The sequence below is a fragment of the Micromonospora sp. NPDC049891 genome (genome assembly GCF_040660295.1).
GTDB lineage: Bacteria > Actinomycetota > Actinomycetes > Mycobacteriales > Micromonosporaceae > Micromonospora.
In genome coordinates this window covers 157,816-201,844 of sequence record NZ_JBFAML010000010.1, presented here as the reverse complement: position 1 = coordinate 201,844, position 44,029 = coordinate 157,816, and the positions used below count along the sequence as shown (strand labels likewise).

Annotated in this window: 54 protein-coding genes and 1 pseudogene (1 of these 55 cut by a window edge); 17 read left to right on the top strand and 38 right to left on the bottom strand. The window is 70.1% G+C overall.

Annotation, left to right across the window (positions count from 1 at the left end; all coding sequences use genetic code 11):
* Positions 1-274 precede the first annotated feature (274 nt).
* From AB0I71_RS16175 to AB0I71_RS16155, 5 genes are all read right to left on the bottom strand, one after another.
* The gene (locus AB0I71_RS16175) at positions 275-706 is read right to left on the bottom strand and encodes a DUF3140 domain-containing protein (RefSeq protein WP_357585237.1); all 432 of its coding nucleotides are present in this window, start codon (positions 704-706) and stop codon (positions 275-277) included.
* Positions 693-911: a DUF2945 domain-containing protein gene (locus tag AB0I71_RS16170; RefSeq protein WP_357585235.1), complete on the bottom strand. Its 219-nt coding sequence runs from the start codon at positions 909-911 to the stop codon at positions 693-695. The genes AB0I71_RS16175 and AB0I71_RS16170 overlap by 14 nt, the downstream gene beginning before the upstream one ends.
* Positions 912-990: 79 nt before the next feature.
* Positions 991-2,202 (bottom strand): esterase-like activity of phytase family protein, encoded by a 1,212-nt coding sequence (locus AB0I71_RS16165; RefSeq protein ID WP_357585233.1) that lies wholly within the window; start codon positions 2,200-2,202, stop codon positions 991-993.
* 92 nt (positions 2,203-2,294) lie between these two features.
* Positions 2,295-2,753 carry a Uma2 family endonuclease gene (locus tag AB0I71_RS16160; RefSeq protein WP_357585231.1) on the bottom strand — a complete coding sequence of 153 codons (459 nt, stop codon included), beginning with the start codon at positions 2,751-2,753 and terminating at the stop codon, positions 2,295-2,297.
* A gap of 303 nt (positions 2,754-3,056) precedes the next feature.
* Positions 3,057-3,863 (bottom strand): class I SAM-dependent methyltransferase, encoded by an 807-nt coding sequence (locus AB0I71_RS16155; protein ID WP_357585229.1) that lies wholly within the window; start codon positions 3,861-3,863, stop codon positions 3,057-3,059.
* Positions 3,864-4,189: 326 nt separating this feature from the next.
* Between AB0I71_RS16155 and rpsA the strand changes: the two genes are divergently transcribed.
* Both rpsA and coaE read left to right on the top strand, forming a co-directional pair.
* On the top strand, positions 4,190-5,683 hold the full coding sequence (gene rpsA, locus AB0I71_RS16150; RefSeq protein WP_357585227.1) for a 30S ribosomal protein S1: 1,494 nt from the start codon (positions 4,190-4,192) through the stop codon (positions 5,681-5,683).
* A 319-nt stretch (positions 5,684-6,002) separates the two neighbouring features.
* A complete protein-coding gene (gene coaE, locus AB0I71_RS16145; protein WP_357585225.1) occupies positions 6,003-7,184 on the top strand; it encodes a dephospho-CoA kinase in 1,182 nt (393 codons plus the stop codon).
* A gap of 36 nt (positions 7,185-7,220) precedes the next feature.
* On the opposite strand, the gene AB0I71_RS16140 is transcribed toward coaE, so the two are convergent.
* The gene (locus tag AB0I71_RS16140; protein WP_357585223.1) at positions 7,221-8,822 is read right to left on the bottom strand and encodes a hypothetical protein; all 1,602 of its coding nucleotides are present in this window, start codon (positions 8,820-8,822) and stop codon (positions 7,221-7,223) included.
* A gap of 377 nt (positions 8,823-9,199) precedes the next feature.
* Here AB0I71_RS16140 and uvrB point away from each other — a divergent pair, with 377 nt between their 5' ends.
* Both uvrB and AB0I71_RS16130 read left to right on the top strand, forming a co-directional pair.
* Positions 9,200-11,308, top strand: coding sequence for an excinuclease ABC subunit UvrB (uvrB, locus tag AB0I71_RS16135; RefSeq protein WP_357585221.1), 2,109 nt, complete (start codon positions 9,200-9,202; stop codon positions 11,306-11,308).
* Positions 11,309-11,418: 110 nt separating this feature from the next.
* Positions 11,419-12,273, top strand: a complete 855-nt coding sequence (locus tag AB0I71_RS16130) for a helix-turn-helix transcriptional regulator (protein WP_357585219.1) — start codon at positions 11,419-11,421, stop codon at positions 12,271-12,273.
* Positions 12,274-12,437: 164 nt separating this feature from the next.
* Here the strand turns inward: AB0I71_RS16130 and AB0I71_RS16125 are convergent, their stop codons facing one another.
* Positions 12,438-12,731, bottom strand: a complete 294-nt coding sequence (locus tag AB0I71_RS16125; protein WP_357585217.1) for an antibiotic biosynthesis monooxygenase family protein — start codon at positions 12,729-12,731, stop codon at positions 12,438-12,440.
* A 196-nt stretch (positions 12,732-12,927) separates the two neighbouring features.
* Between AB0I71_RS16125 and AB0I71_RS16120 the strand changes: the two genes are divergently transcribed.
* Complete coding sequence (locus tag AB0I71_RS16120; protein ID WP_357585215.1) at positions 12,928-13,926, top strand: TerC family protein; 999 nt, start codon at positions 12,928-12,930, stop codon at positions 13,924-13,926.
* Positions 13,927-14,036: 110 nt separating this feature from the next.
* Here the strand turns inward: AB0I71_RS16120 and AB0I71_RS16115 are convergent, their stop codons facing one another.
* Positions 14,037-14,966 carry an NlpC/P60 family protein gene (locus AB0I71_RS16115; protein ID WP_357585212.1) on the bottom strand — a complete coding sequence of 310 codons (930 nt, stop codon included), beginning with the start codon at positions 14,964-14,966 and terminating at the stop codon, positions 14,037-14,039.
* 230 nt (positions 14,967-15,196) lie between these two features.
* On the opposite strand from AB0I71_RS16115, the gene AB0I71_RS16110 reads away from it, so the two are divergent.
* Positions 15,197-15,994 carry a tyrosine-protein phosphatase gene (locus tag AB0I71_RS16110; RefSeq protein ID WP_357585253.1) on the top strand — a complete coding sequence of 266 codons (798 nt, stop codon included), beginning with the start codon at positions 15,197-15,199 and terminating at the stop codon, positions 15,992-15,994.
* On the opposite strand, the gene AB0I71_RS16105 is transcribed toward AB0I71_RS16110, so the two are convergent.
* Together AB0I71_RS16105 and typA are read right to left on the bottom strand one after the other, a co-directional pair.
* Entirely contained in the window at positions 15,948-16,850 is a 903-nt protein-coding gene (locus AB0I71_RS16105) for a serine hydrolase (RefSeq protein WP_357585210.1), read from the bottom strand. The two genes, AB0I71_RS16110 and AB0I71_RS16105, sit on opposite strands and share 47 nt — an antisense overlap.
* 7 nt (positions 16,851-16,857) lie before the next feature.
* Positions 16,858-18,726, bottom strand: coding sequence for a translational GTPase TypA (typA, locus tag AB0I71_RS16100; protein ID WP_357585208.1), 1,869 nt, complete (start codon positions 18,724-18,726; stop codon positions 16,858-16,860).
* 124 nt (positions 18,727-18,850) lie between these two features.
* Between typA and AB0I71_RS16095 the strand changes: the two genes are divergently transcribed.
* Positions 18,851-20,203, top strand: a complete 1,353-nt coding sequence (locus AB0I71_RS16095; RefSeq protein WP_357585206.1) for a DedA family protein — start codon at positions 18,851-18,853, stop codon at positions 20,201-20,203.
* Positions 20,204-20,364: 161 nt separating this feature from the next.
* A complete protein-coding gene (locus AB0I71_RS16090; RefSeq protein WP_357585204.1) occupies positions 20,365-21,267 on the top strand; it encodes a transglycosylase SLT domain-containing protein in 903 nt (300 codons plus the stop codon).
* Here the strand turns inward: AB0I71_RS16090 and AB0I71_RS16085 are convergent.
* Complete coding sequence (locus AB0I71_RS16085) at positions 21,213-23,342, bottom strand: MMPL family transporter (RefSeq protein ID WP_357585201.1); 2,130 nt, start codon at positions 23,340-23,342, stop codon at positions 21,213-21,215. The genes AB0I71_RS16090 and AB0I71_RS16085 overlap by 55 nt on opposite strands.
* Before the next feature lie 169 nt (positions 23,343-23,511).
* Here AB0I71_RS16085 and AB0I71_RS16080 point away from each other — a divergent pair, with 169 nt between their 5' ends.
* The 3 genes from AB0I71_RS16080 (at position 23,512) to AB0I71_RS16070 (ending at position 26,794) form a co-directional block, all read left to right on the top strand.
* Positions 23,512-24,027: a MarR family transcriptional regulator gene (locus AB0I71_RS16080; RefSeq protein WP_357585251.1), complete on the top strand. Its 516-nt coding sequence runs from the start codon at positions 23,512-23,514 to the stop codon at positions 24,025-24,027.
* A gap of 3 nt (positions 24,028-24,030) precedes the next feature.
* Positions 24,031-25,734 (top strand): CocE/NonD family hydrolase, encoded by a 1,704-nt coding sequence (locus AB0I71_RS16075; RefSeq protein WP_357585199.1) that lies wholly within the window; start codon positions 24,031-24,033, stop codon positions 25,732-25,734.
* A gap of 163 nt (positions 25,735-25,897) precedes the next feature.
* A complete protein-coding gene (locus AB0I71_RS16070; RefSeq protein ID WP_357585197.1) occupies positions 25,898-26,794 on the top strand; it encodes a hypothetical protein in 897 nt (298 codons plus the stop codon).
* Between the two features lie 78 nt (positions 26,795-26,872).
* Here AB0I71_RS16070 and AB0I71_RS16065 read toward each other — a convergent pair whose 3' ends face one another.
* Entirely contained in the window at positions 26,873-27,076 is a 204-nt protein-coding gene (locus AB0I71_RS16065) for a cold-shock protein (RefSeq protein WP_093401468.1), read from the bottom strand.
* 235 nt (positions 27,077-27,311) lie between these two features.
* Between AB0I71_RS16065 and AB0I71_RS16060 the strand changes: the two genes are divergently transcribed.
* Both AB0I71_RS16060 and AB0I71_RS16055 read left to right on the top strand, forming a co-directional pair.
* Positions 27,312-27,920, top strand: a complete 609-nt coding sequence (locus AB0I71_RS16060; RefSeq protein ID WP_357585195.1) for a VTT domain-containing protein — start codon at positions 27,312-27,314, stop codon at positions 27,918-27,920.
* A 71-nt stretch (positions 27,921-27,991) separates the two neighbouring features.
* Entirely contained in the window at positions 27,992-28,315 is a 324-nt protein-coding gene (locus tag AB0I71_RS16055; RefSeq protein WP_199172030.1) for a nuclear transport factor 2 family protein, read from the top strand.
* A 12-nt stretch (positions 28,316-28,327) separates the two neighbouring features.
* Here AB0I71_RS16055 and AB0I71_RS16050 read toward each other — a convergent pair.
* Positions 28,328-28,516: pseudogene (locus AB0I71_RS16050) on the bottom strand (MBL fold metallo-hydrolase); the annotation flags it as partial.
* A gap of 34 nt (positions 28,517-28,550) precedes the next feature.
* Here AB0I71_RS16050 and AB0I71_RS16045 point away from each other — a divergent pair.
* Positions 28,551-30,047, top strand: coding sequence for a recombinase family protein (locus AB0I71_RS16045; RefSeq protein WP_357585192.1), 1,497 nt, complete (start codon positions 28,551-28,553; stop codon positions 30,045-30,047).
* Here AB0I71_RS16045 and AB0I71_RS16040 read toward each other — a convergent pair.
* The 14 genes from AB0I71_RS16040 to AB0I71_RS15975 all read right to left on the bottom strand — a co-directional run bounded on the left by AB0I71_RS16040 (position 30,044) and on the right by AB0I71_RS15975 (position 37,751).
* The gene (locus tag AB0I71_RS16040) at positions 30,044-30,631 is read right to left on the bottom strand and encodes a hypothetical protein (protein WP_357585190.1); all 588 of its coding nucleotides are present in this window, start codon (positions 30,629-30,631) and stop codon (positions 30,044-30,046) included. The genes AB0I71_RS16045 and AB0I71_RS16040 overlap by 4 nt on opposite strands.
* A gap of 48 nt (positions 30,632-30,679) precedes the next feature.
* Complete coding sequence (locus AB0I71_RS16035) at positions 30,680-31,426, bottom strand: hypothetical protein (protein ID WP_357585188.1); 747 nt, start codon at positions 31,424-31,426, stop codon at positions 30,680-30,682.
* 528 nt (positions 31,427-31,954) lie between these two features.
* Entirely contained in the window at positions 31,955-32,191 is a 237-nt protein-coding gene (locus AB0I71_RS16030; protein WP_357585186.1) for a hypothetical protein, read from the bottom strand.
* Positions 32,192-32,223: 32 nt separating this feature from the next.
* Positions 32,224-32,574 carry a hypothetical protein gene (locus tag AB0I71_RS16025; RefSeq protein WP_357585184.1) on the bottom strand — a complete coding sequence of 117 codons (351 nt, stop codon included), beginning with the start codon at positions 32,572-32,574 and terminating at the stop codon, positions 32,224-32,226.
* Between the two features lie 24 nt (positions 32,575-32,598).
* Positions 32,599-32,988 (bottom strand): dATP/dGTP pyrophosphohydrolase domain-containing protein, encoded by a 390-nt coding sequence (locus tag AB0I71_RS16020; RefSeq protein WP_357585182.1) that lies wholly within the window; start codon positions 32,986-32,988, stop codon positions 32,599-32,601.
* 72 nt (positions 32,989-33,060) lie between these two features.
* On the bottom strand, positions 33,061-33,297 hold the full coding sequence (locus AB0I71_RS16015; protein ID WP_357585180.1) for a hypothetical protein: 237 nt from the start codon (positions 33,295-33,297) through the stop codon (positions 33,061-33,063).
* Positions 33,298-33,663: 366 nt separating this feature from the next.
* Positions 33,664-33,855 carry a hypothetical protein gene (locus AB0I71_RS16010; RefSeq protein ID WP_357585178.1) on the bottom strand — a complete coding sequence of 64 codons (192 nt, stop codon included), beginning with the start codon at positions 33,853-33,855 and terminating at the stop codon, positions 33,664-33,666.
* A gap of 94 nt (positions 33,856-33,949) precedes the next feature.
* Positions 33,950-34,321: a hypothetical protein gene (locus AB0I71_RS16005; RefSeq protein WP_357585176.1), complete on the bottom strand. Its 372-nt coding sequence runs from the start codon at positions 34,319-34,321 to the stop codon at positions 33,950-33,952.
* Positions 34,322-34,337: 16 nt separating this feature from the next.
* Positions 34,338-34,520, bottom strand: coding sequence for a hypothetical protein (locus AB0I71_RS16000; protein ID WP_357585174.1), 183 nt, complete (start codon positions 34,518-34,520; stop codon positions 34,338-34,340).
* Positions 34,521-34,550: 30 nt separating this feature from the next.
* On the bottom strand, positions 34,551-34,943 hold the full coding sequence (locus tag AB0I71_RS15995; RefSeq protein ID WP_357585172.1) for a hypothetical protein: 393 nt from the start codon (positions 34,941-34,943) through the stop codon (positions 34,551-34,553).
* A 2-nt stretch (positions 34,944-34,945) separates the two neighbouring features.
* Positions 34,946-35,452: a hypothetical protein gene (locus AB0I71_RS15990; RefSeq protein WP_357585170.1), complete on the bottom strand. Its 507-nt coding sequence runs from the start codon at positions 35,450-35,452 to the stop codon at positions 34,946-34,948.
* 12 nt (positions 35,453-35,464) lie between these two features.
* Positions 35,465-35,689, bottom strand: coding sequence for a hypothetical protein (locus AB0I71_RS15985; RefSeq protein ID WP_357585168.1), 225 nt, complete (start codon positions 35,687-35,689; stop codon positions 35,465-35,467).
* A gap of 65 nt (positions 35,690-35,754) precedes the next feature.
* Positions 35,755-36,669, bottom strand: coding sequence for an AAA family ATPase (locus AB0I71_RS15980; RefSeq protein WP_357585166.1), 915 nt, complete (start codon positions 36,667-36,669; stop codon positions 35,755-35,757).
* Entirely contained in the window at positions 36,669-37,751 is a 1,083-nt protein-coding gene (locus tag AB0I71_RS15975; protein WP_357585164.1) for an RNA ligase, read from the bottom strand. Before AB0I71_RS15975 ends, AB0I71_RS15980 begins: the two co-directional genes overlap by 1 nt.
* Before the next feature lie 120 nt (positions 37,752-37,871).
* Here AB0I71_RS15975 and AB0I71_RS15970 point away from each other — a divergent pair, with 120 nt between their 5' ends.
* Together AB0I71_RS15970 and AB0I71_RS15965 are read left to right on the top strand one after the other, a co-directional pair.
* A complete protein-coding gene (locus AB0I71_RS15970; protein WP_357585162.1) occupies positions 37,872-38,114 on the top strand; it encodes a hypothetical protein in 243 nt (80 codons plus the stop codon).
* On the top strand, positions 38,051-38,620 hold the full coding sequence (locus tag AB0I71_RS15965; protein ID WP_357585160.1) for a GIY-YIG nuclease family protein: 570 nt from the start codon (positions 38,051-38,053) through the stop codon (positions 38,618-38,620). The genes AB0I71_RS15970 and AB0I71_RS15965 overlap by 64 nt, the downstream gene beginning before the upstream one ends.
* A gap of 136 nt (positions 38,621-38,756) precedes the next feature.
* On the opposite strand, the gene AB0I71_RS15960 is transcribed toward AB0I71_RS15965, so the two are convergent.
* The 3 genes from AB0I71_RS15960 to AB0I71_RS15950 form a co-directional block, all read right to left on the bottom strand.
* Positions 38,757-39,092 carry a DUF433 domain-containing protein gene (locus AB0I71_RS15960; RefSeq protein WP_357585158.1) on the bottom strand — a complete coding sequence of 112 codons (336 nt, stop codon included), beginning with the start codon at positions 39,090-39,092 and terminating at the stop codon, positions 38,757-38,759.
* On the bottom strand, positions 39,080-40,636 hold the full coding sequence (locus AB0I71_RS15955; RefSeq protein ID WP_357585156.1) for a TROVE domain-containing protein: 1,557 nt from the start codon (positions 40,634-40,636) through the stop codon (positions 39,080-39,082). Before AB0I71_RS15955 ends, AB0I71_RS15960 begins: the two co-directional genes overlap by 13 nt.
* Before the next feature lie 334 nt (positions 40,637-40,970).
* Complete coding sequence (locus AB0I71_RS15950) at positions 40,971-41,156, bottom strand: hypothetical protein (protein WP_357585154.1); 186 nt, start codon at positions 41,154-41,156, stop codon at positions 40,971-40,973.
* A gap of 115 nt (positions 41,157-41,271) precedes the next feature.
* Here AB0I71_RS15950 and AB0I71_RS15945 point away from each other — a divergent pair, with 115 nt between their 5' ends.
* On the top strand, positions 41,272-41,724 hold the full coding sequence (locus AB0I71_RS15945) for a hypothetical protein (RefSeq protein ID WP_357585152.1): 453 nt from the start codon (positions 41,272-41,274) through the stop codon (positions 41,722-41,724).
* Positions 41,725-41,731: 7 nt separating this feature from the next.
* Here the strand turns inward: AB0I71_RS15945 and AB0I71_RS15940 are convergent, their stop codons facing one another.
* The 8 genes in view from AB0I71_RS15940 to AB0I71_RS15905 are tightly spaced (at most 15 nt apart) and all read right to left on the bottom strand, a layout consistent with a single transcriptional unit that may run on beyond the window.
* A complete protein-coding gene (locus AB0I71_RS15940; RefSeq protein ID WP_357585150.1) occupies positions 41,732-41,893 on the bottom strand; it encodes a hypothetical protein in 162 nt (53 codons plus the stop codon).
* Positions 41,893-42,519, bottom strand: coding sequence for a DUF6221 family protein (locus tag AB0I71_RS15935; protein WP_357585146.1), 627 nt, complete (start codon positions 42,517-42,519; stop codon positions 41,893-41,895). The genes AB0I71_RS15940 and AB0I71_RS15935 overlap by 1 nt, the downstream gene beginning before the upstream one ends.
* Positions 42,516-42,719 carry a hypothetical protein gene (locus tag AB0I71_RS15930; RefSeq protein ID WP_357585145.1) on the bottom strand — a complete coding sequence of 68 codons (204 nt, stop codon included), beginning with the start codon at positions 42,717-42,719 and terminating at the stop codon, positions 42,516-42,518. The genes AB0I71_RS15935 and AB0I71_RS15930 overlap by 4 nt, the downstream gene beginning before the upstream one ends.
* Positions 42,716-43,018: a hypothetical protein gene (locus tag AB0I71_RS15925; protein ID WP_357585143.1), complete on the bottom strand. Its 303-nt coding sequence runs from the start codon at positions 43,016-43,018 to the stop codon at positions 42,716-42,718. Before AB0I71_RS15925 ends, AB0I71_RS15930 begins: the two co-directional genes overlap by 4 nt.
* Entirely contained in the window at positions 43,015-43,308 is a 294-nt protein-coding gene (locus tag AB0I71_RS15920) for a hypothetical protein (RefSeq protein ID WP_357585141.1), read from the bottom strand. Before AB0I71_RS15920 ends, AB0I71_RS15925 begins: the two co-directional genes overlap by 4 nt.
* Positions 43,305-43,556: a hypothetical protein gene (locus tag AB0I71_RS15915; protein WP_357585139.1), complete on the bottom strand. Its 252-nt coding sequence runs from the start codon at positions 43,554-43,556 to the stop codon at positions 43,305-43,307. Before AB0I71_RS15915 ends, AB0I71_RS15920 begins: the two co-directional genes overlap by 4 nt.
* A gap of 15 nt (positions 43,557-43,571) precedes the next feature.
* The gene (locus AB0I71_RS15910) at positions 43,572-43,793 is read right to left on the bottom strand and encodes a hypothetical protein (protein WP_357585137.1); all 222 of its coding nucleotides are present in this window, start codon (positions 43,791-43,793) and stop codon (positions 43,572-43,574) included.
* A protein-coding gene (locus AB0I71_RS15905; RefSeq protein ID WP_357585135.1) for a hypothetical protein crosses the window boundary here: on the bottom strand, positions 43,790-44,029 show its 3' portion. The gene runs 105 nt beyond the window's last position; the window shows 240 of its 345 coding nt (coding positions 106-345); the start codon falls outside the window, past its right edge — the gene reads right to left on this strand; the stop codon is at positions 43,790-43,792. Before AB0I71_RS15905 ends, AB0I71_RS15910 begins: the two co-directional genes overlap by 4 nt.

The following is a 44,029-nucleotide window of genomic DNA, read 5'->3' as shown; positions in this document are numbered from 1 at the left end:
GCAGGTCGGCCTTGCCGCGCGACCGTACGTCGGTCACCGGCACCACCGGACGCCGGACGTCCAACCGCAGCCCGGCCCCCCGAAACCCTGATGTGGTCACGGAACGCGGGTCAGTCAGGGTCCTGCGGACGAACCATGCGCTGATGCCACGCAGTTTCGGGGAAGTTGTTGCCTCGTGGGGTGGCTGATACAGCAACTTCGCCGAAGCTGTCGCCTGCTGCTGTGCTGCTGTGCTGCTGTGCTGCTGGGGTGGGTCCGCAGTCCAAGGCGGAGGTCAGCGGCCGGGGCCGCGGCGGGACTTCGGTGGGGCGCCGTGCCGTTCGAGGGCCTTGCGGGAGGGGCCGCCGGGCGGCGGCAACGGTGCCTTCACCGGGTCGTGGCCCCAGTTCATCAGCGAGTACCGCCACCGGGTGTCGCGCACGTCGCCGCTGGGACGCTGCGCCATGTGCCGGCGGACGTAGCCGACCACCTTGCGCATGTGCTTGTAGTCGGCCTCGGTGAGCTGGCCGCGCTTGCGGCGGAGCAGGTCGATGATCCTGCGACCGGACTCGTGGCCGACCGTCTCGCCACCACCGCTGCCCTTGCGGCGCCAGCCCACATGCTTGGACTCGTCGCTGTCCAGCCACTTGGACAGCTCGCCGGGCTTCATGTTCACCGCCTCGGTGAACTCCCGGTAGGTCTGGTCCGGGTCGTCACGACGGCTCACGGCGCAGCACCTCCGGGCGGTGGGCGACGTCCCGACCCGAGTCGTCGTTGCGGATGCGGTACTGCGGCTGCTCCGGTGAGGCGTTCACGGCGTGCCCGCGTACATGGGTGCGTTCGGTCAGCTTCTCCTTGACCACACCGTGGGCCCGGCCGCTGTGGCTGGCCCAGGAGACGTGGTCGCCCCTGCGGAACTCCTCGTCGGCCATGACGCTCGGGTACCCGGGCGCCTTCGTCGGAAACGCTGCTGCCCCGTCCACCGGGACGGGGCAGCACGTCACCGTCGGCTTACCTGAGGACGCGCTTGTCGGGGTCGAGCGAGCGGGGCAGCGTGATGACGATCCACTCGTTGTCCTCGGCGACGCCGGGGGCGCGGCCGGTGGAGAACGGGAAGTTGTTGTCGTTGAGTACCGCTACCCGCCTCTTGTCCAGAATCACCACGTTCTCGATGGTCTGGAAGGGGAACGTGAAGGTGGTGTCGAAGCCGCCCAGCCGCTTCGGGTTGGCGACGTTCATCAGGTCGACAAGCAGTGTCTTGTCCATCAGGCCGTCCCGGTCGGCGTCGCGGGTGTCGGCGACGTAGAGCCGCTTGACGATCGCGGTGGGGCCCTGGCCGCCGTCCCGCTCGATGATCAGGAAGCGGTGCCTGTCGATCGCGATCGCGTCACCGATGGCCAGGTTCGGCGCTTCGAGGCGGTAGGTGTGGCGCTTGCCGGTGTACCGCCCGGTCCGCCTGTCGAACTCGTTGAGCCGCAGGTGGCCGGGGACGTCGCCGGCAACGGTGCCCTCCAGCAGCGGGTAGAGGTAGCGGCCGTCGGGGGAGGCGGCCAGGCCCTCGAAGCCTCGGCTGCTGGCGAGGGTGGCGGGGAGGCCGGTGCGTGCGGCGGTTTCCGGGGCGACCACACCGTCGAGCGGGATCGGTGCCCGCAGCAGCCGGCCGGCCCGGTCGACGTGCAGCAGGTACGGCCCGAACTCGTCACCGATCCAGTAGGTGCCGTCGGCCGCCTTGACGATCGACTCGACGTCGAAGTCGGCGCCGGTGAGCACCCGGTCGGTGCGGGTCAGCTGCCACGGGACGTGCCCGTCGGGGTCGGTGAGGTTGATCCCGCCGACCACGTCGACGGCGCCGGTGGCGAACACCGGGGCGAGCCGGTGGATGCGCAGCAGGAAGTCCGCCGAGTTGGCCTGGTTGCCGTAGCCGTTGTCCGACAGCACGTCGAAGGTGCCGTCGCCGTTGTCGGCGATGCCGGAGAAGCCCTGGATCGGTTGGTCGGCAAAGGGTGTGGGGTAGCCGTTCGTGGTACCGGTGATGAGGCTGCCGGAGGGTTCGCTGCCCAATACGAAGGTGGCGGCCGGCAGCGACGCGAAACCCGTGAGCGTCGGCCTGGCTGTCGTCGGCGCACCCGCGAAGGACGCGGTACCGCCCAGGGTGAGGGCGAGGGTGAGGGCGCCGGCACCGGCGAGTGCCCGCCCCAGGCGGGTGGCGGTGATCTGTCTCATGTGCCCGGACGTTAGGGAGCGCGGGTTAACTGAGGGAGACGTCAGGATGGCGTCCGTCGGGCGTCCGGCGTCCGGTCTGCCGGGCCGGGCGGCTACGGAACGATGTCGCTCACCGGAAGCTTGACCTCGAAGGGCTCGGTCAGCTCGATCAGCTCCGCGCTGTCGGCGACGAGTTCGTACTGTCGCTCGCCGCCCGGCCCGATCCGGTCGCCGAGGCGGTACGCGTACACGTGCACCGGATCCTGTTCGATGCGCCAGTAGAAGGGGATGCCGGCGGCGGCGTACTCGCCCGGCTTGGCGAACCTGTCGACCCGGCGGGTGCCCGGCGTGACGAATGCGACGGCCAGCACCACGTCAGCCGGCCGCAGCCGGGACCTGTCGGACGGCAGCCCGGCGCGGCAGAGCAGCACGTCCGGTTGCCGGCTGGTGTTGTGGCTGAGCCCGACGCCGACCGCCTGGGCGGCGCGCAGATGTGCCGGCGCGTGGGCTCGCAACCACAGCCATACCAGGCTGGAGATGTCCTGGTGGCCCAGGGTGGGGGAGGGTGTCACGTGGATGACTCCGTCGACCAGTTCGACGCGGGGGGCGTCGCACGGCAGGGGCGAGCAGGTCCTCCAGCGTGTAGTCGGCACGCTGCTGCCGCATCGGATCCGGACACCAGGGGCCAGGTGATGTCGGGATGGGTTCGGCGCTCATGCCGGCTCTCCACTGCGCTGCGAGCCGGAGTGAGGCATCACGGCACCGAGTCGATGATTCGCTCGCTGCGCCCGCTCATGACGTGAGCGTAACGCCACCCGCGACGACTGCGTCGCACTCGCTGTCCGGGACGGCGCCGGACCGCACAGCCGGCAGGCTCAGTCGGCCGGCTTCTCGGTGACGAAGATGGCGGTGCCGGGGAAGAGCCGGCCGCGCAGCGGGCTCCACTGCCCCCAGATCCCCTCGTGTCCCTCCGGCCACTGCGGTTCCACCAGGTCCAGCAGCCGAAAGCCGGCGCCGACCAGTTCGCGTACCCGGTCGCCGAGGGTGCGGTGCTGTTCGACGTAGCTGGCCCGGCCGTGTTCGTCCTGCTCCACGTACGGCCGGGTGTCGAAGTACGAGTGCACGGCGGTCAGCCCGCCCTCCCCGGGATCGTCCAGGAAGATCCAGCGCATCGGGTGGGTGACCGAGAAGACCCATCGGCCGCCGGGGCGCAGCACCCGGTGCACCTGGCGCATCAGCGCTGCCGAGTCCTCGACGAACGGGACGGCTCCGAACGCCGTGCAGGCGAGGTCGAAACTCTCGTCGGCGAAGGGCAACGCGAGCGCGTCGGCCTGGGCCAGCGGCACGCGTACCCCGCTGCGGGCGTTGGCCTGCGCCGCGTGCCGCAACATGCCGGCGGACAGATCCAGCGCGACCGGCCGGGCATGCTGGGTGGCCAGCCAGCGGGAACAGGACGCCGCCCCGCAGCCGACCTCCAGCACCCGCCGCCCGGCGACGTCACCGAGCAGTCGGGCGTCGGCCTCGCGCAGCCCCTCCGGGCACCAGACGAAGTCCACGTCGCCCAGAAAGCTGCCGTGTTCCGCCTGGTACGCGTCGGCGTCGGCGTCCCACCAACGCCGGTTGGCGGTGCGTGCCTCGGCGGCACCGACCTGGCGCCGGGTCACCCGGTCGTCGTCGTCCACCAGGCCACGCTAGGCCCCCACGACGGCGTGGCCGGCGGCGGCCCGGTCCATTCCACGGCGTGTCTGGTCGAAATCTCCGCTTTCGCGGCTGGTGCGCCGATGAGTAGACGGGAGGGCTTGCACGCTGTGGTAATGCAGCAGGTAGGGTAGACGATGCGCTCGCGGATCGTGTGCCTCGGCAGGGAGCAGGTGCGCGGTCGACGGAGTCACATCAAGATCTCGTTCAGCGATTTCCAGGTGGGCCCGCCGACGGATCCGTTGGCGCGCACAGGTCACCGCGACACCAGCCTGCTGTGACACACCATCCGACCGGAGCAACCGCCCACATGACGAGCAGCATCGAGGCCCCCTCGAGCGCCACCAAGGTCACCGTCGACGATCTCGGCTCTGAGGAGGCTTTCCTCGCCGCGATCGACGAGACCATCAAGTACTTCAACGACGGCGACATTGTCGAAGGCACCGTCGTCAAGGTCGATCGGGACGAGGTCCTGCTCGACATCGGCTACAAGACCGAGGGTGTCATTCCCTCTCGGGAGTTGTCGATCAAGCACGACGTGGACCCGGCAGAGGTCGTCTCGGTGGGCGACCACATCGAGGCCCTTGTCCTTCAGAAGGAGGACAAGGAGGGTCGGCTGATCCTCTCGAAGAAGCGGGCGCAGTACGAGCGGGCCTGGGGCACGATCGAGAAGATCAAGGACGAGGACGGTGTCGTCCGCGGTTCCGTCATCGAGGTGGTCAAGGGTGGCCTCATCCTCGACATCGGGCTGCGCGGCTTCCTGCCGGCCTCGCTGGTCGAGATGCGGCGGGTGCGTGACCTGCAGCCGTACGTCGGCCGCGAGCTCGAAGCCAAGATCATCGAGCTGGACAAGAACCGCAACAACGTGGTGCTGTCCCGCCGTGCCTGGCTGGAGCAGACGCAGTCCGAGGTGCGCACCGAGTTCCTCAACAAGCTCCAGAAGGGGCAGGTCCGCAAGGGCGTCGTCTCCTCGATCGTCAACTTCGGCGCCTTCGTCGACCTGGGCGGCGTGGACGGCCTCGTGCACGTCTCCGAGCTGTCCTGGAAGCACATCGACCACCCGTCCGAGGTCGTCGAGGTGGGCCAGGAGGTCGAGGTCGAGGTCCTGGACGTCGACCTGGACCGCGAGCGGGTCTCGCTGTCGCTGAAGGCGACCCAGGAGGACCCGTGGCGTCAGTTCGCCCGCACCCACGCCATCCAGCAGATCGTGCCGGGTAAGGTCACCAAGCTGGTGCCGTTCGGTGCCTTCGTCCGGGTGGACGACGGCATCGAGGGCCTGGTCCACATCTCCGAGCTGGCCGAGCGTCACGTGGAGATCCCCGAGCAGGTCGTGCAGGTCGGCTCCGAGGTCATGGTCAAGGTCATCGACATCGACCTGGAGCGTCGCCGGATCTCGCTGTCGCTCAAGCAGGCCAACGAGGGCTTCGTCGAGGGCGAGGAGCACTTCGACCCGACCCTCTACGGCATGGCCGCGACCTACGACAACGAGGGCAACTACATCTACCCGGAGGGCTTCGACCCGGAGACGGGCGAGTGGCTCGAGGGGTACGACAAGCAGCGCGAGACCTGGGAGAACCAGTACGCCGAGGCGCGGCAGCGCTGGGAGGCGCACCAGAAGCAGGTGCAGACTTCCCGGGCCGCCGAGGCCGAGGCCGCTGCCAACCCGCAGCCGGCCCCCACTGGCGGCGGCACCACCACCTCGACCAGCGCGGCCCCCAGCCGCCAGGCCGAGGAGCCCGCGGGCACGCTGGCCACCGACGAGGCGCTCGCCGCACTGCGGGAGAAGCTCGCCGGCGGCAAGTGACCCGGTGACATCTTCGGTTCGGCGTGTCTGACGCCCCGCCGCGATCTGAAGCTGTCGGCTGACAACAGAGGGCCCCGCCCCGACCCGGAGTACCGGGTCGAGGCGGGGCCCTCCCTCATCGCCCCCTCCCTCCCCCCTCCGTCCCTCCCTCCCCACCCCACTCATCCCGTTGATCATGAGGTTCACGGCACTTTGAAGATCAACAACTGCCGTCAACCTCATGATCAACGCTGGGTGGGAGGGCGGGGGAGGGGTGGGTGAGGGAGTGGTGGGTGGGGGTGGGTTGGCGGGACGGGCATGATCGGGTTGACTGGGTGCCGTGTTGAGGGTGGGGTTGACCGGCGGGATCGGTTCGGGCAAGAGCGCGGTGGCACGCCGGCTGGTCGAGCGGGGCGCGATGTTGATCGACGCCGATCAGCTCGCCCGGGAGGTGGTCGCGCCCGGCACCGACGGTCTCGCCGAGGTCGTCGCCACCTTCTCCGACCGGGTGCTGGACGCCGAGGGAGCCCTGGACCGCGCTGCCCTGGGTGAGCTGGTCTTCGCCGACGAGTCGGCCCGGCGCAGGCTGGAGGCGATCATCCACGGCCGGGTCCGGACCCGTACCGCCGAACTGACAGCTGCCGCGCCGCCGGACGCCGTGCTGGTCAACGACGTGCCGTTGCTGGCCGAGGTGGGACTGGCACCCGCGTACCACCTGGTGGTCGTGGTGCAGACGGGGGTGGAGACCCGCTTGGCGCGACTGGCCCGCGACCGGGGGATGAGCCGGGCGGAGGCCCAACGCCGGATCGCCGCGCAGGCCGACGACGCCCGTCGGGCGGCCGTGGCGGACGTGCTGCTGACCAACGAGGGCACCCTCGACCAGCTGCACGCGGCGGTGGACGCGCTCTGGCGCGACCGGCTGGTGCCCTTCGAGAACAACGTGCGACACCGGCGCGCGGTGCGGATGACCCAGGTCAGGCTGGCCGAGCCCGACCCGACCTGGCCCCAGCAGTACGCGCGGCTGGCCGCCCGGATCCGGCACGCCATCGGCCCGAGCGACCTGCGGATCGACCACATCGGCTCGACCGCCGTCGCCGGCCTGGCCGCCAAGGACGTCATCGACATCCAGCTCAGCGTGCCGTCGCTCGCCGAGGCCGACGGTGAGTTGGCCGAGCGGCTGGCCGACGCCGGTTTTCCGGCAGTGCCGGGCCAGTGGTGGGACAGCCCCCGCCCGGCCGGCAGCGGCCGGTGGGAGAAGCGGCTGCACGGCAGCGCGGACCCGGCCCGCCCGGTGAACCTGCACGTGCGGGTGACCGGTTCGCCGGGCTGGCGGTACGCCCTGCTGATGCGTGATCACCTGCGGGCCGATCCGGACCAGCGGGCCGCGTACCTGGTGCTCAAGCGGGAGCTGGCGGCGTCCGCGCCGGACAGCGGCTCGTACGCCACGGCGAAGGACCCGTGGTTCGACGAGGAGCACCTGCGGGCGGAGGAGTGGGCCGCGCGTACCGGTTGGCGTCCCTGAGCTCGCGGCACCGTTGACCGGTGACGTGGCCGGGCGTCAGCGTTTGGCGCGTGGCGGGGTCAGTCGTGGTACCCGGCCAGGGGTCAGGTCGAGCTGCGCCCAGGCACCCGCCCGCGTCGGCGACTCCAGCCGGCGCAGCATCCCGTCCCGGTCGACCCAGTAGCGCAGCGGCCCTCGGGCGGTGTCGACCTGCACCACGTCGACGGTGGTGCCGCCGAGGGTGTCGCCGCGTACCCGTTGGGCGCTGCCCGACACGCCGGAGCGCTGCGCGGCCCGGAGCGCGGCGGCCACCAGCGGGTCGAGGGCTTCCGTGCGATGCGGTCCCGACCGCCAACCGGAGGTCGGTGGGGGCAGTGGCGGACCTGCCGCCCTGCCGGTCGCCGTAGCGTCGTCGATCCGGGTGATCTTGCGTCCCTGGTGGCGGAGCAGGGTGCGTCGGCCGTCCGCGTCGAGGTCGGCGACACCGAGGTACGCGGTGCCCGACGTCCAGCTCAGCCAGCCGGTGCCACGGAGGTTCGTGGCGGCGGAGGCGGGCACGGTAAGGGTGACCGTCGCCCCACCGGCGGTCCGCAGGCGGGCCGGCAACCGGCGCCACCGGTCCCGTTCGGCGGCGGTCAGGGCGCGGGGCAGGCCGGGTCGGCCACCGAGCGCCTCGACCGGTCGCAGCGTCGGTCGGTCGGCCCGGTTCAGGGCCACCGTCACCGGTCCGATCCCGGCGAGTTCGGCCTGTACGCGGTGCAGCCGGCCGGCCGAATCCAGCCAGTAGCGGACCGGGGTGCCGGCATCGGAGGCGGTGGGGGTGCGGGTCGGCGACGCACCGGGGCCCGGCGTCGAGACCTCCAGGACGTCAACCGGCTCACCGTTTAGGTGTTCCCGGTCCAGCCAGCGGCCGACCCAGCGGTCCACCTCGTCGGGCCGGTCCGCGGCGAGCGCGAAGATCAGCCCGAGCAGCGGATCGAGGCTCCGGTCGGCGGGCAGCCGCCAACCGTCGGCCGGTGGCACCAGCGGTGGCATGGCAGGCGTCGGTACGGCCGCCGGGTCGGGCCTGGTCACCAGCACGGTGGGGGTGGCCTGGGCCAGCCCGCGCAGGGCGCCGGCGCCGGGTCCTCCCACGTCGAGATAGGCCAGCCCCCGGGCCCAGTCGACCCAGCCGAGCAGGTCGGTGCGGGTGGCGCCGTTGCCGGCGGTGACGTGCAACCCGGCGCGCAGCTCGCGATAGTTGGTCACCCGCATGGCGGCCAGGCGTTCCCGTTCGCCTGTCGTCAGGTCCCGGGGCGGTGGACCGTCCGGGGCCCAGTTGACAAGCGTGGCGACGAGCATCACCGCGGAGAGCACCGCGGTGAGGGCCAGCCCGGCGAGGGTGAGGCGACGCCGGCGGTTGGCCGCGTGCCGCGTGTCGTCGGCCTCGGTGGCCGCCCCGGCCAGATCCTCCTCCTCGGCCCGGTTGCCGGCGGCCAGGTCGAGCAGCCCGCCGGAGACCACGGCCCGGCGGATGCCCGGCCGTGACTCCGGTAGCCGGGTGGCCGGCTCGGTGACGGCCAGGTTGAGCACCGCGGGTGGCACGATGCCGGCGCGGTGGCGGCGGTTGGCCGCGCGGTGCCGGCGGCTGTCGGTCGGCGGTTGTGAGCTGCTCTCCACGGGAGGATGAACGGCCCGGACCATGCCGGGGTGACGAGCAGGGGCGCTCGCGGCGGCCGGTCAGCGCTCTCAGCGCGACCACGTCCGGTGCGCACGCCAGGCATGCCGGGTGCTGCGACCCTCGGTGCCGGGGGCGGCGTGGCCTGTGCGGCCCGCCACCGGCCCGGTCGGCCGCCGCGAGCGGCCTACGGGAAAAGCGTAGCCGGGTGAGAAGAACCACACAATGCGAATATCGAAGCCGATCACGTGCCGCACGTAGTCGTCCGGGACCGGTGTGGCGGCGCCGACGCGCCCGCCGCCGGCGACCTCGCGGTCCGGCCGGCCGCAGCAGGTCGGAACGGGAATTGCTGTCGGAGCCCCGGCGTACCGTTGAGGTCATGGCGCTCGACATACCCCGGCTCGACGGCCGCTTCCAGGTCATCAGTGACTTTCAGCCGGCCGGCGACCAGCCGGCGGCGATCGACGATCTGGAGCGGCGGGTGCGTCGCGGCGACCGGCACACGGTGCTGCTCGGCGCGACCGGCACCGGCAAGAGCGCCACGACCGCCTGGCTGATCGAGCGGTTGCAACGCCCCACGCTGGTGCTGGCGCCCAACAAGACGCTCTGCGCCCAGCTGGCCAAGGAGTTCAGCGAGCTGCTGCCGGACAACGCGGTGGAGTACTTCGTCTCGTACTACGACTACTACCAGCCCGAGGCGTACATCCCGCAGACCGACACGTACATCGAGAAGGACTCCTCGATCAACGAGGAGGTCGAGCGGCTGCGGCACTCGGCGACGATGTCCCTGCTCACCCGTCGTGACGTGGTGGTGGTCGCGACCGTCTCGGCGATCTACGGGCTGGGCACCCCGGAGGAGTACCTCGACCGCGCGGTACGGGTGGCCGTGGGCCAGGAACTGGACCGGGACCAACTGCTGCGCCGCCTGGTCGACATCCAGTACACCCGCAACGACATGGCCTTCCAGCGGGGCACCTTCCGGGTCCGCGGCGACACGCTGGAGATCATCCCGGCGTACGAGGAACTCGCCGTACGCATCGAGCTCTTCGGTGACGAGGTGGAGAAGCTCTACTACCTCAACCCGTTGACCGGTGACGTGGTGCGCGAGGTGGACCATCTGCTGATCTTCCCGGCGACGCACTACGCGGCCGGGCCGGAGCGGATGGAGCGGGCGGTCCGCGACATCGAGACGGAGCTGGAAGAGCGGCTGGCCGAGCTGGAGACGCAGGGCAAGCTGCTGGAGGCGCAGCGGCTGCGGATGCGCACCACGTACGACATCGAGATGATGCGGCAGGTGGGCTTCTGCTCGGGCATCGAGAACTACTCGATGCACATCGACGGCCGGCTGCCCGGTAGCCCGCCGCACTGCCTGCTGGACTACTTCCCCGACGACTTCCTCACCGTCGTCGACGAGTCGCACGTGACGATTCCGCAGATCGGCGGCATGTACGAGGGGGACGCCTCGCGCAAGCGGATGCTCATCGACCACGGGTTCCGGTTGCCCAGCGCCGCCGACAACCGGCCGTTGCGGTTCGACGAGTTCCTGGAGCGGGTCGGCCAGATGGTCTTCCTGTCGGCGACCCCCGGCCCGTGGGAGCTCGAACACGCCCAGGGCGAGTTCGTGGAGCAGGTGATCCGTCCGACCGGCCTGGTCGACCCGGAGGTGGTGGTCAAGCCCACCAAGGGGCAGATCGACGACCTGATGCACGAGATCAAGCTGCGCACCGAGCGCGACGAACGGGTGCTGGTCACCACGCTTACCAAGAAGATGGCCGAGGATCTGTCCGACTACCTCCTGGAGAACGGCATCCGGGTGCGCTACCTGCACTCCGAGGTGGACACGCTGCGCCGGGTGGAGCTGCTGCGCGAGCTGCGGCGCGGCGACTACGACGTGCTGGTCGGCATCAACCTGCTGCGGGAGGGCCTAGACCTGCCCGAGGTGTCGCTGGTGGCGATCCTGGACGCGGACAAGGAGGGCTTCCTGCGCAGCGGCCGTTCGTTGATCCAGACCATCGGTCGGGCGGCCCGTAACGTCTCCGGGCAGGTGCACATGTACGCCGACAAGATCACGCCGTCGATGGCGGACGCGATCGAGGAGACGAACCGGCGCCGGGCCAAGCAGACCGCGCACAACGAGGCGCACGGCATCAGTCCGGAGCCGCTGCGCAAGAAGATCCACGACATCCTCGACGACATCTACCGGGAGGCGGAGGACACCGAGGCGACCCGGGTGGGCGGTGCGGTGCGGCAGTTGTCGCGCGGCAAGGCGCCGGTCAAGGAGACCCGTAGCCGGGCTCGGGGCGGCACGGCCACCCCGGCCCGCGAGGGCATGGCGCGGGCCGAGTTGGCGCAGCTCATCCAGGAGCTGAACGACCAGATGCTGGCGGCCGCACGCGAGTTGCAGTTCGAGTTGGCCGCGCGGATCCGCGACGAGGTCGCCGACCTGAAGAAGGAGTTGCGGGGGATGGACGCCGCCGGCGTGCGGTAGGTGCCGCCGGACGGACCATCCACTTCCTACGGTGGGAGAATAGCGGAATGCGAGCGTCCTATTGCGCTAAGTGATCGCCGTGCGTACTCTCCCTCGGTGGGGAGGCAGGGATGCCGTTGCCAACGAGTCCGGTCATTCGACGTGCGCGACTGGGCGCCGAGCTGCGTCAACTACGCCGGCGGGAGGCGCTGACGCTGGAACAGGTGTGTGAGCGGCTCGGTTGGGCGTCCACCTCCAAGCTGTCCCGCATCGAGCTGGGGCAGAGCCGTCCCGACCTGGCGGACGTGCTCGACCTGCTCGACGTCTACGAGGTGCCGTCGGTGCAACGGGACGCCCTGATCGTCATCGCCCGGGACGCGGCGACCAGCCGGGGCTGGTGGAAGTCGCTGGGCGAGATGGGTGAGCGGCAGCGCACGTACGCCGAGTTGGAAGCCGGCGCGGCGGGCATTGTCGAGTACCAGCCGGCGATCGTGCCCGGCCTGCTCCAGATACCGGCGTACGCCCGGCTGCGCATCGTGGCCGGTCAGCTGATCGACCCGACTGTGGATGTGGAGGCCGACCTGCGGGCCCGGGCCGCCCGGCAGGCGGTGCTGCGCCGGGTCGAACCGCCCCGCTACACGGCGCTGATCACCGAGTTGGCCTGCGAGCCGGGGGACGATCCGGCGGAGGTGTGGCGTGAGCAGTTGCACCACCTGCTCGACCTGGCCGCGCTGCCGCATGTGACGATCCGACTGTTGCGCACCGGGGCGGGTCGGGGCCCGTTGCCGTTGACCCCGTTCTCCAGTTACTCCTTTCCGGACCCGGCGGACCCGCGCACGGTGATGCTGGAGGCGCTGACCACGGACGTGCGGCTGACCACGGCCACCGATGTCGACCGGTACGAACGGATGACCGACTGCCTGCTGGAGACGGCGCTGCCGGAGGAGGAGACGGTGCGGGTGCTGGCCCGCCGGCTCGACGGGTGACGCGCCGGCCTGCCGGCCGCAGCGTCGGCGGGTGGAACCGCGGCTGTCGCGTCGGCACCGGGCCCGGCGCCCCCGAAGCCGTCGGGGCCGGTGCCGACGCGAGACGCAGGATAGGTGGACGGTGTGACACTTTCTCGATTCGGTGCGTGGTGATCCGGCGTCGGTCAGGCGGGTACGTCGACGAAGTGCTCGACCCGTGGCGGGGCGGCGAAGTGCGGGCCGATCAGCTCCCGCCACCCGACGAAGCGCTCCGTGGCGCGGAAGTTCTGTTCGTGGGCCTCGATCGAGTCCCACTCGACGAGCAGCACGAAGCGGGAGGGGGACTCCTCGCCCCGGGTCATGCGTACCGAGCGGCAGCCGGGCGTGCCGGCGAGCAACGGGTGCCCCTGGGCGTACGCCGCGGCGAACGCCTCCTCGTGGCCGGGGATGACATCGATGAGCGCTACCTCAAGGACCATGGCCGCAGCCTGCCACACCGGGGTGCCGTCCCGGCCGGCCCGGTGGACTTTCCCACCCGTTGGCCGCCGGTGTCGACTCGTCGTGGTACCCATGTGACCCATCCTCCTAGGATGCCCACAGGGGGTGGGGCCGCTGCCACGCCCCGAAGGGCGTACCGTGTGCCGGTTGCTGGGCGGCTGCCGGAGGAATGAGACTGTGAACGTGTCCGGACTGGTGTGGGCGGCGACGCTCGTGGCCCTGACCACGGTCCTCGTGGTGGACCTGCTCATCATCGGGCGCCGGCCGCACGAGCCGAGCGTGCGGGAGTCGAGTCTCTGGGTCGCCTTCTACGTCGGGTTGGCCCTGCTTTTCGGTGGCGGACTCTGGCTCACCGCCGGGGCGAGCGTGGCGGGGCAGTTCTACACCGGCTGGCTGACCGAGTACAGCCTCTCGGTGGACAACCTCTTCGTCTTCGTGATCATCATGGCCCGCTTCGCTGTTCCCCGGCAGTACCAGCAGAAGGTGCTGCTCATCGGCATCGTCCTCGCGCTCGTCATGCGGGGCGGCTTCATCGCCGCGGGTGCTGCGTTGATCTCGCAGTTCACCTGGGTCTTCTACCTCTTCGGGGCGTTCCTGATCTACACCGCGATCAACCTGGCCCGGCAGGGTGAGTCGAGCGAGGAGGAGTTCACCGAGAACATCCTGATCCGCTGGAGCCGGCGGGCGCTGCCCATCTCGCGAGGCTACGAGGGCGCCCGGCTGACCGTGCGGGAGAACGGCCGGCGGATGTTCACGCCGATGCTCATCGTCATGATCGCCATCGGCACCACCGATCTGATCTTCGCTCTCGACTCGATTCCGGCCATCTTCGGTATCACCCACGAGCCGTACCTCGTCTTCACCGCAAACGTGTTCGCGCTGATGGGGCTGCGGCAGCTCTACTTCCTGCTCGGCGGGCTGCTCGACCGCTTGATCTACCTGAGCCACGGGCTCGCGGTGGTGCTCGGTTTCATCGGGGTCAAGCTGATCCTGGAGGCGCTGGCGGAGAACAATCTGCCGTTCATCAACAACGGCGAGCACGTCGGCTGGGCACCGCACATCCCGATCTGGCTGTCACTGCTGATCATTCTGGGCACGCTCGCGGCGGCCACGGCGGCGAGCCTGGTCAGGTCCTCGCGGGACCGGCGACGCGAGCTGACCGCGTCCCGCCGCTGAGCCGCACACCGCAGCGCCGCGCCCGGTCCGTCAGACGCATTCCCGGGCGTGCGCAGGCACCGCCACGCGGCCACGAGCGCTGGCAGCGCACCCACCGCGACGACGGGGGCTCACCGTGCCGGCCCGGCTCCCAGCCGGTGGGCGCCGAGCAGGGTGGCGGTGCGCTCGACGGACAACCGCTCCTCCAGCACCCGCCGATGCCGGTAGCAGGCGTGCAGCATGCGCCGCTCGCGCTGCCGCCCAGCGGCGGTGACGATGCCGATGTGGTGGATCCGGCGACCCGGCCGGGCGAAGCTGTACAGATCTCCGACCCGCTCGGCGCCCAACTCCACCCGGCGGGCCGCGGTGGCCTGGTCACTGGCGTCGCGGGGGACCAGCACGCCGAGTCGCCGCCAGACCAGGTGCACGAGTCCGGAGCAGTCGATGCCGTACGCCGACATCCCGCCCCACAGGTATTCGACGTCGACCAGCCGGGCCGCCACGGCCAGCACCTGGTCGGCGGTGGGTGCTGCGGTCGGCGCGGCGGCCAGGTGCGCCGCCGGCAACCACAGCGGCCCGGGGTGGCCCGGAGCCTGGACGGGCTGCCACCCGTCGACCGGCTCACCGGCTGCGGCGAGCCGGGTGCCGAGGACGACTCCCGGTATGGCGACCGGGCCGGCGGCCGTGGCGTGCAGGGCGGTGACGGCGGTGTCGACGACCATCCGGGCGGTGCCGCCCGCAGCGCTGGCGGTCGTGGTCAACTGCGCGATCGGTAGCCAGCCCGGGTAGCCACGCGGGTCGAGTCGGGCCGACGGCTGCTCGACCGCCACCACGTGCGCCCAGCCGTCCGGTCGTACCTCGGTGACCAGCACCCGCTCGCCGAGCAGCAGCTGGCTGAGTACCGCGTCACCGACCTGCTGGGCGGCGTCCAGGCCGGCGACCCACGCCCCGACGTCGGCGGGTGCGCCGAGCGCCGGGGCGTCCACCGGCCGGACCGCGTCGGGGGAACTCCACAGGGCAGCGACGGCGACCCGAACCACCGCCTCGGTGCCCTGCGGCACGATCACACCCCCGGTCGGTCACACCCCCGTTGCTCGGACCATAGGGAAACCCGAGCCGCCCATCAATTCATCAGTCTGGATTTTTACGGGGTGGGTCGGGGTGACGCCGAAACTCCGGCGGTTGGAGTCCGTCGCGGACCACCCACCGCCGCGATCCGCGGTGGGTGCGTACCGCGACGATCATCGGGTACGGCACCCTGTACGCGAGGGGGAGACACATGAGTGAGCGAGTGAGCGCGCCGGACTGGGCGCTCGTCGGCGCGCCCAACGCGCGGGACCTCGGTGGACTGATCGGGTTCGACGGCCGGCGGGTGCGTCCAGGACGGTTGATCCGTACGCCGGCGCTGGGCCGGCTGACCGATGAGGACCTGCCGGTGCTGGCGAAGCTGGAACCGGCCTGTGTGGTGGATCTCCGAGCGCACTCCGAGGTGTCGGTGGCGCCGCCGGACCGGTTGATGGGCGAGCCGACGGTGGTGCACCTGCCGGTGTACGACCCGGCCCATCCGGTCTTCACGTACGTCTCGGCCGTGCTGCTCGGCCACGACCTCAGCGAGTACGCGGAGCTGGCGCGGCAGGGGACACCGGCGGCCATGTCGGCCATCTACCGCTGGTTCGTCACCGGCGCCTCGGCCCGGGAGGGGTTCGCCGCGGCGGTCCGGTTGGCGGCCGACGAGCGTAACCTTCCGTTGGTCTACCACTGCTCGGCGGGCAAGGACCGGACCGGTTGGCTGACCGTGGTGCTGTTGCACGCCCTCGGGGTGGACGAGGCCGCGATCCGGGCCGACTACCTGGCCCACAACCCGCTGACGGAGAGCCTGCGCGAGGTGCTCCTGGACGCGATGCGGCAGCGCCACCCGGGGCTCGACGAGACGGCGGTCCGGCCGGTGCTGGAGGTCCGCCCGGAATACCTCGACGCCGCCTACGCGCAGGTGCGACAGGCGCACGGGTCGTTCGGTGCGTATCTGCGCGACGGCCTGGGGGTCACCGAGGAGATGGTGGCGGCGTTGCGGGCGAACCTGTTGGAGTGAGCGCGGTGAGGTCGTGCCGGGCCTGCCAGACCCGGCGGGAGATGTCGGCCACCAACTCGCGGGCGTCGGCGTCGGGCCGAGCGTCGGTCTGGTCGTCATCGACAGTGGTGCAGACGACGAGCAGGTAGGCGTCGGCGTCATCGGGGTAGACCACCGCCGCTCCGTGCCGTACGCCGCGCACCCAGCCGTTCTTGTGGGCGAGCCGGACACCGGCGGGCAGCCCTTCGGCGATGTCCTGACGGATCTGCTGGGCGCAGAGTACGTCCAGCATGGCGGCGCAGCCGGCGGGCGAGGCGATCGGCCCGGAGCGGTCGGCGCCGGTGGCGACGGCGCCGAGCAGGGCGGCCAGGTCGGCGGCGGTGACCAGGTTGGTGATCTGGGCCTCGCGGGCGGCGAAGTCCTCGATACCGCGTCCGGTGACGCTGTGCCGGGCGCCGGCGTGTTGCCAGACCTGCGCCACGGCGGGCAGTCCGACGTGTTCGATGACCAGGTTTGTGGCGAGGTTGCTGGAGCGGACGATCATCCGTTCGGCGAGCCAGCGCAGCGACGCCCGCCCGTCCAGGCGGTCCCACACGGCCCCGTCGTTGTCGTAGGCCCGACGGCAGGAGTACGGCGGGGCGTCCGGCCGGGCGGAGGTGAACCGGTTGACGACCTCGACCGGGGCGTCCGGGTCGAGGTCACCGGCCTCGGCGGCGCGGTGCAGCGCGGCGAGCACGGCCAGTTTCATCGTGCTCGCCGCGTAGTGGGTGGCCTCGGCGTGCCGGGTCCAGGTGGGCGGGGCACCGAGGGGCCCCGCGTACACCGAGATCGTGCCGGGTTCCCGGTCCAGCCGCGCGTGGAGATCGTCAGCGGCCATCGACCGGTCAGCCGGCGTGCTTGCGGCGGGCGGCGGTGCGGGCCCGCTGGGTCTGGTCGAGCACGACCTTGCGGATGCGTACGGCGGCCGGGGTGACCTCGACGCATTCGTCCTCGCGGCAGAACTCCAGGGCCTGCTCCAGGGACAGCTTGCGCGGCGGGATCAGCTTCTCGGTCTCGTCGGCGGTCGACGAGCGCATGTTCGTGAGCTTCTTCTCCTTGGTGATGTTGACGTCCATGTCGTCGGAGCGGGAGTTCTCACCGACGATCATGCCCTCGTACACCTCGGTGCCGGGCTCGACGAAGAGCTGGCCGCGTTCCTGGAGGTTGGTCATCGCGAACGCGGTGACGCTGCCGGAGCGGTCGGCGACCAGGGAACCGTTGTTGCGGGTGCGCAGCTCGCCGAACCACGGCTCGTACGACTCGAAGACGTGGTGCAGGATGCCGGTGCCCCGGGTCTCGGTGAGGAACTCGGTGCGGAAGCCGATCAGGCCGCGGGCGGGGACCAGCCACTCCATCCGGATCCAGCCGGTGCCGTGGTTGACCAGCTGCTCCATCCGGCCCTTGCGGGTGGCCAGCAGCTGGGTGATCGCGCCGAGGTACTCGTCCGGCGCGTCGATGGTGAGTCGTTCCACCGGCTCGCAGGTCCGTCCGTCGATCTCCCGGGTGACGACCTGCGGCTTGCCGACGGTCAGTTCGAACGACTCGCGGCGCATCTGCTCGACCAGGATCGCCAGGGCCAGCTCACCGCGGCCCTGCACCTCCCAGGCGTCGGGCCGCTCGGTGGGCAGTACCCGCAGGGACACGTTGCCGACGAGTTCCTTGTCGAGGCGGTCCTTGACCATCCGGGCGGTGACCTTGGCGCCCTTGACCCGGCCGACCAGGGGCGAGTTGTTGGTGCCGATGGTCATGGAGATCGCCGGCTCGTCGACGGTGATCAGCGGAAGCGGGATCGAGTTCTCCGCGTCGGCGAGCGTCTCGCCGATCATGATCTCGGGGATGCCGGCGACCGCGATGATGTCGCCCGGTCCGGCGCTGTCGGCGGGCTTGCGCTCCAGGCCTTCGGTCATCAGCAGCTCGGAGATGCGGACCCGCTGGGTGCTGCCGTCGGTGCGGCACCAGGCCACGCTCTGGCCCTTGGCGATGGTGCCCTGGCGTACCCGGCACAGCGCGAGGCGGCCGAGGAAGGGGGAGGCGTCGAGGTTCGTGACGTGCGCCTGGAGCGGGGCGTCCTCGTCGTACGCGGGCGGCGGGATGGTGTCCAGCAGGGTGCGGAACAGCGGCTCCAGGCTCTGGCTGTCGTCCGGCACCGAGCCGTCGGCGGGCTGGGTGAGCGAGGCGATGCCGTCGCGGGCGCAGGCGTAGACGATCGGGAAGTCGATCTGTGCCTCGTCGGCGTCGAGGTCGAGGAAGAGCTCGTAGGTGTCGTCGACGACCTCCTTGATCCGAGCGTCGGGACGGTCCACCTTGTTGATCACCAGGATGATCGGCATGCGGGCCTTGAGTGCCTTGCGGAGCACGAACCGGGTCTGCGGCAGCGGGCCCTCGCTGGCGTCCACCAGCAGCACCACACCGTCGACCATGGTCAGGCCGCGCTCCACCTCGCCGCCGAAGTCGGCGTGACCGGGGGTGTCGATGATGTTGATGGTGACCGGGTCGGAGCCGTCCGCCGGCAGGTAGCGCACGCCGGTGTTCTTGGCCAGGATGGTGATGCCCTTTTCGCGTTCGAGGTCCATCGAGTCCATCACCCGCTCGGTCACCTCGCCCCGGGCGCCGTAGGCGCCGGACTGCCGCAACATGGCGTCGACCAGGGTGGTCTTGCCGTGGTCGACGTGAGCGATGATGGCGACGTTGCGGAGGTCGGTGCGAAGCTGCATGGGCTCCATCCTCCCGCCTGCGCGGTTGCGGCGTGGCGTCGGGGTCACCCCGGGTGGTCCTTCTCCTGCGGCGCGGCGCTGTCACACTGGCAGGGCAGTCCTGCCGAGGTGATCCGGGGGCGCCGTGCACGATCTGCTCAGTTCGGTGCAGAGCCTGCCACCAGGGCTGATCTACGTGGTGGCGGCGCTGGTCGTGGCCGCCGAGACGGCCCTGATCATCGGGTTGGTCGCGCCCGGTGAGGCGACCCTGCTGTTGGTGGGCTTTCTCACGTACACCGGCACGTTGCGGCTCGGTCCGGCGCTGCTGGTGATGATCGCGGCGGCGGCGGTGGGGGACGCGTTGGCGTTCCGCGCCGGCCGGCGCTACGGGCCCCGGCTGCGGGCCAGCAGGTGGGGTGCCCGGGTGGGGGCGCAGCGGTGGGCCCGCGCCGACTCGATGCTCGACCGGATGGGTGGGCGGGGTGTGCTGACCGCCCGCTGGGTGGCGTTCGCCCGCACGCTGGTGCCCCGGCTGGCCGGTGCGGCCGGGATGCCGTACCGCCGGTTCGCGCCGTGGAATCTGGCCGGGGTGACCACCTGGGTGGGTGCCTCGGTGCTCGTCGGGCATCTGGCGGGGGAGTCGTACGAGACGGTCTCCCGGCTGCTGGGCCGGGCCACCGGCGCGGTGCTGGTGCTGCTGGCCGCGCTGGTCGCGGTGGTGCTGGCCGGTCGGTGGTTGGGCCGGAATCCCGACCCGGCGCGGGCGTTGCTGACCCGGGCGGCCCGGTTGCCACCGCTGCGGTGGTTGTCGGCCCGCTACGGGCTGCTGTTCTTCCTGCTGAGTCTGCGCCTCGGGCCGGCGTGGGCGTTGTTGGCGAACCTGGCGGCCGGGGTGGTGCTGCTGTTCGCGGTGGCCCTGGTGATCGCGTGGACCCTGCGGGTGGTGGTCCGGCACAGCGGGTTGGCGCTCGTCGACGGCGTGATCGCGAGTTGGTTCGCCGCTCGGCGGACGCCCGACGCGGTGGAGGCGACGCAGGCGGCGGTGTCGGTGCTGCGGGGTTCGTCGCTGATCGTGATGGTGGCGGTGGTGGCGTTGGTGCAGGCCTGGCGGCAGCGGCCGTGGCGGGCGGATCTGCTCAGTGTGGTCGGCACGGTCGGTGCCTTCGTGCCGCTGGTGGTGCTGGCGGCCGTGGCGGACCTGGCCGCCGGTGGGCGGGTGGTGCTGTTCTCCACGCAGAACGTGGTGGTGACCGCGAGCCTGTGCACGCTGGCGTGGCTGCTGTCGCGGGGCGCCCGGTGGCCGGTGGCGGTGGCCGCGTGGACCGTGGCGGCGGCGGGCGTGGTCACCATCGGCGGTGCCCGGCTGTACCTGGGCCTGAGCACGGCCAGCGGCACGGTCGGTGCGGTGCTGCTCGGTGCCGCCTGGACTGCGGTGTTCATGGTCGCCTGGGCCACCCGGGACCGGGCGGTGGCCGGCGGTGGTTCCATCGCGCGGTGAGTCCGGTGCCGTCTCCGGGTCGGGTTCGGCGGTCGCGCGGGCCACGCGTGACGGCGGGCAGCGGTGTCCGGGGTGGATTCGGTGGCGGTCGCGCGGGGCCACGCGCAACGGCGGGTAGCTGTTAGTGTGCGGCGGGTTCGTCACGGCCGGAAGGGGGCGACATGGGGCGCAGCGTCGCACGGTGGGGCATGGCGGTGGTCGCGGCGACGCTGCTGCTGACCGGCGGTGGATGTGCCACTGTGGACACTCCTGCGGCGGAGGTGCCGGCCCCGGTCGCGCTGCCGGAGGAGTTGCCGGACGCTTCGGGGGAGCCCAGCGGTTCGGCGGTGCCGGAGGACGCGTCGGCGACACCGTCGGCGGTGGAGTCGATGGGTGCCGCGCCGAAGGTCACCCCCAGTGCCAGCGCGACGCCGTCGCCGACGAAACGGACCCCGAAGCCGAAGCGCACCACGGCCACCGCCCCTCGGGCGGTGCCGAAGCCGCCGACGGAGACGAAGGTCCCGCCCGCGCCGCCGAAGCCGGCACCCACCGGGTGCGAGCCCAGCTACAAGGGTGACCAGGCCAGCCGCGCCCAGGCCAAGGCGGCGCTGACCGAGGCGGCCGGGCGGACGTACTGGCCGACGTCGGCGCCGGACATCCGTATCCCGTTGAGCCTGATCAAGGCGACGGCGTGGCAGGAGAGCGGCTGGCAGTCCAACATCGTGGCCTGCGACGGGGGCATCGGCCTGATGCAGGTGATGCCGGACACCGCGACCTGGATGAACCAGCGCTTCGGGCAGAGCTACGACGTGTGGGACCACCGGGACAACGCCTACCTCGGCGGCACCTACCTGGCCTGGCTCACCAAGTACATCGGCGACATGTACTTCGACGCCGACTACCGGCTCGACGCCGACCTGTGCACCTCCGAGCTGAACTCGTGCCTGTTGAACGCGGTCATCGCCGCGTACAACTACGGCCATGGGGCGGTGGCCCGGGAGGGACAGCCGTTGGCCGTCCCGAACCCGAGCTACGTGCGCAACGTCCGGGCGCTGATGTCGGAGTGCGTCTGCCTCGGGTTCTGATCGACGGTGACCCGGCCGGGCCACCAGAAGCGCTCCCCGAGCAGGAACGCCAGGGCCGGCACGACGACCGTGCGGACCAGCAGGGTGTCCAGCAGCACCCCGAGGCAGACGATGATCCCGATCTGGGTCAGCGTGATCAGTGGCAGCACCCCCAGGACGGCGAAGACGGCGGCCAGCAGGATGCCGGCACTGGTGATGACACCGCCGGTGACCCGAAGTGCGGAGAGCATGCCCTGGCGGGTGCCGGCCGAGCGGGCGTCCTCGCGGGCCCGGGTGACCAGGAAGATGTTGTAGTCCACGCCGAGCGCCACCAGGAAGACGAAGGCGAGCAGCGGCACGCTGGTGTCCAGCGCGGGGAAGCCGAGCACGTGGTCGAAGAGCAGCCAGGCGCCGCCGAGGCTGGCGAAGTACGACGCGACCACGGTGACCACGAGCAGCACCGGGGCGAGCAGACCGCGCAGCAACAGGACCAGGACGGCCCCGACCAGCAGCAGGATCAGCGGCAGGATGACGCGCAGGTCCTCGGCGTCGGCGGCGGCCGCGTCGTAGGTGCCGGCGACGGTGCCGCCGACGACGGCACCGGCCGGGGCGTCGCCGCCCGCGACAGCGGGTGGTGCGGAGCCGGGTACGGCGGCGACGGCGTCCCGTAGGGCTTCCAGCGTCCGGTCGGAGGCGGTGGTGCCCGGCTCGGCGTCGAGCACGACGTCGACCTGGGCGACGGTGGGTCCGGCGGTGCCGGGGCGGGCGGAGGCGACCCCGGGCACCTCGGCGGCGGCAGCGGTGACCGCCGGTACGGTGTCGGGTCGGGTCATCACGGCGACCGGTTGGGTGGTGCCGGCGGGGAAGGCGCCGGCGAGGGTCTGTGCCCCGGCGACCGCTTCCGGCTGTACCCGGAACTGCTCGGTCTCCGACAGCCCGGTGCGCAGGCCGAGGCCGCCCAGAGCGAGCCCGACCAGCAGCAGCGTGGCCAGGGCGGCGACGGGCACCGGGCGGCGGATCACGGCGGCACCGAGCCGGCCCCAGATCCGGCCCTCCCGGCCCTTGCTGCCGACGTGCGGTACGAACGGCCAGAACAGGCCCCGTCCGAGCAGCACCAGCGCGGCGGGCAGGACGAGCAGGGCCGATGCCATGGCCAGGAGGATTCCGGTGGCGCAGGCGACGGCGAGGGCCTGGTTGAGTTCCCGCTCGCTGAGCAGCAGGGTGAGTACGCCGAGCATGACGGTGCCGCCGCTGGCGAGGATCGGTTCGGCGGTGCGGCGCAGCGCGGCGCGCATGGCGGCGAAACGGTCCTCTTCGCGGCGCAGTTCCTCGCGGTAGCGGGCGATCAACAGCAGGGCGTAGTTGGTGGCGGCCCCGAAGACGAGGACGCTGGCGATACCGGTGACGGCCCCGCCGGCGAAGTTGATGCCGACCGCGGGGATGACCGTGTCGAGGGCCCGCAGGGCGACCTGTTCGGTGGCGGCCACGACGGCCAGGGGCACCATCCACAGCAGCGGACTGCGGTAGGTGACGAGCAGCAGCAGTGCGACGACCGCGGCGGTGACGGCGAGCAGGGTGGTGTCGGCGCCCTCGAAGACCTTTGTGAGGTCGGCGGTGAAGGCCGGTGCGCCGGTCACCTCGACGGTCAACTCGGCAGGTAGTGCGGTCAGCGCCTCGCGGACCTCGGCCACGGTGGCGGCCACCGCTTCCTGGCCACCCTCGGTGCTCAGCGGCACGGCGACCAGGGCCACGGTGCCGTCGGGCGACAGTTGCGGCGGCGCGACCTGGCCGCCGGCGGTGAACCCGCCGAGGGCACCGGTGCCGGTGGTGACGGCGGTGCGGTCGCCCTCGGTCAACGGTGCTCCGTCGTCGCGGGTGACCACCACGATGGCCGGCTGGACGTCGCTGGCCGGCAGTTCGTCCTGGAGCCGCTCGACCTGGGTGGACTGCCAGCGGTCGGACAGGCCGGTGGCCGAGACAGGTGCCGGGTTCTCGGGGATGGGCAGCCAGAAGACGGCCGCGCCCACGGCGAGCGCCGCGAGGATGGTGAACCAGGCGTTCAGGCGACCGCCCGCCACGCGGGTGAACACGGACATCAGGACCCCCAGCCGAAAGTATCTAGACAGACGAGATTTTCGCCTATCAAGAAAGATGCTGCAACAGCTCGGCCGCAGAGAATCTCGACGACCGAGACGAGGGTCTCATTCGGTTATGCTGCGAACCCGGGACGTCGGGAGGAAGCGACGGGACGTGGCAGCTCACGGGATGTACCGCCGGCGTGACACGCGCCGGGACGTGTTGATCGCCGAGATCACGGCTGAGCTGCGGCGGTACGGCGTGGACGCGCAGCACGTCGGGCACGCCTTCGCCGGCCAGCACGGCCTGAACGCCACCGACCTGCAGGCGCTGATCGCCGTGATGGACGCCGAGCTGCTCGGCGATCCGATCACGCCGGGGCGGCTCGGCGAACACCTCGGGCTCTCCTCCGGGTCGGTCACCGCCCTGATCGACAGGCTGGAGCGCGCCGGGCATCTGCGCCGCGACCGGGACACCACGGACCGCCGCAAGGTGCTGCTGCGCTACGCCCAACGCGGCGCCGAACTGGCGATGGGCTTCTTCCGGCCGCTGGGAGAGCGCACCGACCGGGTGATGGCCGGCTTCCGCGACGACGAGCTGGAGGTGGTGTACCGGTTCATGACGGCGATGGGAGCCTCGCTGAGGGAGCACCGGGACGAGATCCGGGCCGCCCGGCCCGAGCCGCCCCGACGTCGGGCGGAGTGAACCGTGCTTGATCGTCTGGCGGCCGGACTCGCCGCCGCCGCGCTGCGACTGCCACCGGCCCGGACCCGACGGGTCACCGTCACCCGGGACATCGCGCTGCGGGTACGCGACGGTGTGATTCTGCGCACCGACCACTACGCACCCGACCTGCCCACCGCGCCCACCGTGCTGATCCGCACCCCGTACGGGCGGGCCGGACCGATGCGGCTGCTCTGCCGGCTCGCGGCCGAGCAGGGCTTCCACGTGGTCATCCAGTCCTGCCGGGGCACCGGCGGCTCGGGCGGTGCGTTCGAGCCGTTCGTGCACGAACGCGACGACGGTCTGGACACGCTCGACTGGCTGCGGCGGCAACGGTGGTGGACCGGCGCGTTCGGCATGTTCGGCGCCAGCTACCAGGGGTTCGTGCAGTGGGCCCTCGCGGCTGACGCCGGCCCGCAGCTGCGGGCGATGGTCGCGGTCGCCACCGCCTCGACCACCCGCGACTCCACCTACGCCGGGGAGTCGTTCGCCCTGGACACGGTGTTGACCTGGGCCGAACTGCTCCAGGCGCAGACCGTGCCGTGGCTGGCCCGCCAGTGGGAGCTCAAGCGCGGCCAGCCGAAGCTGACCGCCGCGCTGTCCCACCTTCCGCTGATCGAGGCCGACCGGGTCGCCACCGGGGTGACCGTGCCGTTCTTCCAGGAGTGGCTGCGGCATCACACCCCGCAGGCCGACTACTGGCGCAGCCGGGTCTTCGACGACCGACTGCACCTGGTCAGCTCCCCGGTGGCGATGGTCAGCGGCTGGCACGACATCTTCCTGCCCGCCCAACTGCGCGACTACCAGGCGCTGCGGGCCACCGGTGCCCGTCCCCGGCTGGTGGTCGGGCCGTGGACACACGGCAGCCCCGGGCTGTTCGTGGCGGCGCTGCGCGAGGGACTGCGCTGGCTCGACACCCACCTCTGCGACGAGCAGGCCGGCGAGGCACGGGCGGCAGCTGACACCCACCGGTCCGGCCCGGCCGCCGAGGCGCCCGTGCGGGTGCATGTCGGTGGCGCCGGCGGAGGTTGGCGTGACCTGCCCGACTGGCCGCCACCCGCCGACGTCGTCCGGTGGTACCTGCACCCGGGGGCTGCCCTGCGTACCTCGGACCCGGTGCCGTCGCCGCCGGACGGATTCTGGTACGACCCGGCCGACCCGACGCCCTCGCTCGGCGGACCACTGCTGGTGGCCCAGCGGGCCGGACCGTTCGACAACCGTCCGGTCGAGGCCCGGCCCGACGTGTTGACCTGGACCAGCGAGCCGCTGGTCGCCGAGATGGAGGTGGTCGGGCCGGTGCGCGCCGAGATCCACCTGCGCAGCGAGCTGACGCACCTGGACGTCTTCGTACGACTGTGCGACGTGGACGGTCGGGGGCGCTCCTGGAACATCTGCGACGGGCTGGTCCGGCTCGATCCGCAGCGGTTCCCCGCCGACCACAGCGGCGCCGTCGTGGTGCCGGTCGAGATGTGGCCCACCGCCCACCGTTTCGCCCCCGGGCACCGACTGCGGTTGCAGGTCTCCGGCGGGGCCCATCCCCGCTACGCGCGCAACCCCGGCACCGGTGAACCCCTCGGCGCGGCCGTCACACTCCGTGGTGGATTCCGGGAGATCATGCACGACCCTGATCATCCGTCCGCAGTGGTCCTACCGGTCGTCCACTCTGCTTCTCAGCCTTTTCCAAGCTGAATCAAAGTGCCCCTGAGCTGGGCATTCTCTGGTAACCCGAGCTATCGTGGTGACACGCCCGGCGCCGTGCACCCGATTTGGCCGGGCCCGCCTGTGAGCCTCTCCGCCGCGTACGCGGTGTCACTGTCGCGCCCGGTCCCCAACGAAACGCGAAGGGGGATCCATGACGCGGGCACCGGCAAATCTTCTCGCCGTTCGTAGTCTGCTGCTTGAGCATCTCAACCGTGACCCCAACCGCAGTCGCGACGAGGACCTCGAACCCAACGAGGTCGGCATCGTCGGCGACGCCAACCACCGGGGGGGCTACCACTGCGGGTCGGACCGGGTCGTCGCAAACGACTACTCGGTGGTCGAGTCGCCCCGCGACCGCAACGGCCTGACCCTCGACGCCGCCGCCCTGGACGTGGGCATGTTCCGGCTCACCTCCGGCGGCCGTACCCACAACCTGTTCACGTTCTCGACCTGGTGCGTGGCGCAGTGCGTCGCCAACGCCGCGGACACCCGCGACATCCGCGAGATCATCTATTCACCGGACGGCAACGTGGTGCGGCGCTGGGACCGGCTCGGGCGCCGCAGCACCGGCGACCGGTCCCACCTGTGGCACACCCACTTCAGTTTCTTCCGGGATTCGATCAAGGCGAACCGCGACCAGCGGCCCCTGTTCCGCCGCTACCTGACCACCATCGGACTGCTCAACTCCGAGGAGGGAGAGAACGACATGACACCCGAGGAGCACAACTGGCTCAGGACCGTGCACCGCAACCTCACCGTCCTGGACGGACGCAACCCGATCGGGCAGACCTACACCCGGATGTCCATGGGCGAGGACCACACGGACCCGAACTTCCGGGTCACCCACCCGACCCTGCGCAGCATCGGCGCCCAGCTCACCGCGCTGCAGAGCACGGTGGAGTCGCTGATGAACCGGGACTTCACCGACGAGCAGGCGATCGTCGCCGGGGTGCTGGCCGGCCTGACCCCGCAGGAGATCGCCGCGGCGATCCCGCCCACCGTGGCCGAACAGGTCGTGAATGAGTTGAGCCGGCGTCTGGCGGCCTGAGACGACAGCCCGGCGAGTGGCGGCCACTACCGGCCGCCACTCGCCGTCGTGCGATCAGCCCCGCGGGACCGGTACGAGTCAGAGCGGACGGACGTTGTCCGCCTGCGGGCCCTTCTGGCCCTGGGTCACGTCGAACTCGACCTTCTGGCCCTCGGTCAGCTCGCGGTAACCGCCGGACTGGATGGCCGAGTAGTGGACGAAGACGTCAGGCCCTCCGCCGTCCTGCTCGATGAAGCCGAAGCCCTTTTCGGAGTTGAACCACTTCACGGTGCCGGTTGCCATGCGTACTCTCTCCCTGTTCCATGCGGGCGACCCCGGCTTGCCCGCCGGTGATCGCCCAATACCTTCCCGACAGTAACCGGTGAATAGCGGATTTGCCGGGCGAAGCGCCTCAGGCGGTGCGGCGGATGGGTCACGACGCGACGAGCGGATCAGGGATCACCCTCAGGGGCGCCACCGGGAGGATGGGTAGGAAACCCGATGTCCACGGTGGCGGACAGGCCCTAGCGTACGGAATATGGCGGACCAGTTGGCGCAGGTCGGAGAGCTTCCCGTCATCGTGCTGATGGCGGTGCTCGGGGTGGTGATGCTCTTCGACGCGGTGCCGCTGTTCGGGGTCCTCGTGCCCGGCGACGTGGCGGTGCTCGCCGCCGTGGCGGTCGGCAGCCCCACCACCGGGTTGGCCACCTTCGTCGCCGTGGTCACCGGATGCCTCACCGGTTGGTCGCTGAGCTTCCTGGTCGGCCGGCGGTGGGGCGACCGACTGCGGCACAGCCGCTTCGGCGGGTGGGTCGGCGAGACACGGTGGACCGCCGCGGAGGCCATCCTGCGCCGCGACGGCGGTCGGCTGGTACTGATCGCGCCCTTCCTGCCGGTGTTCAACGCGCTGCTGCCACTGGCCGCGGGCGGACTGCACATGTCCTACCGGCGGTTCCTCGGGTTCGCGGCGCTCGGCGCGGCCGGGTGGGCCGGCCTCTACCTGGCGGTGGGTACCGCGTCGCGGACGCTGGCCGGGCTGTTTCCCGCCGGAGCGAGTCCGCTGCTGGTGACCATGCTCGGCGGACTGCTGCTGGCGGCACTGGTACTGCTGGGCACCCGGCGGCGACTGCGCGCGGTCACCCGCTGAATCGCGGGTGGGTGTCGGACCGCTCGGGCAGGATCAGGACGTGTCCGCACCGCCCTGGGAGGAACCCTGCCGTGAGCACCGCACCGCAGCTCATTCGTCGTTACTTCGCGCTCGCCGGTGAACCCGACAGCGACGCCTACTTCGCGCTCTTCGCCCCCGACGCGGTCGTCGAGGACGAGGGCCGGACCCACGAGGGCATCGCCGCGATCCGGGCATGGCGGCAGGAGGTGCCGCTGGTGTCGTACGAGATCACCGACGTGACGCAGACGCCGGAGGGGACGGTGGTCACCGCCACCATCACCGGCGACTTCCCCGGCAGTCCCTTCGCCGGCCTGCGGTACCGCTTCGAGGACTACGACGACAACCAGATCCGCCGACTGCGCATCGCTCCCTGACCGGCGCGGCCGTCACCAGCCGCGGGCGCGCCACTCGGCCAGTTGAGGGCGCTCCGCGCCGAGCGTCGAGTCCCGGCCGTGGCCGGGGTAGAACCAGGTCTCGTCGGGCAGCCGGTCGAACAGCTTGTGCTCGACATCGTCGATGAGCGCGGCGAACCGCTGCGGATCCTGGTCGGTGTTGCCGACCCCACCGGGGAATAGCGGAGGGGCACAGAGGTGAACTACCATCCCCCGCGTGGCGGCATTCGAGGACTACCTGTACGCGCGGATCTCCGAAGACGAACTCGGGCTAGAAAAGGGCGTCACCCGGCAACTACGCGAGTGCCGCGAATACTCGGAGAAGACCGGCGGCCGGGCCGTCGCCGAATTCTCCGACAACGACATCTCCGCACTCAAAGCCGCACCCCGACCCGACTTCGACCGGCTCATGGCCGCGCTCGCCGCCCCCAACCCCACCGGCATCCAACGCCGGATCGTGGCCGTCCACACCTCCCGCGTGTGGCGCAACCGGGTCGAACGCGCCCACGGCATCGAACTCGGCGGCCGGCTCGGGATCATCGTCAAACCCGTCAACGGGGTCGAACTGGACCTGCGCACCGCGCAGGGGCGGATGCTCGCCGAGATGCTGGGCGCCCAGGACACCGGCGAGTCGGAGACGAAAGCTGAACGTATCCAGTCGGCGGCCCGGGAGCGTGCCGAAGAGGGCCGCGCCAACGCGTACGCCTTGTACGGCTGGCAGCGTGTCTACGAGTACGACTCGCGTGGCAAGGTCACCGGGTTTCGGGATGAGGAACATCCCGAGCATGCCAGCATCGTGCGGGAGATCGTTGACCGGCTGCTGTCCGGTGACACCCTGAAAGGGATCACCGCTGATCTCAACGCCCGAGGTGTGCCCGCGCCCAGGGCCGGTGACCGGCGCAAACACCGGGCGAAAGGGCAGACCGAAGACGGCAGCCTGTGGGGCAAAACCTCAGTGCGGAAACTCGCCGACCGGCCCGCCAACATCGGGCTGCGCATCTACCACCGGGGACGCCCCGACGAACAGTGGATGCCCGCCGCCTGGCCGAAAATCGTGGACCCGGACAAACATGACCTGGTGGCGGCGCTGCTCGCCGACCCTGCCCGTGGCCGCCGAAAGCCGTCCGCCCGCACACATCTGCTCAGTTGGGGTGTCGGTGAGTCGCCGTGCGGGTCACACCTGCGGGTCGCACCACGGGGCAGCTCGAAGTGGGGCACCAAACAACCCACCTACGTGTGCGACAAAGACGGCTGCGTCGGCCGCAACAAGGAAGCCGTCGACCGGCGTGTCAACGCCGTCATGGAGGCGCTGCTGCGGCGCCCCGATGTGCTGGCCCTGTTGGAAGGGTCGACGCATAAGCAGGCTGAGGCGTTGAAGCGGGTGGAGGCGTTGAAAGCGCGCATGATGGCGGCGGCAGCCCAGTACGCCGATGAGGTGATCACGGACGGGCAGTTGCGGGTCATCACCGGCAGGTTGAAGCCGCAACTGCAAGCGGCGGAGGCGGAGGCTGCGTCGTATCGGCCGTCGCCGCATGTGTCGCTGGTGTTGGACACGGTTGCGGAGCCGTCACGCTGGCAGGGGTACAGCATCAACCAGAAACGGGCGATCATGGAGGCGTTCGGGGTGCGGGTCATCATCGACAAGACGCGTAGGGGGCCGGGGTTCGACCCGACCTCGGTGCGGATCATTCCCCGGCCCTCCGGTGACGGCTAGCCGCTGCGTCTGCCCGGTGTTCGGCCGTGGGGTAGCCGAATGACTGTTGTCTTGTCTCCGTCTCCGCCTCCGGGCGGGTTGTCGACGGTGTGTAGGCCGAGGTCGTCGCGGGCGTGTGCCGCCAAACCCAGCCAGCGTTCCCGCGCCTGCTCACGGTCCCGTTCGTTCATGACGTCACGGACGGCGGCTCGGATGATGCCGGGTTGTTCGGCGATGGCGTCGCAGAGCAGAGTGATGGTGCGCTGCTGCCGGTACGCATCCAACTGGTCTTGCTGGGCTGCCCGCTCATTGTCCAACCGGATGCGGGCCAGGTTGCCTCCCAGGAGCACGGCGGCGAGGACTACGACGGCTATGAAGGCGAGGTGTAGTCCGAGGGCTACGCCGATGCCGGGCCGCTGCTGGTGGGTGATTGTGGCGTGGATGGCGAACACGCCGATGTCGCCTGCGGCCAGGAGGCAGACGGCTTTGGTGGCGGTGGTCATCCACCGTGGCGGTTGGGCGGTGGCGCGTTGTTCGAGGAGTTTGACGATCGTTTCGGTGTGCTGCCGGGCGATGATGGCGCCGGTGTCTTCGAGGTCGTTCATGGTTCCTCCCGTCAGGTCTGGGCTGGGGGCTTCCGGTGCCGGGCCCGGTCAGCCTGACGGTGGGGCTGGTCGCAATTGGCGTCCTCGAATGTGGTGTGGCTGCCGGGTGGGGGCTGCCTGGAATCGGGGGGCAGTGGTGTGGTCGGTTGTGCCGTCGGCGTCGACTGGGATGGGGTTGGTGGTGGCCGGGGTGCGGTCCATGTCGCCGAGGTCGGTGCCGTCTGATGGTTCGGGTTGGTTGGCGTCGGTGGTGCGGCCTCTGGCTGGCTGTGGCGGCCCGGTGTCGTGTGTGGGCTGCTTCTGCCGGACGGTGATGGGTGGGGTGCCCGAGCTGGTTGCACGTGGGGGTTGCTTGGCCAGCTCGGGCACCGTCGTGGGGCCGCTGCGCGTGGTGGCGGTTGGCGGCGGGGTGATGGTGCGGTTTGCGGCCGGTGGGGCGGGCTCAGGCTCGGGCTGTGTGCCTTCCCGGGCCGGGGGCTGCTTGTCTGCCGGGGCGACGGGCTGGGTGGTGGCCCTGTCGGTGACCGTGCCGACTACTTTGCCGACGACAGGCACCGGCTCGGTGACCTGTTTGACGGTGTCGACTGTGCCGCTGACCGTCTTGTCTACGGGGTCAGTGACCGTTTTGACGGTGTCGCGGACGGGTGTGGGCCGGTCCTGACTGGTGCCGCTGGTGGCGGTGTCGAGCAGTCCGCCGATGCTGATCGGGTCGTCGGCGTGGGCTGGCTCCTGGCCGGCTGCGAGGGCTATGGCGACGCCGGCTGTGATGGTGGCGGCGTACAGGATGAGACGCATGGGGCTCCGTTCGGGACGCTGGGGAGGGTGTGATGGTTAGCGTCTGGTTCGGTGCCGCCGGTGGTGGTGCAGGTTGGGCATGATCGCGGTCCCCCCATGGGATCTGTTTACCTGCTGTTTACGTTGGCTGGTTGGTTTACATTGGCGGATAGTTTCGCTGTGAAGTATCCGGCGCTGGTGTGGTGCTGTCTGGCCTGCTGTTGTGTGGTGTACGCCTGTTCGGTTGACCCCCGTTTGGGGGTCGTGGCCGGGTTTGTGCCAGCAGGCATTGACCCGGCTGAGTAGATCATTCCAGCGGGTTGAGTACCCGAGCATGCTGGAATCGACGCAGCATGCAACTCCCACCATGCATGGTCCTCAGATGGCGGAAACCTCAGTCGATGCCGTAACCATGCAGTCACAGGCTCGTTAAGATGCCACCCGGCCAGCCCAGACATGGACCGGCCCGCCTCCACGGGGGCAAAGGCGGGCCGGCAGCAGTCAGGGTAGGCGGCAGGTACGACACTCAGAGCGGCACCTTTGGTGGCCTCACTCCGAGGCGGAGTCGGTGGTGGCGGCCTGCTTGAGTGCCGCTTCACCGGCAGGGGTCACGATCCACTGCCCGTCCACGAATCGGGTCGAGAGCCAGCCAGCCTTCACCAGTTCGGCGACTTCGTTGGTGACCTCGTTGCTCCACGTGCGATACCAGCTACGCCCGGCCTGATCTCGGGCCACCTTGTCGGCTGCGATCTCAGCGAGCAACGCCAGTCCGGTCGGGTTGTCCACGGTCCGTCCTCTCGGGTCGGGTCGGGGGCAGGTCAGGCGGTCCAGTAGGTGACCGGGAACGCACCCGGCGTGCTCGACTCAACGCGCTCCAAACACCACTCGTCCAAGTCGTCCACCGTGTTGACCATCCACACGTGGGCGGTCTCGTCGACCATCTCGTCGAGCGTGGCCCCCTTGAAGGCGTCCGGCTCGCCCCACACTTCGCGGGCGTGGCGGCGCAGCGCGGCGGCCATCCGGTACGTGCCGACGTGGCCGAGGGCGATCACGTCGCCGTGCTCGCCGATGTCGGAGATCGGCACGCCGTAGTAGGTGCCGAGCATGTCGATGGCGGGCGTGGTGCCGGCGGGCAGGTCCCAGGGGGCGGGTGCGGTGATCGTGGGCATGGTGCTCTCCTTCGGTCGGGTGGGTCAGGCGGGTTCGGCGGTGCGGTCGTGCTCGATTGCCTGGCCCGGCGCGGCGGTGCGCCAGTCCGGCCACACGCGGGCCTCGTTACGAGACTGCTTGGCCTTGATCGCGTCGATGATCTGCTGCGGCTCGTGACCGGCCCGCCATGCGCCGTCGAGGGCAAGGATCACGACGTCAACCCACTCGCCGAGGTCGTCGGGTGCGGACTCGATCTCGACCAACTCCTTGCGGATGTGGTCGAGCACGCCCTGGGTGCGCGGTCCGGGACCGAAGGTGCGGTGGGAGAAGTCGCGCTGCCGGGCCAGGTGGGCGGCGTCGATGACGGCGGGTGCCGGCTGCTCTGGCCCCCAGATGTCGGTGTTGGTGTAGACGAGTTCGGCGGGCTTGGTCATGGCGGGTCGTCCTTCCTGGTTGATGCGGGTCAGTTGGTTGGTTGGGTCGGCGTGGCCCCCGCGACCGCGCCGTCAAAACTCGGTTCCGCCCGGTCGCATGTACTCCCGCCACCGGTTCGTGTACCGGTCCCACTCGCCGTGCACCACCTCATCCGACCCCACGCACAAGGTCACGTAGCGGGCCCCGGCGAGGCATGCGGTCTGTAGGGCGTGCCGGCGGGCGGTCGTCCAGTCGTGGAACACCTTCCGCGTCTCAACGGCCGGGCTGGTGCGGGTCGCCTGCCATGTCGTGTAGACCGTCAGCATCACCGGGGCACCTCACGTGCGATCAACGGCCACCACCATGGGATCGGTCCGCTGTCATGTTTGGCCCGCTTCGCGTTGGCGTCTTCCTCACTGTCAGCCCAACCCCGGTCGAGGCAGGTGCGGCAGCACCAGATCCATCCGGAGACGGTCTCCCATGCGTCGGAATCGTGCGTGCCTGCGGTCACCGGGACCGCCCCCGAACCCGACGCCGGTACGCCAACCGAATCGCGGCCAGCCGGGCACGGCGGGCATCCCAGCGGGCACAGTCCGGGCAGCCGCGACGGGCCATCCGCACCCAGGAGCCGGGCACGCGATCCCAGCCCTCAAACTCGCCGCAGACAGACTGCGGGGCGTGGTCTGCGAGCGTGGTCATGGCTGCCCCTTACGGGCGTGTCGGGCCCACATCCGGGCTGTGATCTGCTTGCGGGTCGGCTCCACCCAGCCGTGCCAGCCGCGTCCGGGCACCCAGAGCTGCGGGTGCTCCCGCTCGGCGGTGCCACACCAGCGGCAGCCCTCCGGCATCGGCGCCGACGTGTGGCGAACCCTCGGCAGGCCGGTCATCGGCGTCGCCTCGGACGGCTACCGGAGTGCACCAACAGAACAGCCACGAACACGACGGCGACGATCCCGGCGGCAATGACAAGGTCGGTGACAGTCACGACCGATCCACCACCCTCTTCTCCGCCAGTTCAGTCAACGCCGCCACCGTGTACACCGCCTGGAACAGTTCGGTGATCTCCTCCGGCGTGAGGACCGCCAGGTGGGCTGCGGTCATCTTCCTGTCGAAGCTGAGGCCGAGAACACGGTCTGCCCGGTCGGTTGGCATCTTCGCGGCGGGGCGCCGCTTTACCGGCGGGGTGCCGGCGTTCGCGAGCAGTGCGGTGGCGCGGCTGCGGTACTGCTCGCGGACTGCGGTGCGGTCTGGGCTGCCGTCGTGTTCGCTGTTGAAGGCGTCGGCGCCTTCGAAGTGGGCGAGTAGTTGGGCGGCCTGCTCGACGCGCTCGGTGTAGCTATTTGCTGCGGTCATGCGGAGCTCCTTCGGGTCAGAACTGGTCAACGTCCGGGTCGTACGGGGGTAAATCCTCACAACGCTCATGCACCTGCGGTTGGGTGCGATCACCCGGCCGCGCAAACCTGTAGTCGATCACCACCGCATCCCCGGGGCTGATCGTGTCCGGGCAGTTCAGACACCACGAACCAGCCTTCGCAACCGTGTAGACAGCCATACAAAACTCCTTCATGTCGGGCCGAGCAGCCTAGAAACGCCACCAGCCGTCGAAGCCGGCAGGAACCTCGGGATAGGCGTCGAGCATCGGCTTGAGCAGTGCCAAATGTTCGGCCATCACATCCAGGTTTTGCGCACCCCAATAGCGGGTGCCGTCCCAGCGGCCTTCACAGTCGCCGCCGTACCGTCCGTCCGTGTGGCGGGCCAGAAACAGCAGCGGATCGTCGGTGGGCTCAGCTTGGTAGTCCCACAGGGTGCCGACGCAGGCGACAGTGACACCGCTGCGGCGGCGGAACCATGCTGCGCGAATCGAGCCCCGGTGGATGGTGCGGAATCCAGGCTGCGTCCGGGTGCGCCAGGTGAGGGTGTTCAGGTCGACGGCGTACGGGCGGCGGGAGATGAGGAAACGGTCGTCGCGGATCACGGTCAGCCCCAGATGTTGTTGTAGGTGCCGGCGATGGCTAGTTGGGCATCGGGGGCGGACTTGCAGCACAGGCAGGCGTAGTCGCACCGGCGACGACGGTCAGGCGGGTCGCTGTCGCGGCGCACCGTCGGCACCGGGCGGAGGTGTTCGCGGGGCAGGCACGTCACGACGGGGCCGCCACCGGCGATGTAAAGCTCCCAGCGGGGCTGCCCGTCGACCTGCTCGCAGCCGTCCCCGCAGCGGCCGGCGATGAACCCGGTACGGCCGGAGTCGGGGCCGGCGACAATCCGGGCACCATCCCACGGCAGGGGTGTCCAGCGCGGGTCATCGGGGCCTTCTGCGGCGATCCGGTAGGCGGAGGCGCGGGCGGCCTGGGTGACAAGTTCCCGGCGGCGTGCCCGCTCGGCCTCGACGACGGGAAGGCTGTCGCGGAGCCAGGCGGCGAGTTCGGTCAGTTCGGTGTCGGTGATGTCGGCGAACGTGATGGTGGGGAAGGTTGGTAGCGGCATCGTCAGCTCCACTTACTGCGCGACCGGGGCCGTGGCGCTGCCGTTGGCGGCGGCGTCCAGCGCCAGGTTCCGGGCGTCGACTCGTGTGAGTCCCGCCGAGATGGTGAGGTCGCGGATGGTTTCGGTCAGGTCCCACGGCCCGAAGGTGTGTCCGGGGAAGCGGGAGAAGGTGACCTTGTAGCGGTTGCCGTGGCGGGTGACAGTCACCGTGTCGGCGAGGCGCGTCGAGTGGGACATGGGTCAGTCCTCCGGGTCGCAGATGGTGCAGTCAACGGCCGCCGTCGTCGGATGGGCGATGCGCATCAGAAAGCTCCCGGAGCGACCTGGAAGCAGGTCAGGCCCATCGCCCGCCACTGCTGCACCACCTGGTCCCGGTCATCGAAAACGGCCACCACCTGCCAGCGGTGCCGGATCTCCCGGTCGAAGATTTCCGTCTTCACCAGCGCGTCCTTGCGCATGTCGCCGGCCGCACGCATGTGCAGCGCCGAGTACGGGACGCCGACGTGTTCGGTCAGCCACTTCTCAGTCGCGTCCCGGCAGCCCTCGGTCCGGGCCGACACGAACACCACGGCGTGTCCGGTGGCGTGCATCGCCCGCACAGCGGCGATAACGGGCAGGTTCGGGGAATCCTCGGCGACGCGGGATTCGTCGTACGGGCTGCGGGCGCACATGATGGCGGCGGTGCCGTCCAGGTCACACAGGATCGCCTTCGGGGCGTCGGCCGGCGGCGTGTAGGGCAGCACTTCGCCGACAGCGGCCTCCGCATCGTCGGGAAGCGGCAGCGGATATGCCTTGCCCCGCACGTACCGGTTCCACATGTCGCGGATCACCGCCTCGCCGACTCTCGCCGGACCCGTGCGGGCGGCATCCCACTCGATGCACGTGTCTACGGGCACGTCGGTCATGTCCCACACCTCGAAGCCAGCCCCGGCGAGCGTTGCGAGGCGGCGCAGGTCGCGTGCGTGTCGCTGCGGCAGCGTCGTGTCGTCACAGATCACGTTCACGCCCTTGCGGAGCAGTGCCGAAACGGCGGCGTCGCGGGCGGCGGTCACCTGCCGTTCCTGCTCCTGTGTGCCGAGGCGGCCGGCGTGGAACATGGCGCGGTAGTCGTCGCGATTGATGCGCGCCCGTCGGGTCGGGTCTTCGGCGACCCATGTGCGGGCTCGGGTGGTCTTGCCGCATCCAGGCAGTCCGCGAGTGATCGTGAGTGTGGCCATCAGGCGGTGTCCTCTCCGTGGGTGCGGCCGGACGGGGTCAGGTACGGCTCGGGCTTGGCTCGCTTCCACAGTTCGGGGCGCGGGTCGCGGCCGTCGAGCAGCAGAAACAGCGCCCACTTGAGGGGGTGCGGGACTGCGGCGGCGGCGAACTCTTTGCGACCGAAGCCGGCGGGCAGGGCGGCGACAACCTCGGCGTACGCCTTCTCGATTGCCGTCATTTCCTGCGCCACGGTCAGCTCGATCTGCGTGGCCACGTCACGGCACCACGGGTGGAACTCGTCCGGGAGTGGCGCGACCAGATCGTCCAGGGGCTTGCCGTCGATGAGGTGCTGCCACACGACTCGGGCCGTCAGCCCGGTCACGATCTTGTGTAGGGCGACGTAGTCTTCCTGCTTGATCTTCACTCGCTCGTCGGTGCGCGGGCAGTGCACCACCAGCCCCTCCGCATTCCGCCGAGGCTCGGCCGCCAACGCCTCACCGAGGGTCGCGTAGGTGAACGTCTCCGTGCGAGGGCCAGGCCAGTCGACCAGGGCGGGCGGCGCGGAGCGGCCGGTGGCGATGTCCACGGCGCCGAGCAGCACCAGGTCGTTGATGTCGCCGTAGTCGACCACGATCCGGTTCTGCGGGTACACGATCTCCACCAGCACGGTCAGCCCGTCCAACGGCCGGTAGTCGGCGTAGCGGGTGCGCAGCAGTTCGGTGGCGTGGATGGCCTGGTCGCTGGCGAAAGAGCCTCTGGTGGCGACCGCGTAGGTGCCGTCGCCGGACGGGTAGAGGATGCCGAGGCTGCCGTCCATCTTGTCGGTGACGATGGCGGGCGCGGCAAGGTTGAGGTCGGGTGCTCCGGCCTGTCCGTAGTTCATGAACTTGCGGAACGGGCGGGCGATGACCTGATGGGTGGTGGTGTCGACGATGAGTCCACGGCAGGCGCGAGTGATGTCGTCCCAGACGCCTTCGTAGGCGCACTTCTCCGTGTAGTTGTAGATCACGTACGGCTGGGTGGGGTGGTTCTGGGCCCGGACGTTGCCGGCGTTGATGTGCGCGGCGAGCCGGTCGGGTTCGAGGATGTCGTGCAGGTTCACAGTGTCGATTCCTGCCTCTCAACTGACTTTTGCACACTTGATGTGCCAACTTAGTATGCGTACTCTGTTTGCATGATGTCAAGTCGATACGCACACCCTGTTGGCATACAGGGTTGTGGGATGATCGCGGATGTGGCTATGAAGCCGGAACACGAACGCGCCCTAGCCGAAGCTGCCGTGAGGTACGAGCGGGCGACAGAGGCTCAGAAGCGGGCGTCCACTGAACTGGCCGACGCCATGCGTGCCGCCTATGCCGACGGCGAGCAACAGTCGGCGATCCTGCGCGCCTCGAAGCATGTGTGGACCCGCGAGTACTTGCGGATCGTTCTCGGGCTTGCCAGGCGGAAGGTCAAGGGAGAGTGACTAGGCGGCCGACGGCGCTCTACCGCCTGCACAGCGGCGCAGGAGTCCTGTTGTACATCGGCATCACGAACGACGTTCGTCGGCGCTTCTCAAATCATGCAAGGCGCAAAGCGTGGTGGGTGGATGTCGATCCTGCGCGAACCCGGGTCGAGTGGCTGCCGTGCCGAGACGAGGCCGAAACCGCAGAGTTGCAGGCGATTCGCGACGAGAAGCCACTTCACAACGTGATCACCTCCGACGAGAACGGCTGTGCCAGGTTCCTTCCGTCCGCAACTGGGGCAAGGTGGGGGCGCCCGAAGTGGCAGCCGAGTCGCAGCCAGGCGCTAGCGGTCGACGTGGTCGTCGAGATGTACCAGCTCAAGAAGCAGCTCGAAGCCGACTACAAGGCGCTGCTGGCCGAGGTTGCAGACCCGAACAGGGACGACGTCCCGATCAAGCATCTGGCGGAGCGGCTGGGCGTAGAACGGAAGACCGTCTACCGGCACCTCGGCCAGTCAATGAAGTGAGCCAGACGCGACGAAGCCCGACACCGCGATGGTGTCGGGCTTCGTTGAGGTTGGACGGCCCGCAGGCTGAGCGAGTGGAACGCTCGGCGCGGGCCGCACATCGACTATAAGCGAACCGTCAAAGCAGCCCAGCCCGTCACCGCGCGGCCGTTCGGTTCGGCGGATCGGGCAGCGCATCCACGTCGAGCGGTTTCACCCAGCCACCCAACGCCGGATGCACAGACTCAGCCCACACCCTCCACCGCCGCCGGTATGCGCCCTGCGAGCCTTCCCACCAGCAGCACAGCAGCACCTCGTGGCGGGTCATGTCGTACTCGTCGGCGACCGTGGCTACCCCTTCACCAGCCCACACCATCCCCGCTACGGAATCGGTGGGGATACCGCGCACATGCGGATGCCCGAACCGGACGGCCGGGTCGATGGTGATGGTGGGACGGTCCCGCTGGCGGGATTCCGGCCCTACTCGCTCCACGGCCAGCGACCCGACCGGCCCGCCTCCAAAAGCGGAACCATCCGGAACGCAGCATCCGTCAGACCGCCGAACGTGTGCCGGTGACGCGAACCCGACGGGCCATGGCCGTGCCGGTAGCCGAGCAGATTCCACGTGTACAGCGGCACGTTCGCCGGAATCGCCGAACCAGGATCGCCGTAGCTCGCCCACGCCTGCTCGTCGGTGACGATCAGCACCCGGTCATGTCCGGCGTAGTGCCGGCGCACCGCCGCCAACGTCTCGGTGCCGCCAAGGTTGGTGAACCGGTCGACGGTCCGCAGCAGCGAATCACCGAACTTCACGTCGATCACGCGGGAACTGTTGCCGAACTCGACCAGGTCGACCCGTCCGACGTTGCGGAGCGCCAACGCCGACCCGAACACGGCTGCCGCGTCAGCAGACGTCAGCTCCGACTTCTCCGACATGCGCCCGAACATCGACCCGGACCGGTCCACCAAGACCAGCGTCCGTCCCAGCAGTTCGGGCACGTTCGACAGTGACGCGGTGAGCGCCCGATCGAGTGCGTGACCCCAACGCAGCGACGGGGCGTTGCGGTATGCAGCGAGGAACCGGAACGGGAACTGCCGCGACTTGGCTACCTGCTCAGGGTCGGCGAGGCGGGCGGCAACCTGGGTCGCCACCTCGTCGGACACGCCGGCCTGGTCGAAGTTGCGCAGGTTCCGCAGCAGCGCCATGTAGCCCATGGTGGGGATGAGGGCTTCCCACAGTCGCGCCTTGTCGACCTTCGACCCGGCGAGCGACAGCGCGTCTTCCCATGTCAGGCCCGCCAGCTTGAGACGGTCGGCGTTGAGCAGCACCACCGGATCTTCGGCGGCGGTCGCACGCACCAGATCGTTGTGAAGAATCATCTCCAGCGACTCGGGAATTTCCTCACCCCGGCCGTGTCGCCTGTCGAGCGCGAACTTGAACAGGTCGCCCCGCCAGGACACATCGGCGACCGGGTGAACGAGGTCGATCACGTCACCGAACCGGAACCCCTTGCTGGCCGTGTCGTACTTGAGTAGCGACCGCTCCGTGTACAGGCGCAGCACCGCATCGGCGACACCACGCTTGACCGGCTTCGGAATGGTGCGACCGTAGCGGCTAGTCCAGTAGGCGAGGGCTTCGCCCGGCTCGTCGGCGCGCTGGAGTACGTCGGCGACGATGGCACGGGATCCGGGCACCTTCGCGCCGAGCATCGCCTTCGCGGCTTCGAGCGCACCGACGAGGGACGCCGACCGTAGGTTCCCTTCGGTGCGCAGCCAGCGCAGGAAGTGGCCGGTCCATTCGGGGTCGGCGACGGCAACCGCGCGGATGAGCTGTTCGTAGCGGTCGTCTCGGCTGGCGGCGGACTCGTAGAAGGTGCGTTCGCCGACCATGTTCGACACGGCGAGCAGGAACAGTTCGCTCTTGGTGTCTCGCGTGTAGCCGTCGGCACCTTCGTGGGTGCGGCCTGACGGCGTGTTCTCGCTGACGATGGGGGATGTTCCGGAGGGCCGCGCCGTGGCGGTGTTGAACTTCGACATGAAAATCGGCTCCTTCCGCACCGGAAGAAGCCGTCAGCCAGATTGCGGGTGCCCGAGATCAAAACGGCCCGGCGATCGTAGGTGCTCTGCCGATTGAGCTACGACAGCCGGAAGCTGCCGACGGGACTCGAACCCGCACCACCCGCTTAAGAGGCGAAGAACTCCGAACCTGCGCACCGGGCACCCGCATCTGGAGTTGTGGCATCTCCCGAGATCAGGGGCGCTACACGGTGTCTTATGCCAAAGAAGTAACCGTGAAGCTTCGCACCGGGAGGTACAAGTCGAACGTATCACGGCACGTCAAATCGCCGCAGCAGGGTAATGCGGGGCTAAGTCATGCGGTCGTCTTTGCGTCCTGCGGCCAGACGAGCACGACATGCACCTGCGGTTCACCGTCGGCTGTCTTCCGCTTCCGCTTCGCGGCCTGCCGGGCGCGGCGTAGCACTGTGGCGGGCTGCTGCTTCCACAGCCAGCCGGGCACCAGGTAGCTGAACTCATCGACCTCAGTCGCGGTAGCCATGAACGGATTATGCCGTCACTCAACGTCACATGTCTATTCGTTAGGTCGGGTAGGCGACAGCGACACCAGCCGTACGACGGTCCAGCCGACCGCCGCGACCGGCGACACTGCCCGAATGCGACCACGCCACACGATCCCCGCCGCGCTTGTGCTACTGCTCGCCGCCTGCGGCAGCAACCCCGAACCGGCCGGCGAGCCGAGCCCCAGCCCATCCACGCGCACCATCACCGGCACCATGACCATCCAAGGCTGGCCGTCCGGCTGGAATGTCGGCCTCGAATGCCACGGCGGCAGCCTCAGCCGGCGAGGCTGGGACGATCTGAGCCCCGGCGCCCAGGTGGTAGTCACCGACAGCGGCGGCAAAACCGTCGGCGTCGGCACCCTCGAACTGGGCAGCGTGCGCGCTGACACCGAACTGGGGGAGCCGTTCAAAGTGTGTGCCATGCCGTTCCAGGTGACCGGCGTACCGACCGGCGACCGCTTCTACGCGGTGGAGGTCGCCCGGCGCGGCAAAGTGCAGTTTGAGGACGCGCAGCTAGGCATCCCTATCCACCTCAGCATCGGCTAGCCCGGCGTCAACGGATCTGCTCGGCCCACAGGAAGTTCCGCCCACACCCGCAGCGGTAGCCGGCGCACTGGTGGTCCCAGGTGAGGAAGTGTAGGCCGGCGCGGCACACGGCCAGTCGGGCGCGGCGGGCCCACCGGTAGCGGCGCCGCAGCACACCCTCAGCAGCCATCACAACTCGACGCCGTAGACAGCAGCCAGGTCACGTACGTCGTCGCACGGCCAGATCACCCCGTACTCGCCTGGCTTGCCGCAGCGTTCACATACGGGACCGATTTCGTCGTACTCGCCGGGCCGGTCCGCCGGTTCACCCATGCCGTGCGGACGGGGTGCGTGTCGGGCGAGAAGGCGACGGTCGGCGGCAATCCGGTCCATCACCGAGTTGGGGCAGTGACGCACGATGTGCCGTGACTGCTCCGGTGTCGGCGCGCTCTCACGGTATGCGACAGGCTCGTTCTCGCCGTCGACCACAGCCGGATCCCATTCGCTGTCCGGCACCCACCAGCGGCCGGTGTGCGTGTCGCCTCCGGCCGCGACGGCGGTCTGTTCGGCGGCATCGATGGCGGCGGTGATGCGGGTGAGGATGCTGCCTGTGTCCACGTTGTCGATGGGCTGGTGCAGGTCGGGTTGGTCGCAGCACACGTCGAACCCGGAGTGGATGCGGCAGCATTCCACGTCGCGGGAGGTGGGACAGCGGTAGGGGCGGCAGCCGTTCTCGGTGCGTAGCTGCTCGACGCGGACGAGCGCCCGAAGGATCTCGGCATCTTCGTCGGCGTGACGGGTAGGGGCGTCGGTCATTCTTCGTCGGCCTTCCGGTCGGGGTCGTCGGGGTGCCGCTCGGCCCGCAGCAGGCCCGTGGTGAGTTCCCGCTGGTGTTCGAGCAGCACCCGCAGCATCTCAACATCTGTCAGGTCGTGTTCCTGTTGTAACCGGTCCAGTTCGGCGCGGATCTTGTTGCTGGCCCGCTGGACGGTCATGGTGCGGGGGCGCAGTCTCATCGGCTCGCCTCCCGCGCCGCCACGACGGCCTCAACATCGGCGGCCAGCTCGTGTGGGCGCATCACAAACCGGGCCGCCTGCTCCTCGTAGTCGATGCCCAACACCTGAACGCACACGGCAGCCCACAGCCGGTCAACCACCTCACCGTCGGCCCAGCCATGCTCGGCGGCCAGGACGGCAATGTCCGGGTCGGAGTTCACCGCATCGGCGATCACCGCATGCGGCAGGTCAGGGGCGCCGTAGCCGCGCAACGAGGCGGCGGCAGCGTCCAAAGCGGCAGAAGACAGGGTCACGGTCATCGGATGGCCTCCGTATCGTGGCAGTCGGTCATCCGCCACGCGCCAGCCAGCCACACCCGATCCACCTGCCCAGCCTGTTCGTCCCAGCATTCCCAGCCGCCACCCCACGACGCGTACTCCCGCACGATGTCATCCAACTGGCCGGCGTCCAGCAGCTTCTTGAGGGCGAGGCAGGGGCCGCAGCAGACGGGGCAGCAGCCGAGATCCTGCCCGGCGGCGTGCAGGTGGTTGAGGTGGCCGGCGGTGAGGAACATCGCCACGTCGGCGGGCATCGTGACAGCGGCGGTCATCGGGCAGCGTCCTTTGGCGCGAGCAGCCCCGACACCTGGATGGTGGCGCGGGTCGGGCCGGGCCGGGCTTCGAGGAACGCGCCTGTCGGGTCGCGCGGGTCGTACACGTCATCTGTCACCGTCTCGGCGGTGAACTCGATGGGCTGCTTGTCGTCGTGGACAAGGTCGTAGACGTGGGTGGTCCCGTCGGTGGTGATTTCGACCCGGGCATGGTCAACGCGGCGGGTGAGCGGCGGCAGGCTGGTCATGGTTGTCTCCGTTCGTCAGGACAGTCGTTCGGCGAGCTGCGCGAAATCCCGCTCGACGTTGAACAGCGCGCCGTCAGGGTTGAGGTGCAGTTGGGTGGCAACCTCAGCCATGGAGCCGAGGGTGTGGCAGAGGGCGGCGTCACCCATCTGTTCGGCGGCGTGTTTGCCGGCGTCGAGGATGAGCGCCAAATGCCGAAGGTCCATCGGCGGTGCGACGACGGGGCGAGGGGCAGTCATCGGGTGGACTCCGTGTGCGGGTCGTCCTTGTGGGCGGGGCAGTTCAACGGATGCCACGACCGCGCCTCATGACTGCCGGCCCGAACAACGTCGAACCCTTCCACAGCCGACCGGATGTAACCGGCCGACGTGTACGTGTACGTGCTGATCTCATCCCAGGTGTGGCCCTTGGCCCGTGCTTCTTCCACCAGCATGTGCAGCAGGTCTTGCGCACACTCGATGGCGGCGGCCACGTC

What these genes read in the sequence shown, in the direction of transcription:
- AB0I71_RS16130 (WP_357585219.1), top strand. Translation starts at nt 11,419, where the DNA reads ATGCCGTTGCCAACGAGTCCGGTCATTCGACGTGCGCGACTGGGCGCC.
- AB0I71_RS16070 (WP_357585197.1), top strand. Translation starts at nt 25,898, where the DNA reads ATGACGCGGGCACCGGCAAATCTTCTCGCCGTTCGTAGTCTGCTGCTT.
- AB0I71_RS16105 (WP_357585210.1), bottom strand. Translation starts at nt 16,850, where the DNA reads ATGGCCGCTGACGATCTCCACGCGCGGCTGGACCGGGAACCCGGCACG.
- AB0I71_RS15940 (WP_357585150.1), bottom strand. Translation starts at nt 41,893, where the DNA reads ATGGCTGCTGAGGGTGTGCTGCGGCGCCGCTACCGGTGGGCCCGCCGC.
- AB0I71_RS16020 (WP_357585182.1), bottom strand. Translation starts at nt 32,988, where the DNA reads ATGACCAAGCCCGCCGAACTCGTCTACACCAACACCGACATCTGGGGG.
- typA (WP_357585208.1), bottom strand. Translation starts at nt 18,726, where the DNA reads ATGCAGCTTCGCACCGACCTCCGCAACGTCGCCATCATCGCTCACGTC.
- AB0I71_RS15950 (WP_357585154.1), bottom strand. Translation starts at nt 41,156, where the DNA reads ATGGCTACCGCGACTGAGGTCGATGAGTTCAGCTACCTGGTGCCCGGC.
- AB0I71_RS15920 (WP_357585141.1), bottom strand. Translation starts at nt 43,308, where the DNA reads ATGACCGCCGCTGTCACGATGCCCGCCGACGTGGCGATGTTCCTCACC.
- AB0I71_RS15985 (WP_357585168.1), bottom strand. Translation starts at nt 35,689, where the DNA reads ATGTCCCACTCGACGCGCCTCGCCGACACGGTGACTGTCACCCGCCAC.
- AB0I71_RS16080 (WP_357585251.1), top strand. Translation starts at nt 23,512, where the DNA reads ATGTACCGCCGGCGTGACACGCGCCGGGACGTGTTGATCGCCGAGATC.
- AB0I71_RS15955 (WP_357585156.1), bottom strand. Translation starts at nt 40,636, where the DNA reads ATGTCGAAGTTCAACACCGCCACGGCGCGGCCCTCCGGAACATCCCCC.
- uvrB (WP_357585221.1), top strand. Translation starts at nt 9,200, where the DNA reads ATGGCGCTCGACATACCCCGGCTCGACGGCCGCTTCCAGGTCATCAGT.
- AB0I71_RS16005 (WP_357585176.1), bottom strand. Translation starts at nt 34,321, where the DNA reads ATGACCGCAGCAAATAGCTACACCGAGCGCGTCGAGCAGGCCGCCCAA.
- AB0I71_RS15990 (WP_357585170.1), bottom strand. Translation starts at nt 35,452, where the DNA reads ATGCCGCTACCAACCTTCCCCACCATCACGTTCGCCGACATCACCGAC.
- AB0I71_RS15925 (WP_357585143.1), bottom strand. Translation starts at nt 43,018, where the DNA reads ATGACCGTGACCCTGTCTTCTGCCGCTTTGGACGCTGCCGCCGCCTCG.
- AB0I71_RS15915 (WP_357585139.1), bottom strand. Translation starts at nt 43,556, where the DNA reads ATGACCAGCCTGCCGCCGCTCACCCGCCGCGTTGACCATGCCCGGGTC.
- AB0I71_RS16085 (WP_357585201.1), bottom strand. Translation starts at nt 23,342, where the DNA reads ATGTCCGTGTTCACCCGCGTGGCGGGCGGTCGCCTGAACGCCTGGTTC.
- AB0I71_RS15945 (WP_357585152.1), top strand. Translation starts at nt 41,272, where the DNA reads ATGCGACCACGCCACACGATCCCCGCCGCGCTTGTGCTACTGCTCGCC.
- AB0I71_RS15910 (WP_357585137.1), bottom strand. Translation starts at nt 43,793, where the DNA reads ATGACTGCCCCTCGCCCCGTCGTCGCACCGCCGATGGACCTTCGGCAT.
- AB0I71_RS16035 (WP_357585188.1), bottom strand. Translation starts at nt 31,426, where the DNA reads ATGCGTCTCATCCTGTACGCCGCCACCATCACAGCCGGCGTCGCCATA.
- AB0I71_RS16040 (WP_357585190.1), bottom strand. Translation starts at nt 30,631, where the DNA reads ATGAACGACCTCGAAGACACCGGCGCCATCATCGCCCGGCAGCACACC.
- AB0I71_RS15935 (WP_357585146.1), bottom strand. Translation starts at nt 42,519, where the DNA reads ATGACCGACGCCCCTACCCGTCACGCCGACGAAGATGCCGAGATCCTT.
- AB0I71_RS15970 (WP_357585162.1), top strand. Translation starts at nt 37,872, where the DNA reads ATGATCGCGGATGTGGCTATGAAGCCGGAACACGAACGCGCCCTAGCC.
- AB0I71_RS16165 (WP_357585233.1), bottom strand. Translation starts at nt 2,202, where the DNA reads ATGAGACAGATCACCGCCACCCGCCTGGGGCGGGCACTCGCCGGTGCC.
- AB0I71_RS16060 (WP_357585195.1), top strand. Translation starts at nt 27,312, where the DNA reads ATGGCGGACCAGTTGGCGCAGGTCGGAGAGCTTCCCGTCATCGTGCTG.
- AB0I71_RS16170 (WP_357585235.1), bottom strand. Translation starts at nt 911, where the DNA reads ATGGCCGACGAGGAGTTCCGCAGGGGCGACCACGTCTCCTGGGCCAGC.
- AB0I71_RS16025 (WP_357585184.1), bottom strand. Translation starts at nt 32,574, where the DNA reads ATGCCCACGATCACCGCACCCGCCCCCTGGGACCTGCCCGCCGGCACC.
- AB0I71_RS16010 (WP_357585178.1), bottom strand. Translation starts at nt 33,855, where the DNA reads ATGACCGGCCTGCCGAGGGTTCGCCACACGTCGGCGCCGATGCCGGAG.
- AB0I71_RS16000 (WP_357585174.1), bottom strand. Translation starts at nt 34,520, where the DNA reads ATGGCTGTCTACACGGTTGCGAAGGCTGGTTCGTGGTGTCTGAACTGC.
- AB0I71_RS15930 (WP_357585145.1), bottom strand. Translation starts at nt 42,719, where the DNA reads ATGAGACTGCGCCCCCGCACCATGACCGTCCAGCGGGCCAGCAACAAG.
- AB0I71_RS16125 (WP_357585217.1), bottom strand. Translation starts at nt 12,731, where the DNA reads ATGGTCCTTGAGGTAGCGCTCATCGATGTCATCCCCGGCCACGAGGAG.
- AB0I71_RS16065 (WP_093401468.1), bottom strand. Translation starts at nt 27,076, where the DNA reads ATGGCAACCGGCACCGTGAAGTGGTTCAACTCCGAAAAGGGCTTCGGC.
- rpsA (WP_357585227.1), top strand. Translation starts at nt 4,190, where the DNA reads ATGACGAGCAGCATCGAGGCCCCCTCGAGCGCCACCAAGGTCACCGTC.
- AB0I71_RS15980 (WP_357585166.1), bottom strand. Translation starts at nt 36,669, where the DNA reads ATGGCCACACTCACGATCACTCGCGGACTGCCTGGATGCGGCAAGACC.
- AB0I71_RS16090 (WP_357585204.1), top strand. Translation starts at nt 20,365, where the DNA reads ATGGGGCGCAGCGTCGCACGGTGGGGCATGGCGGTGGTCGCGGCGACG.